Below are 55,480 nucleotides of genomic sequence, written 5' to 3' on the forward strand. Positions count from 1 at the left end.
CGGGTCAGCGCGGGTCAGCGCGGGTCAGCGCGGGTCAGCGCGGGTCAGCGCGGGTCAGCGGGGGTCAGCGGGGGTCAGCGGGGGTCAGGTGGGCTAGGGGGCCGGTTTCGAGGGCGGCCCACACTCCGTCGGGGGTGTGGACGATGCCGTGGGGTTCGGACTGCGGGGTGGGCAGGGCGTAGCTCTCGAATCGTCCGGTGGGGTCGAGGTGGCCGATCCGGTTGGCGCCCCACTCGGTGAACCAGGCCCCACCCGCCGGATCGGCCACGATCGCGTGCGGGCGCGCGGCCGGGTCCGGCAGCGGATACTCGACGATCGCGCCACCGGGGTCGATCCGACCGACCTGGCCGGCGGTGATCTCCACGAACCAGACGGCGCCGTCCGCGCCCAGGGCGAGGCCGACCGGCCCGGCGTCCGGGGTGGGCAACGGGTACAGCGTCACCGTGCCGTCGAGATCGATCCGGCCGATCGCGTTCGCGCGGTTGAGGGTGAACCAGAGGGCGTCGTCCGCGCCGGCGGTGATCATCGAGGGGAATCCGCCGGTGACCGGCAGCGGGAAGGTGGTCACCTCGCCGTCGGTGGCCACCCGGCCGATGGTGTCGGAGGTCATCCCCGCGTACCAGAGCGCCCCGTCGGGCCCGGCCGCGATGCCGCCCGGCCCGGTTCCCGGCGGTAGCGCGATCGTGCGCTGCTGACCGTCAACGGTGATCCGACCGATCCGGTCATCACCGGAGCGGGTGAACCAGAGCGCCCCGTCCGGGCCCGTGGTGATGATCAACGGACGGCCGCCGGCGGGTTCCAGCGGGTAGGTCCGGACCGAGCCGTCCGCGTCCCGGCGGGCGATGCCGCCGCCATGGACCAGCGTCAGCCAGAGCGCACCGTCGGGCCCGAGCGTGATGCCGTACGGGCCGGCACCCGGCTCGGCGAGCGCGATCTCCCGGATCTCGACTGTCATCTCGGCGTACGTCCCTTCGTCGGCGGCGTACCGACCCTGACCGCCCGACAAGCGACCGCACAACCGATTTCCGCCGTCGATTGTCAGCCCGCTGACAGGTTCACCATGGGTCCCGCCCAGGCTTGCCGGTCACTGTCGGTGACGGCATAGCGCATCACCTAGTCTTCTGGAGGAGAGCATGTCCCGCACCATCCGTAGGAAGCACCTGCTGGCCGGGCTGGCCGCCGCCGGCGTCCTCGGCGTCGGGATCGCCGCCCCGACGATCGCCTTCGCCGCCGACACGCCGACGCCGAGCGCCAGCGCCGCCCCGGGGCCCGGGGCGAAGGCCGACCAGCAGGGCCAGTTCGCCGAGGATCTCGCCAAGGAGCTTGGCGTGCCCACCGACAAGGTGACCGCCGCGCTGGAGAAGATCCGCGAGCAGCACCGGCCGGCCGACCGGCCGCAGCGCCCGTCCGCCGAGGACCGCAAGGCGGCGCTGAAGCAGCGGCTGGACCAGGCCGTCAAGGACGGCAAGCTCACCCAGGAGCAGGCCGACGCCATCACCAAGGCCGTCGAGGCCGGCGTCTTCCCGGGCGGCCCGGGCGGCTTCCCGGGCGCCCACCGCGGCCCACTCGGCCACGGCGGCCCCGGCGGCCCCGCCGGACAGGACGGCCCCGCCGGACAGGACGGCCCCGCCTGATCCACTCGACTTCCGTGAAGTCGGGGTGTCCGGCGGCCCCGGATACCCCGACTTCCACGACGTCGAGTTGATCACCACCGCAGCCCGGACCGCGCTCCGCGCCGCCTGGGCGGCCCGGGCGGCCCATGCGGCCCAGGCGGCCCAGGCGGCCCAGGCGGCCCAGGCGGCCCAGGCGGCCCAGGCGCCCAGGCGGCCCAGGCGGCCCAGGCGCCCAGGTTGATCGACTCCGCTGCGCCGATATGGCGGTGTCCGTCGCACTCGGACACCGCCACATCGGCGACCTGGAGTCGATCTTGCCCCTGGCAGGCCGCATGACACCGGCCCGCAGGGCACCGGGCCGCAGGGCACCAGGCCGCCGGCTTTAGCTCCGCGGACGGGGGCGTCAGCTCTACGCGGACGGGGGTGCGAACACGCCCACGTGATTGCCGGTCGGGTCGATCAGCCGGGCCAGCGTGAGCCCGGTCGGCGTGGTCCGGGGCGGTACGAGCACCTGACCACCGGCCGCCTCGGCCCGTCGGCAGGTCTCCGCCACGTCGGTGACCTCGGCGTAGAAGATCGTGTAGTTCGGCGCCGAGCCGTCCGTCGCCCGGATCGCCCCACCGATCCCGGTGTCGCCACCGGCCCCGGTCGTCCGGTAGGAACCGGTGGGCCCGCCCTCCTCCTGGAAGGTCCAGCCGAACAGGTCGCCGTAGAAACGCTCCGCCTCCTCCGGCCGGTCGGTGCCGATCTCGAACCACGTGATGGGCGTCGCGGACATGCTGCCTCCAGGTCTCCCGAGCCGGCCGTTCGGCCGGCTTCCGGTGCAGTCTCGACGCCGCCCGCGACACCGTCCTGTCGGTGTTTCCGGATCACCCGGCCGGGTGGACCGCGCAGACCACGCGCTCACACCAGCGCCGGGCCGCGCTCCCACACCGCCCAGACCACGCCCGCACACCGCCCAGACCACGCCCGCACACCAGCGCCAGACCACGCCCCCCGGACCGCGCCCACACACCACCCAGACCACGCCCACACACCGCCTGCACACCGCCCGGGCCACGCCCTCAGACCAGACTCAGCGCGCGGAGCCGTTCGTGCGGGATGTCCAGGTCCGCCAGGCGGAGTTCCCGGACCACCACCTGTGGCAGGGCCTCGACCTCGCGGATCCGGTCGGTACGGAAACAGCGCGCCTCGTCACGGAGCCGGCACCAGGCCACCAGGTACCAGTGGTGGGAGTTGCCGAGGTAGCCCAGCGGCTCGACGTCCCGGAGCGAGTCGACGCCGGCGCGGTCGGCGTACCGGAGGCGTAGCACCCGCCGCGCGGCGACCGCGTGGGCGACGGTGGCCGGGACGGGCGTGGCCGGCCCGTCGCCGATCAGGTGCACCCGGCCGGCGAGCCGGTGCGCCTCGGCGGCGTCGGCGGCCGGCAGCACCGCCAGCAGCTTGCGCAGGGCGGTGGCGCCCGGGCCGGCGAACGGCGAGCCGGCGAGCCGGTGCAGCGCCACGGCCATCGCGACCGCCTCGGCGGCGGTCAGGTTGACCGGCGGCAGGGTGTGGGCGCGGTCCAGCACGTAACCGCCGGTACGCCCCGACTCGGCCCAGATCGGCACCCCGGCCTGCTGGAGCGCGCCGATGTCCCGTTCGATGGTCCGGCTGCTCACCTCGAAGCGGACGGCCAGCCAGCGGGCGCTGCGCGGCCGGGGCGACACCGCCCGCAACTCCTCGACCAGCGCGTAGAGACGGTCCGTACGGTTCACACCCGGCACGCTACGGCCGGGGTACGACGCCCCGGCAGGACGCGCTCAGGCGATGCAGGCGCAGACGATCAGCGCGGCGCCGAAGTGCGTGGCGGCGCTGACCCGGGCCGCCGGATGCGGCTCGGACGAGCAGATGACCTCGCCGAGCTTGCCCGGGGTGAGCAGGTCCAGCACGAAGAACGCCAACGCCATGATGGCCAGCCCGACCAGCCCGAACACCACGGTCGAGGCGAGCCCCTTGGCGAAGTCGCTGTAGCTGGTCAGGATCGCCGTGAAGACGATGCCGGCGATGCCGAGCTGGTTGGCGGCGAGCAGCAGCCCCGCGTTGGCGTTGCGCTCGACCCAGATCAGCTCCCGCAGCCGCCCCGGGGTCAGCAGGTCGACGAGCCCGAACCCGGCCGCCATGAGCCCGACGCCCACGATCCCGAACACGACGCTCTGCCAGGCACCGCTGAGCAGGTCCTCCAGCACCGACTGCCTCCCGATTCTCCGCCCGGAAGGGGTACCGGCGCGGTGATCGAGACGATAGCGGCAGCGGGCAAGCGCGTCAGCCCCGCGCCGACGCCCCGCCCTACAGCGCCAGGTAACGCTGCCGCTCGTACGGGGTGACCTCGCGGCGGTACTGCTCCCACTCGGCCCGCTTGTTGCGCAGGAAGAAGTCGAAGACGTGCTCGCCCAGCACCTCGGCGACCAGTTCGGACTCGGCCATCACGTCGATCGCCTCGGCGAGGTTCTCCGGCAGCGCCTCGTACCCCATGGCGCGGCGCTCGGCGCTGCTGAGCGACCAGACGTCGTCCTCGGCCCCCGGCGGCAGCTCGTAGCCCTCCTCGATGCCCTTGAGGCCGGCGCCGAGCAGCACCGCGAAGGCGAGGTACGGGTTGGTCGCCGAGTCCAGCGAGCGGACCTCGACCCGGGCCGAGTTCGGCTTGCCGTACGCCGGCACCCGGACCAGAGCGGACCGGTTCAGGTGACCCCAGCAGACGTACGCCGGGCTCTCGGTGATCCGGTCCGGCAGGTGCTGCGGGAAGAGCCGCTTGTACGAGTTGACCCACTGGTTGGTGACCGCCGTGTACTCCCGGGCGTGCATCAGCAGGCCGGCGATGAAGGACTTCGCCACCTTGGAGAGCTTCATCGGGTCGCCACCGTCGTGGAAGGCGTTGCGCTCGCCCTCGAACAGCGACAGGTGGGTGTGCATGCCGCTGCCGGGCTGGTCGGTGAACGGCTTGGGCATGAAGCTGGCCTGCACGCCGGTGGAGAGCGCGACCTCCTTGACCACGTGCCGGAAGGTCATGATGTTGTCGGCGGTGGTGAGCGCGTCGGCGTACCGCAGGTCGATCTCCTGCTGGCCGGGCGCGACCTCGTGGTGGCTGAACTCCACCGAGATGCCGATCCGCTCCAGCGCCAGCACGCCCTGGCGGCGGAAGTCGCGGGCCACGGCGTGGGTGGTGTGCTCGAAGTAGCCGCCGGTGTCCACCGGGGTGGGCACCGAGCCGTCCTGCGGACCATTCTCCAGCAGGAAGAACTCGATCTCGGGGTGGGTGTAGAAGGTGAAGCCCTTCTCGGCGGCCTTGGACAGCGCGCGGCGCAGCACGTGCCGGGGGTCGGCCCAGGAGGGGCCGCCGTCGGGCAGCAGGATGTCGCAGAACATCCGGGCGCTCTCGCCGCTGACCCCACCCTCGAACGGGAAGACCTGGAAGGTGGTCGGGTCGGGCATCGCCACCATGTCCGATTCGAAGACCCGCGCGAAGCCCTCGATCGCCGAGCCGTCGAAGCCGATGCCCTCCTCGAAGGCCGCTTCCAACTCCGCGGGCGCCACCGAGACGCTCTTGAGCGTGCCCAGCACGTCCGTGAACCACAGCCGGACGAACCGGATGTCCCGCTCTTCCAGCGTACGGAGGACGAACTCCTGCTGACGGTCCACTTCCCCAACCCCTCGCGACACTCTTTGTCCGCCTTGGCCGGGCTGCGCCCGACCTGACCGCCCAGTGTTCCCGGGCCTGGTTACGCAGACGTTACGCGAACCGCCGCCGCCCGTCCCCTCGTGTCCCGCCCGCCGAGCGGTACCGATGCGGCGCGACGCCCGCGCGGCGTCCGCGCGTGGCCGTCGTCTCGTCCGAGGGTACGGATTGCTCCGCCCAAGCTGGGGCAAGATGAGGGCATGCCCACCCTGCGTCTCGCCCTGTCCCAGGTCAACCCGAGCGTCGGCGACCTCGCCGGCAACGCCGACCTGGTCCGCAGCTGGACCCGCCAGGCCGCCAACGCCGGCGCCCAGTTGGTGCTCTTCCCGGAGATGATGCTGACCGGTTACCCGGTCGAGGACCTGGTCTTCCGGCGGTCCTTCGTCGCGGCGTCCCAGGCCGCCCTGCGGCAGCTCGCCGCCGACCTCGCCGGCGATGGTCTCGGTGACCTGCCGGTCGTGGTCGGCTACCTGGACGCCGACGGGCCGCCGCAGGTCAGCGGGGACGCCGAGCCGGGGCGCGGGGCCCGCAACGCCGCCGCGCTGCTGCACCGGGGCGAGGTGGTCGCCCGCTACTTCAAGCACCACCTGCCCAACTACGGGGTGTTCGACGAGGACCGGTACTTCGTCTCCGGCGACGAGTTGACCGTCGTGCGGATCGGTGGGGTGGACGTCGCGCTGACCATCTGCGAGGACCTGTGGCAGGCCGGCGGGCCGTTCGCCGCCGCCCGGCAGGCGGGCGTCGGCCTCGTGGTCAACATCAACGGCTCGCCGTACGAGTTGAACAAGGACGACATCCGGCTGCCGCTGGTCCGCCGCCGGGCCGCCGAGGCGAACGCCACCATCGCGTACGTGAACATGATCGGCGGCCAGGACGAACTGGTCTTCGAGGGCGACTCGATGATCGTCACTCCGGACGGCGAGCTGCTCACCCGCGCCCCGCAGTTCGTCGAGCACCTGCTCGTGCACGACGTCGAACTGCCGGCCGCGACCACGACCCCGGGCGGCGAGAGCATCGCCGACGGCATGCGGGTGGCGTACCACGCGGTGGACGCCATCCCGCCCGCGCCGGCCGGTCCTGCCGTCACCGGCGGGCGGATCGAGCCGGTCGCCGACGAGGCCGAGGTCTGGCACGCGCTGGTGCTCGGCCTGCGCGACTACGTCAACAAGAACCGGTTCTCATCGGTGGTGCTCGGTCTCTCCGGTGGCATCGACTCGGCGGTGGTGGCCGCCCTCGCCGTCGACGCGCTCGGCCCGGACCGGGTGGTCGGCGTGTCGCTGCCCAGCCAGCACTCCTCCGAGCACTCCCGGGAGGACGCCGCCGACCTGGCCAAGCGCACCGGGCTCGACTACCGCGTCGAGCCGATTCAGCCGATGGTGGACGCCTTCCTGGCGAACCTCTCGCTGTCCGGGATCGCCGTGGAGAACCTCCAGGCCCGGGTACGCGGTGTCATCCTGATGGCGCTGTCGAACCAGGAGGGCCACCTGGTGCTGACCACCGGCAACAAGAGCGAGCTGGCGGTCGGCTACTCCACCCTGTACGGCGACTCGGTGGGCGGCTTCAACCCGATCAAGGACGTCTGGAAGACGCTGGTGTGGCGGCTGGCGAAGTGGCGCAACGCGGACGCGGCCCGTCGTGGCGAGACCGCCCCGATCCCGGAGAACTCGATCGGCAAGCCGCCGAGCGCCGAGCTGAGCCCGGGCCAGCTCGACAGCGACTCGCTGCCCGACTACGACGTGCTGGACCCGATCCTCATCGGCTACGTGGACGGCGACCTGGGCCGGGACGGGCTGGTCGAGTCGGGCCACGACCCGGCCGTAGTCGACAAGGTGCTGCGACTGGTGGATACCGCCGAGTACAAGCGACGCCAGTCCGCGCCGGGTACGAAGATCTCCATGAAGGCGTTCGGCCGGGACCGTCGACTGCCGATCACGAACCGGTGGCGCGAGCACGGCTGAGCCTCGTACCCCCGCGGGTCGCCGGGCCGTGCTGCGGCCCGGCGGCCCACCGGCGGGCCCGCCGCCCGGCGAGCGTGGGTGGCGGAGTGACATCTTGCACTGCGCCCTGCCGCCGCCCCACCTCGCGGTGCGACGATCGGCGGAGCCCGGGGACCGCGCAGGCGGCCTCGAGGAAGGGAGACAGTCATGATCGAGTCCACTCCGCACGAGGTGACCGCGCTGTACGGCGGACCGGCCACCCGTCGGGTCCGCACCCGCGACCTGATCGCCGCCAAGGAGCGCGGCGAACGGTGGCCGATGCTCACCTCGTACGACCAGTACACGGCGGGGATCTTCGACCGGGCCGGCGTACCGGTTCTGCTGGTCGGCGATTCGGCGGCGAACAACGTGTTCGGCTACGAGACCACCCTGCCGGTCACCGCCGACGAGCTGTTGCCGCTGGTACGGGCCGTGGTGCGCGCGACGAAGCAGACGCTTGTCGTCGGTGACCTGCCGTTCGGCTCCTACGAGGAGGGGCCGACCCAGGCGTTGCGCACCGCCGTCCGGTTCATGAAGGAGGGCGGCTGCCACGCGGTGAAGCTGGAGGGCGGCCGACGCTGCGCCGCGCAGATCGCCGCGATCGTCGGCGCCGGCATCCCGGTGATGGCGCACATCGGCTTCACCCCGCAGAGCGAACACACCCTGGGCGGCTACCGGGTGCAGGGCCGGGGCGACACGGCCGACGAGGTGCTGGCCGACGCGCGGGCGGTGGCCGAGGCGGGCGCGTTCGCGGTGGTGCTGGAGATGGTGCCGGGTGCGGTTGCCAAGCAGATCACCCACGAGCTGTCCATTCCCACCGTCGGTATCGGCGCCGGCCCGGACACCGACGCCCAGGTGCTGGTCTGGCAGGACATGGCCGGCCTGCGCACCGGCAAGGCGCCGCGCTTCGTGAAGCGCTACGCCGACCTCGCGGACGTCCTCACCGACGCCACCCGACGCTTCGCCGACGAGGTCCGCGGCGGCGAGTTCCCCGCCGCCGAGCACACCTTCTAGTAGTCCAGCGGCCCGGGCCGGCGGGGGTCGTGTCCACCCCCGTCGCCCGGGTCCCGTCCTGGTCCCGGTCGCCGTGGCCGCATGGTCGCGGCGACCGCCGGGTCAGATGGTGACGACGACCTTCCCCGCCGGGTGCCCGTGCCGGAGGTGATTGATCGCGTCCGCCGCCTGGGCCAGCGGATAGGTGCGGTCGACCGCCGGGGTGAGCGCCCCCGACTCGATGAGGTTTCCCAGCTCCTCCAGGTCCCTGGTGCGCTCGACCGCGCTCACGCTGCGCAGCCGTTGACCGACGAACAGGGACAGCAGCGGCGCCCGGACCATCTGCCGGTCGTAGCCGCTGAGCACGGCACCCTTGGTGTACGTGCCGCCGACCAGCGCCAGTGTCCCGTGTGGGGTGAGGGCGCGGCGCAGCAGCGAGACCGGCCGGTCGCCGCCGGTGTCGATGACCACGTCGCAGATCGGGCCACCGCGGTCGATCTCCTCGCTGGTGTAGTCGAGGACGTCGTCGGCGCCGAGGGCGCGTACGAACGCGGCCCTGGCCGGCGTGCAGACGGCGGTGACCGTCGCCCCGTACGCCTTGGCGATCTGTACGGCGTGCGACCCGACGCCGCCGGATGCGCCGATGACCAGCACGCGGTGTCCCCGGCGCACCGCGCCGCTGTCGCGGACCGCACGCAGCGCCGTCATCCCGGAGACCGGCGCGGCGGCGGCCTGCGCGAACGACAGGTTGGCCGGTTTGCGGGCCAGCCGCCGCTCCGGCGTGCTGGCGAACTCGGCGTACGAGCCGCGCGGACAGGTGCCGAACACCTCATCGCCGGGCCGGAACCGGGTCACCCGAGAACCGACCGCAACGACCACCCCGGCGAGGTCCCGGCCGCGCACCGGAACCCGGGGCCGGCGCAGCCCGCTGGCCAGCCGCGCCAGGTACGGGCGACCGGTCATGAAGATCCACACTCCGGGGTCGACCCCGGCGGCGCGGACCTGGACGAGGACCTCGTCGTCCCGCACGGCCGGTTGGTCGATGTCGCGGAGGTGGAGCACGTCGGATGGGCCGTAGCTGTCCTGGACGATGGCCTTCATGATGCCGACTCCTCGGGGTACTGGAAGACGTCGTCGAGGCGTGCGTTGAACAGACGCGCGATCTTGAACGCCATCTCCAGCGACGGCGAGTAGCGACTCTGCTCGATGGCGATGACGGTCTGCCGGGTCACGCCGATCCGCTCGGCGAGTTCGGCCTGGGTCATCTCGCCATGCGCGAAGCGCAGCGCGCGGATGTTGTTCGTGACGCGGGTCGGCTTCACCACTGCGGGACACCCTTGCGGTAGACGATCACCTTGGCCAGCGAGCCGACCGCCGCCGACAGGACGAAGCACAGGTAGATGACGTTGGCGATCCAGAACCAGTCCCACTCGGCCACCGCCATCAGCATCGCCGACACCGCGCCGATCGCCACGAACGCCTGGCCGACGTGGTCGCCGAGCCGTCCGATCTCCCGGTCGCGGACGTCCTTGGCCCGGGAGGCAGCCGGGTTCACCACACCCATCCCGATCTCGGCCACGATGCTCGCGACGACTGCTCCGCCGATCGTCCACAGCAGAGCCGTGGCGTACGGGGTGGCGGTGAGCGGACCGCCGTCGGCCCGGTTCAGGACGACGGCGGCGTAGACGCCATAGCCCACCACGCTGACCACCAGCATGATCCAGGCGCGCTTCTCCTCGTGTGTCACGACCGCCTCCTACGTGTAAAGAATTCTTGACACGCTCATAGTATGGCGTCTTTGACATCGTGTCTAGAAAGTTTTACACGGCGGCATTGATCACGACGACTGATTTTGTCGTACACCTGTTCTAATCTCGGGGTGTGATTGACGAGTTGGCGCAGGCGCGAGGCGCGCTGGCGGTGTCCGCCGCCGCGCCGGTCTGGGCTCTCGCCGAGCATGATCTGGTGGCTGCGCTCGACGCCGCGCACCGGCTCGAACAGCAGCTCGCGGCGGTCACGTTGGCCCTGGTGCGCGAGTTGGACGGGCGGGGCACGGCCCGGGCGCAGGGCGCGTCGTCGACGGCGGTCTGGTTGCGCGACCGCCTACGGTTGACAGTTCCCGCGGCCCGCCGGTTGGTCGAGTCCGCTCACGCCCTCGACACGGGCGTTCCCGAGGTCCGCCAAGCGCTGGCCGACGGAGACGTCAGCCTGGAGCAGGCCCGCGTCATCGCCGACACCGTCGACACCGTGCGGGCCGCCGCCGGCACCGACATCGCCACCAGAGTGGTCGGCGTCCTCGTCGACTGGGCCGGCCAGTTCGACCCCACCCTGCTGCGCAAGCTCGCCACCCGCATCCTCGACCACGTCGCACCCGAGATCGCCGACGCCGCCGCCAAGGCCGCTCTCGACGCCGAAGCCCGCCGCGCCATCCGGGATCGTCAGCTCACCCTGTCCGAGCTGACCGACGGCCGGCTGCGGTTGAGCGGCACCCTCGACGCGGAGACCGCCGGCCTGCTCCGCAGCGCCATCGACCTGCTGACCGCGCCGCGCGGCCAGGACGACCAGCGGTCACCCGGGCAACGGCGGCACGATGCGCTCGGCGATCTCTGCCGACTGGCGCTGCGCACCGGTGAGCTGCCCGAGCACGGCGGCGAGCCGACTCAGCTCGTCGTCACCACCAGCTTCGACGGCCTGGTAGGGCAGCTCGGCGTGGGCACCCTCGACACCGGCCTCGGGCTCACCGCCGAGACCGTACGACGGCTCGCCTGCGACGCGGCGATCCTGCCCGCCGTGCTCGGCAGCGCCGGCCAGCCGCTCGACGTCGGCCGGCAACGACGACTCGTCACCGGGCCCCTGCGGCGCGCCCTGGTGCTGCGCGACCGAGGCTGCGCCTTTGCCGGCTGCGACCGCCCGCCTCGCTGGTGCGACGCCCACCACATCCGGCACTGGGCCGACGGCGGCGACACCAGCCTGACCAACTCGGTGCTGCTCTGCGGCCGCCATCATCGCCACGTCCATCAGGGCGAGTGGACGGTCCGGCTCGGCGGCGACGGTCAGCCGGAGTTCGTCCCGCCCGCCTGGCTCGACCCGGAACAGGTCCCCCGCCGCAACCAGTACCACCGACGAACGTGACCCGCGCGCTCAGAGGTCGGTGACGCGGATGCCGGCGTGGGCCTTGTAGCGCTTGTTGATGGCGATCAGGTTCGCGGTGAACGCCTCGATCTGGTGGGCGTTGCGCAGCCGGCCGGCGTAGATGCCGCGCATGCCGGGAATCCGGGCGGCGAGCGCCCCGACGATGTCGACGAGTTCCCGGTCCTCGGTGCAGATCAGCACGTCGAGGTCGATCCGGTCGACCTCGGGGTCGGCCAGCAGTGGCGCGCTGACGTGGTTGAACGCGGCGCAGACGCGCGAGTCGGGCAGCAGCGCGGCGGCCTGCTGGACGGCGCTGCCCTCGGCGACGGTGAGCGCGTACGGGCCCTGCTTGTCGAAGCCCAGCGGGTTGACGCAGTCGACGACGATCGTGCCAGCCAGCGGCTCGGCAAGAGCGGCGACGGTGGCAGCGTGGCCGTCCCACGGCACGGCGATGATCACCACGTCGCTGCGGCGGGCCACCTCGTCGTTGGCCGCGCCGCTGATGCGTACGTCGGCGGGCATCCGGGGCAGCGCGGCGATCTCGGTGGCGGACTCGGCGGCCCGCTCGGCGAAACGCGAGCCGATCAGCACCGTCTGACCGGCCCGGGCGAGTCGATAGGCGAGGCCGCGCCCCTGGTCGCCGGTGCCGCCGATGATGCCGACCGTCAGCCCGGAAACATCGGGCAGCGTGCTCGCGTCGTATGCCATGGACCCATCCTCGCAAACCGCCGGGCGCGCCAACGTCGCCAGCCGCTGTGACAATGCCCGCTGGCCGCGCGACCCGACCGCGCTGCCCCGTCAGGCCAGCTCGAACAGCACCGTGCGGGTCGCCGGGTCGGCGGTGACCAGGCGGACCCGGACCCGTTCGCCCAGGGGCAGGTCGCCGAGGCAGCGGCTGCGGACCGGCGGGGCGTCCAGAGCCACCGTTCCGCCGGGCGGGCGCGGCCGGGACTTGCCGTTGGGAGGGGCGTCGACGTCGAGCACCGCCGCGTCGAAGGTCTCCCCCACTCGGTGTTCCAGGAGCACCGCCTCGGCCAGTTCGACCGCGCCCCGGCTGGCCGCCGAGGCGGTGCGGTCGGTGCTGGCCATCACCTCGGGCAGCCGGGGCAGCGCGGCGCGCGCCCAGTCGGGCACCTCCCGGCCCGCGTGCAGAGCCAGGCAGACCTCGGTCGCGTACCGGTCGGCCAGGCGCCGCAGCGGCGCCGTGACATGGACGTACGCGGCCGCGACCCCACCGTGCTCCGGCTGCTCCGGGCGGCTGCCGTCGAAGGCGGTGTACGCGGCGCCGCGCATCAGTTCGGCGGCCTGGTCGATGAACGCGGCGGCCCGGGGCTGCGCGGCGTCCAGCCCGGCGATCACCTCGCCGGGGCTCGCGCCGTCCGGCCAGCGCACGCCCAGCGGGGCGGCGGCCGCCCGCAGGCGTTGCACCGCCTCCGGCTTCGGCGGGGGCATCGTCCGCAGCAGACCGATACGGCCGGCCAGCATGATGTCGGCGGCGGCCATTCCGGTCAGCAGCGAGATCTGGGCGTTGTGCTCCTCCATCGGCGCCGGCCCGCGCAGCACCAGCTGCCAGCCGTCGCCGTCGGGCTCCACGTCCTGCTCGGGCAGCGGCAGGTTGATGGCCCCCCGCTGTAGTCCCCGGGCGGTCAGCCGGTCGCCGATCTCGGGCAGCAGCGCGATCGGCTCGGGCAGCCGACCGGCGTCGGCCGCCGCCTGCACGCCGGTGTAGTCGAGCTTGGCCCGGCTGCGTACCAGGGCGCGCTCCAGCTCGACGGCGACGGTGCCGCCGTCGGCGTCCAGGTCGATGGTCCACACCACGGCGGCGCGGTCGTCGTCGGGCAGCAGACTCGCCGCGCCCTCGCTGAGCGTCACCGGGTGCAGCGGCACGTTGCCGTCGGGCAGGTAGACCGTCTGCCCGCGTCGCCAGGTCTCCTCCTCCAGGGCGCCGCCCGGGCGGACGTGCGCGGCCACGTCCGCGATCGCGTACCGCACCCGGTAGCCGCCGCCCGGCCGACGGGCCAGGTGCATCGCCTGGTCCAGGTCACGGGAGGTGGCCGGGTCGACCGTGACGAACGGTATGTCGGTGCGGTCGACGGTCGGCCGGGGCGGCGTGGCGGCTGCCGCGTCGGCCTCCCGCTGCGCCGCGGCCGGATAGTCCTCGGGCAGGCCGAGCTCGCGGCGCAGCGCGCCGAAGTCGATGCGGGGGGCGAGTACGCGTCGGATGACCACGGGTCAATCCTGACAGCGTCGCCGGTGATCCGCTTCCGGTGACCGGTCGAGTCCACGCCGCGCCGCCCGGCCAGCCCGGCGCGGCGACCAGCGGCCGGCCCGGGGACAACCAGCCGTCGACCCCGGGCGACCAGCGGCCGGCCCGGGGACAATCAGCGGTCAGCCGGTCGCCTTACGGGCCGTGGTCCGCGTACCCCTCGGGGCGGTTGCCCGTGCGGCGACCGGACGCGGCGGTGACGTGCGGGCGGTCACCTTGCGGGCCGACGTCGTGGCGGCGGTGGTCTTCTTCGCCGGGGCCCTCTTCGCCGCCGCCTTGCGGGCGGTCGTCGACGACGTGCTGGTCACCTTCGCGGCCGGGGCCTTCTTCGCCGCCGCCTTGCGGGCGCCGCCGGCCGGCCGGGTCGCCGTCTTCTTCGCCGCCGTGGTCTTCTTCGCGGGGGCCTTCTTCGCGGGGGCCTTCTTGGCGGCCGTCTTCTTCACCGCCGACGCCTTGGTCGCGACCTTGCGGGCGGGCGCCTTCGCCGCGGCCGTGGTCCGCTTGGCCGCCGACGCGGTGGTCTTCTTCGCCGCGCCGGTGGTCTTCTTCGCCGCGCTCGTGGTCTTCTTCGCCGCGCTGGTCGTCTTCGTCGCGGTGGCGCTCTTGCGCGCCGTGGACGCCGGGCTCCGCTTCGTGGCGGTGGTCGTCCCGCGGGCGGAGGTGGTCTTCGCGGGCGCCTTCTTGGCCGCCGTGGTCCGCGCCGTGGTCGCGGTCTTCTTCGCCGGGGCCTTCTTGGCCGCCGTGGTCCGCGCCGTGGTCGTGGTCTTCGTCGCGGTGGTCTTCTTGGCGGGGGCCTTCTTCGCCGCCGTGGTCGTCTTCTTCGCCGGGGCACGCCCCGCGCCGCCGGCCGCCTTGCGGGCCGGCGCCTTCGCCACGCCCGTGGTGGACTTGCGCACGGGAGTGGTCCGGCTCGCCGACGTGCCACGCTCCGCCGCGGCGGTCTTCTTCGCGGTGGTCTTGCGGGCAGCCGGGCGGGTGGTGGCCTGCTGGGTAACGGCCATCGTGGTTCCCTCCTTGGGGACGTGCTCTCGCGTGCGTCCTCGCGGAGCACGAACTACCGCGACGCGGGCCGTCCCGCGCCGTCTATTTGTCCTCCCCGGCCCAACGCGCGTCCTCGGCCTCCCACGCTTCGTTCCGCTCCTGCACTCGTTGCAGGGCGTTCTCCGCGTCGGCCGCCGAGTTGTACGGGCCGAGGACGTGCTTCGCCGGACACACGTCGGCGTCCGTCTCGACCCGGTGGTGTCGGGTGCACCAGTAGAACTGCCCACTACGTCCGCTGTCGCTCATGGGAAACACTGTGCACCGCGAACCGGTCGCTCGCCACCGGATCACACAAGTCGCCTAACCCTCTCCACAGTAGAGACGCTCCTCGCACCGCGGGCGAAAACGCCGAAAGAAGTGCAGGTGGGGGGCATTGGACGTGCGGGAACCCGGGCCGGGAACGCCGGGGCGCGCGGCCTATGATCGCCCGATGGCGGTACCGGACTACATCGTGCGGATGCGCAAGCACGTCGGCCACGACCTGCTGTGGCTGCCCAGCGTCAGCGCGGTCATCCGCAACGACGCCGGTGAGCTGCTGCTCGGCCAACGCTCGGACGACGGGCGGTGGTCGGTGATCAGCGGCTTCGTCGAGCCGGGCGAGCAGCCGGCCACCGCCCTGGTCCGGGAGGTACGGGAGGAGACCGGCCTGGACGTGACGCCGCTGCGCCTGACCAGCGCGGTCTCCCACCCGCACACCTACCCCAACGGTGACCGCTGCGAGTACCTCAACCTGGGCTTCGTCTGCCAGGTGGTCGCCGGCACCGCGCGGGTCAACGACGACGAGTCGCTGGACGTGCGGTGGTTTGGACTGGACCGGCTGCCCGAGTTGGACAAGCACGCGCTGCTGGTCATCGCCTACGCGCTGCGCGACAACCCGTCGGCCGGCCACCTGCCGTCCGGTACCACCTGGGACGACGTGCCCGACTGAAGCTCAGGCCGCGACCCGTTCGACGGGGATCCACAACTCGGCGTCCGCCGTGCTCCCGTCCGCGGAGACCCGAACCCGGGAGATCTCCGGTCCGGGTCGGCTGCGGTACGGGTTGGACGGGAACCACTGGGTGAACACGTCCCGCCACAGGAACTGCACCGCCTGCGGGAACGCGCCGGAGGTGCTGAACACCGCCCACGTACCGGCCCGTACCGGCAGCGCGTCCAGGTCCTCCGGTGGCGTGGCCGAGGTGACCACGCCGTGCCAGTAGTCCAGTTCGCTGCCCTCGGCGCGGCTGTCGGCCAGGTTGTCGCTGACGTTGACGATCCCGGCCGGCTCCTGGTCGGAGAGCGCTTCGATCCGGGCGGTCGTGTCCTTGTCGATGCTCTTGATGAACGCGACGATCGCCGGGTTCATCCCCTCGTGCACCAGCGGGACCCGGGCCTTGCGCCCCACCAGCGCGAACGCGTCCTTGGTGACGATTCGGTACTCCATGCTGCCACTCCCTTCCACGGTGAGTCGGAAGGACATCCGGGGCTGGGCACGCAGCGCGGCCCCCGTACGCCGGGCTTCTCCGGGCCCCACGCCGTGCACGGCGTGGAACGCCCGGGCGAACGCCTCGGCCGATCCGTAGCCGTAGCGCACCGCGACGTCGAGCAGCGTCCGCTCCCCCGCCAGCACGTCCGCCCCGGCGACGGTGAGCCGACGGCGGCGGATGTACTCGGACAGCGGCATGCCGGCCAGCGCGGAGAACAGCCGCCGGAAGTGGTACTCCGACGTGAGCGCGATCCGAGCCAGGTCGGCCACCTCGATCTGCTGGTCGAGGTGCCGCTCGATGTGCGCCATGGCCTCGTTGAGCCGTTCCAGCATCCGGGCCTCCTTCCCTTACGAGCAGCAACGCTAGGTGTCCGGGCAGGGGGCCCACCCGACATCCGATGCCCGCGATGGTCGGGTGCCTCAGCGCGGCGGCTGCCGCATGAGCCAGGTGGGTACCGGCTCCGGCAGGGAGCCGATCACCTCCCAGCCGGCGCGGCGGTACAGCTCGACGTTGGCCGGGTTGCTGGTCTCCAGGATCGCCGGCACGCCGTCGGCGGCGGCGCGGGCCAGTCCGGCCCGCATGACCGCGCGGCCCCAGCCGCGTCCGGCGCTGTCCGGGTGGGTGCCCAGGACACCCAGATACCAGAAGGGGTACGCCGGCAGGGCCGCGTGGACGGCGTCGTCGTAGCCCTGGACCCGGGCCAGCACGTCGGCGGGGTAACGAGCGGCGGCACCTCCGTCCGGCGAGGGGTGCCCGGCGACCTGCGGTGCGGCCGGTGGGTCCCAGAGGGCGACCGATGCGCCCGCGCCGATCGTCCAGATCGACGACCGGTGCACCCGCTTGTCGAAGAGGTCCCCGAAGAAGGTCGCGGCGTGCCGCGGGTAGCTCTCATCGTTCGGAAACAGGTGCCGCAGGATGGGATCCCTGACGAACGCGGCGACAAGCGTGCCGACCACGGCGTCCCGGTCGGCAGGGGTGGCGATGGTGATCTCGGGCGTGGTCACAGCGGTCGACACTACCGCCGGTAGGGCGGCCGTGACCTACCCGAACGTGAAGGCGTACGCCTCGGCGCCGGGCGCGTCGAACCTGATCTGGACGGTCCGCTCGCGGATCGCGCCGTCCTGCCGGACGAGCTGGTACAGGCGCCCCTCCTGGAGCACGCCGTTGCCGTCGGCGTCGACGTCCACGCCGTGCGACGGGCCGGGCGGCTCGCCGTCGAGGTACACCCGGTACGGGATCGGCCCCTGCCCGTTCGGCGACAGCACGAGGTGCGCGTCGCGGGCGTGGAAGCGGAAGGCGACGCCTCCGCCGGCCTGGGCGAGCACCGCCTTCTCCGGGCCGATCGTCCACTCCCCGTCCAGGGCCCACTGGTTGAGGCCCAGGCGCTCGGGCAGCTGGTAGCCGCGGCGTTCGTCGAGGGCGGCGCCCTGCGGCGACGCGAAGTGCCCGCCGCGACCGAAGCCGAGGTACGTCTCGGGCGTGCGCAACTGGTCCCAGTCCGCCGCCGCCTCGACGCCGACCCCCTCGACGGGTACGAGGTCCCGCTCGATGCCGAGCAGCCGCTGGATGACCCGTTCGGACTGCTCGTAGCGCCCCTCACCGAAGTGCTCGTCGCTGATCACGCCGTCGGCGTCGACGAAGTAGAGCGCCGGCCAGTACTGGTTGGCGAACGCACCCCAGATCGCGTAGTCGCTGTCGACCGCGACCGGGTAGTCGATGTCGCGCGCCGCGACGGCGGCGCGTACCCAGTCGAGCTGGTGCTCGAATCCGAACTCCGGCGTGTGCACCCCGACGACGACCAGGCCGTCGTCCCGGTACGCCCGCGACCAGGCCCGCACGTACGGCTCCTGGCGCAGCCAGTTGATGCAGGTGAGCGTCCAGAAGTTGACGAGTACGACGCGCCCGCGCAGCTCGGCGGGGCCGAGTGGCTCGGAGTTGAGCCACTCGACCGCCCCGCCGAGCGGCGGCAGGTGCACCCGACCGAACGCGGCCATCTAGCGCAGCGACCGGAAGGCGGTGCGCAGCTCCTCGGAGAAGAGCTTCGGCTGTTCCCAGGCCGCGAAGTGCCCGCCCACATCGAGCTTGTTGTAGTAGATGAGGTTCGGGTACGCCTGCTCGGCCCAGCTCTGCGGCGCCTCGTACAGCTCGTCGGGGAAGACGCTCACCGCGACCGGAACGTTGACGCCCTTGGTGGCGAAGAACGAGAGCTTGTTCTCCGCGTAGAGCCGGGACGCGGAGATGGCGGTGTTCGTCAGCCAGTAGAGCGAGATGTTGTCCAGGATGTCGTCGCGGGTCAGGCCCGCCTGGGCGCCCTCGAAGACCTTCGCGATCAGGGCGAGGCTCTTCGCGTCGTGGTCGAGCAGGAACGACGCCAGGCCCACCGGGGAGTCCGCCAGGGCGGTCAGCGTCTGCGGACGGGTCGCCATCATCAGGGCGTACGCGACGTGCTTCCACACGTAGTCCAGTTCGGTGGCCGCGCGCATCTCGTCGTCGGACAGGCCCGAGGGCAGCGACCCCATGGCGTTGTTCGCGCCGGTGGTGTCGCCCTGGAACAGCAGGTCGATCTCGGGCGGGACCGCGCCGGGCATGTTGGTGTGGATGCCGAGCAGCTGCGGCGGGGCCTGCACGCCCATCTGGTCCACGATCACCGCCCCCCAGTCGCCGCCCTGGGCGACGAACCGGTCGTAGCCGAGGCGCGTCATCAGCTCGGTCCAGGCGGTCGCGATCTTCTGCGGGTTCCAGCCCGTGGCGGTGGGTTTGCCGGAGAAGCCGTGCCCCGGCAGCGACGGGATCACCAGGTGGAACGCGTCCGACGCGCTCCCGCCGTACGCCGTCGGGTCGGTCAGCGGGTCGATGATCTTCATCTGTTCGATCACCGACCCGGGCCACCCGTGGGTGACGATGAGCGGCAGCGCGTCCTCGTGCTTGGAGCGGACGTGGATGAAGTGGATGTCCACCCCGTCGATGGTGGTCATGAACTGCGGTACGGCGTTCAGGCGTGCTTCGACCTTGCGCCAGTCGTACTCGTTCTCCCAGTAACGCGCGACGGCCTGGATGGTCGCGAGTGGCACGCCCTGCGACTGGTCGTCGACGATTTCCTTCTCCGGCCACCGGGTGGCCGCGATCCGCCGTTTCAGGTCGTCCAGGTCCGCCTGGGGGATTTCCACCGTGAACGGGCGGATCTCCGTCGTGCCGGGACGTGTCTTCGTCTTGACCGCCATGCGTGCTTCCTCTCCGTCTGAGTTCGCGCGACCTGCGGAAACGACGGGTGCGCCAGGCTGAGAGGGCCGCGCCGCCGCCATCTCCCGGAGCGTAGAACGCAACGGAATGCCCGCGTGGCGATACGGGAAGTCAGCGGTCGCTGGGGGCGGCGACGGCGTGCTCGGCGGCTCGACTGACCTGTTCCCACGCCGCCCAGGTGTCCATCCGCTGGCGGGAGATGTCGAACGCCAGGTCGTATACCATGCTGCCGAGCAGCAGCCGCAGCGGCGGATCGTCGCTGTCGACCAGCCGCAGCAATGCCTCGGCGGCGAGCCGGGGTTCGCTGTCGACCGAGCCGTCCGCCCACTGCCGCTCCAATTCGGCGCGGAGCGGCGCGTAGACCTCCAGCGGAGTCGTGGCGCTGATGCTGGTGTAGAGGTCGGTCCAGTAGCCGCCCGGCTGCACGATGCTGAGCCGGACGCCGAAGGCCGCCGCCTCCCGTGCCAGCGCTTCACTCATGCCTTCCAGGGCGAACTTGCTCGCGCTGTACAGGCCGGTGCTGGGGAAGCCACCGAGTGCGGCGATGCTGGAAACCTGCACGATGTGGCCGGACCGCTGGGCGCGCAGGTGTGGCAGGACGGCCTGACTGACCCACAGTGCGCCGAAGAGGTTGACCTCGAACTGGGCGCGCGCCTCGGCCTCGGTGAACTCCTCGACCATGCCCATGGACAGGGTGCCGGCGTTGTTGACGACGATGTCGAGGCGTCCGACCTGCGCGACGGCGGCGTCCACGGCGGCGAGAACCGCCGTGCGGTCGGTGACGTCGAGTTTCATCGTCAGCAGCCGGTCGGCGTGCCGTTCGGCGAAGTCGTCCGCCGAGACGGTCCGGGACGCGGCGACCACCCGATCGCCACGCTCCAGCGCGGCGTCGGCGAAGGCGCGGCCCAGGCCGCGACTCGCGCCGGTGATGAACCAGGTACGCATGACGGTCTCCCTCGATCAGATGAGACGAGACGGTCCGTCTCGGCATGTCCCGAACAGTAGGCCATACCGCCGCCTCCGTCAAGACGAGACGGTCCGTCTCGCGCTGGTAGAGTGATCGCCCATGACGCCCAACACGGCCCGCCGCAACGAGACGTCACGCCGCGCCATCCTCACCGCGGCGTTCGAGCTGCTCCAGGAGACGGGGTACGCGAAGCTCAGCATCGAGGGCATCGCCACGCGGGCCGGCGTCGGCAAACAGACCATCTACCGCTGGTGGCCGTCCAAGGGCGCGGTCATCTTCGACGCGTTCCTCATGCTCAGTGAGGGTGCTGAGGGCGAGCCGCCGACGCTGCCGGACACCGGCGACCTGGCGGCGGACCTGACGGTCGTGCTCCGCGCCACCGTCGTGGAGCTGACCGATCCCCGCTACGAGCAGCCGATGCGCGCCCTGGCCACCGAAATCGCGCACGACCCCGAGCTGGCGGCGGTCTACGCCGAGCGGCTGGACGGGCCGTTGAAGGAGGCCAAACGGCAGCGACTGCGCAGCGCCCAGCGGGCGGGACAACTCGCCGAGGACATCGACCTCGACGTGGCGGTGGACCTGATCTGGGGGCCGCTGTTCAGCCGCTGGCTCCAGCGCAGCGGGCCACTCACCGCCGCGTACGCCGACCGCGTCGTCAGCACCGCTCTCGACGGTCTGCGTCCCCGCCGATCCGGCGCCTAGCCCGTCGGGGATTTCCCCAGGGCCGGTTCCATAAGGGCGGCCAGTTCTTAATGATCCACTCGCCTTCCGTGAAACCGGCCTGTCCTGAGCACCCGGACACCCCAATCTCGAGGAAGTCGAGTGGATCTGGAGCGAGCCGTCGACGGTCTGCGTCCCCGCCGATTCGGCCGGTAACCGCCTTTGCGCTGCCTGCGGATCATGCGGCAACATCAGGCGCCGTGACGGCACCAGGCACGGAACCCGTGAGCGACAGCCCAGCCAGCACGCCCCGGTCGCTGCGGTGGTTTCGGCGCTGGTGGGCCGGGGCCGGGGTCGCCGCCCTGGCCGCCGTCCTCGGCGTCACCCTCGCCGTACGCGGTGGCGCCACCCCGGCCTGCGCCGCGCCGCCCAGCGGCAACACCGTCCACAAGGGAACGGCAAGCTTCTACGACGCGGGTCGCTCGGGCGGCACCTGCTCCCTGCCGGGCCCGCCCACGGACCGGCTCTACGTGGCCCTCGGCTCCGCGCAGTACGCCAAGGCCGCTGCCTGCGGCAGCTACCTCGACGTCACCGGCCCCAAGGGCACGGTCCGGGTGCTGGTCATGGACCAGTGCGCCGGGTGCGGCTCCAACAAGATCGACCTCTCCACCGAGGCGTTCGCCCGGATCGCCGACCGCTCGCAGGGCATCGCCCCCGTGACGTACCGGGCGGTGGTGAACCCCCCGCTCGACGGCGGCCTCACCTTCCGGATCAAGGGCGGGGCGTCGCAGTGGTGGTTCGCGGTGCAGGTCGGCAACCACGGCAACCCGCTGCGCTCGGTCGAGGCGAAGGGCCCGACCGGCGGGTTCCGCAAGGCCGCCCGCCAGGTCGACAACTACTGGACCGTCGAGGACGGGATCGGTCCCGGCCCGTACACCATCCGGGTCACCGATGGGTACGGCCACCAGGCGACCGTCACGGGCATCCGCATGACGCCGAGGAAGGTCCAGCGCACCACAACGCCCCTCGTCGCCGCCCCGCCCAGCGCCTCCCCGACGCCCGCCCCGACCCCGTCGCCGTCGCTCTCGCCGACGCCAACGGAGGAGTCAGCCGCGCCGACGACGACGGTCGAGGCCCTGGCCGGCGCAGCTCCGCTGGCCGCCGCCCGCTGCTGACCCGCGCAGCCGCAGCGCTCGGCGTGCCGGCGCTCGGCGGGCGGCCCGCGCCTGCGCGTGCGGCCTGCGGCGTGATCCACTCCAGATCGCCGAAGTGGCGGCATCCGAGCGGCGTGACACCCCCATATCGCCGACCTGGAGTGGATCACGCCCACCGGTGGCGCGTCAGGTGCTGATGGCACCCATAACGGCGGCGGTGTTGCCACGGGCGGCACGCTCACCGGCGGCCACCACCTCTTCCGGGGTGGCGCCACGGGCCATCGCCTTGGCCATGGCCTCCTGACGCCGCTGCTCGATCTGCTCGCTCCGCCTCTGCTTCAACCGACTCCAGAAAGACATGCGTCAGACCATCCCCGCGCACCGGCGGCGGCAAACCGATCAGGAGGCGTGCCACTTCGGCAGGCGGACGACCGCGTACAGGCCGCCCGCAGCACCCCACGCGCAGGCCGAGCGCACGCCACGGGCCGGCCGAGCGCAGGTGGCCTGCACACCGCGCGCGCCGAGCGCACGTCGCCCGCACGCCACGCGCCGGCCCAGCGCACGCCACGGGCCGGCCGCCCGCCACGCAGGCCGAGCACAGGTCGCCCGCAAACCGCGCGCGCCGAGCGCAGGTCGCGCGCGCCGGAAAGAGAGAAGAGACACCCGCTGCCGCCCGTTGACAGGCGTTTCCAGCGAGTGACAGCGTTGTCATCGACTCATTTCCTCCATATGAGACGAGGAGCGCATCTTGCTCTATCGGCACTCACCGCGCCGCCGGGCGACAGCGGCCGCCGCGGCCGGCATTCTCGTCACGGGCCTGGCGCTCGCCCCCTCCGCGCCGGCCCAGGCCAAACCGCACGGCGCGCAGGACGGCGCCGTACGGTCGGGCAACGCACGATTCGAAGTGCTGTCCCCGACCCTGATCCGCACCGAGTACCAGAAGGACGGCCGGTTCACCGACGCCGCCACGTTCAACGTCATCGGGCGCGACGACTTCGCCCGTACCCGATTCACGAAGCGCGTCGAGAACGGCTGGCTCACCATTGACACCGGCGCGATGACGCTGCGCTACCGGGTCGGTTCGGGCGCGTTCACCGCCGACAATCTCACCGTGCGGCTCGCGACCGGCAAACAGACCGTGCAGGGCCAGCCCTGGGCCGGTCACACCGCGCCGGCCTGCACGTTCGGCGCGCTCTGCGAGGCCGAGTCGCTGCAACTGAACGGTCCCGGCGTGGCCACCGACCACCAGGGATACACCGGGCGCGGTTTCGCGGCCGGCTTCGCCGCGTCCGGCGACTCGGTCACGTTCGCGCTGGACGCGCCACAGGGCGGCACGAAGCAGCTCGCCGTCCGCTACGCCAACAGCACCGGCGGCGACGGCCAGAACGTGGCCCGCACCCTGACCGTCCGGATCGACGGCGACGCCGGCCGTACGCTGACCCTGCCGCCCACCGCGAACTGGGACACCTGGGACCTGGCCACCGTGCCGGTCGACCTCAGCGCCGGCCGGCACGAGATCAGCGTCGTGCGAGGTCCCAACGACTCCGGCAACGTGAACGTCGACAGCCTCGCCGTGGTCAACCCGGGTGACCCGTTCCCCGCGCCGGCCCCGCCCTCGCCGCAGCCTCTGCGGTTCGGCACCCTGGGAGAGGCCGAGACCGGCGCGCTGACCGGCGGCGCGCGGCCCGCGAACGACCACAACGGCGCCTCGGGTACGGGTTTCCTGGCCGGCCTGGAGAGCACCAGCGCCGCCGTGGCGCTCAGCGTGACCGAGGTACCCGCCGAGGGCGACTACCAGGTGCAGATCCGGTACGCCAACGGCCAGGCCGGCGCCCAGCCGAGCCAGGCGCGCACCATGTCGGTGACGGCGGGAGCGGCGGCACCGGTCACCGCGACCCTGCCGCCGACCAGCGGATGGGACTACTGGAACACCGTCTCCGTCCCGGTCCACCTCGACCGTGGCACCAACACCGTGACGCTGGGCTGCCCCACGCAGGCGAGCTGCAACGTCAACATCGACACGGTCGCCGTCACGGGCAAGGACTCCCCACTGCTCGCCCCGCACGCGCCGCTGGGCGGCTACCGCCGGGGCCTGGACGGCGTGAGCGGTGCCGCGCTCACCGCCCCGGGCCTGCTCTACCAGGACGGCTGGTACCTGCTCGACGACTCGGCCTCGGCCCTGCGCACCACCAAGCCCCGGCCCGCCCCCGAGCAGGACGGCTACGTCTTCGCGTACGGGCAGGACTTCACCCGTGGCCTCAAGGACCTGTCGACCCTGACCGGCCCCACGAAGCTGCTGCCCAAGTGGGCGTACGGGGTGTGGTACTCCGAGTACTACGACCGCACCGCCACCGAGTTCCAGGCCCTGGTGAACCGGGCGAGGGCTGAGGGCGTACCCATGGATGTTCTTGTCCTTGACACCGACATCAAGGCGCCGGACAAGTGGAACGGCTGGAGCATCGACCCCACCCGCATCCCCGACCCGAAGGCGTTCTTCGACTGGGCGAAGAAGCAGGGCCTGCACACCGGCATCAACATCCACCCGAGCATCCTCGGGTCGGACCCGACGTTCGCCCAGGCGCAGGCCACCGCCAAGGGCAAGCTGCAACGCGTGGGCTGCAACGGCGGCCCCGACTGCTACGCGTTCGACTTCGGCGACCCGGACCAGCTCAAGGCGTACCTCGAGCTGCACGACGGAATGCTGCCGAAGAACAGCAAGGGCCCCGACTTCTGGTGGCTGGACTGGTGCTGCGACAACACCAGGTCCTCGCTCGCCGGGGTAACCGGTGACGCGTGGATCAACCAGCAGTACGCCGACAAGACCGGCTTCGCCTTCTCCCGCGCGTACGGGTCGTTGCAGGCCGGCGGCTACAGCAGCCCCACCCCCGTGGCCACCGGCCCGTGGGCGGACAAGCGCACCACGCTGCACTTCACCGGTGACACCACAAGCGACTGGCAGACCCTCCAGATGGAGGTCGGCTACACGCCGGGCGAGTCGGCCGCGACCGGGCTGGCCGCCGTCAGCCACGACATCGGCGGGCACACCGGCGGCCTGCGGGAGCCGGGCAGCGAGCCGGGCAGCACCAAGCTGCCCGACGACCTGTACGCCCGGTGGGTGCAGTTCGGCACGTTCCAGCCCATCGACCGGCTGCACTCCAACCACAGCGACCGGCTGCCCTGGCAGTACGGCCCGGCCGCGAACGCGTCGGCCAAGAAGTTCCTCAACCTGCGCAAGGAACTCCAGCCGTACACCTACGCCGCCGCCAAGGAGGCAACCCGCACGGGTACGCCGATCGTGCGCTCGATGTACCTGGCGTACCCGAACGAGCAGGCCGCGTACGCCACCGCCGGCTCGCAGTACCTCTACGGCCCGGACTACCTGGTGGCGCCGGTGACGACGCCGGGTGACACCGCCACCACGTCGGTGTGGTTCCCGCCGGGCAACAGCTGGACGGACATCTTCACCGGCAAGACGTACCGGGGCGGCACCACGCAGAACGTCACCACCACCCTGGACACCATGCCGGTGTTCAAGAAGCACTGACGTTCTGGCTCGACACCGGCCGGGTGGGGTGACCCACCCGGCCGGGTCGTCTTTTCTGCTGGACTCAGCGTCGGCGTGACGTACCCAGCTCGTCCCTCAACGGCCCCGCGGACGGTGGTCCGCCAGTGCGGCGAAGGGCAGGGGGCAGCAGGTGCTTCCCGCGCAGGCGACCAGGTCGTCACAGCCGGCCGAGATGGCGTCCCGCAACGTGTCGCGGATGACCGTCAGGTCCGCCAACCTCTGCTCGATCTCGACAAGCTTCTCCCTGGCGCGCGCCTGGAGGCCGGTGTCGGACCGACTCCGGTGTTGGTGCCTGCCGGCATCGAGCAGGTCGGCCACCTCGTCGAGGGTGAACCCCAGGCGCTGCGCGGTCTTGATGACTCGCAGCAGGGTGACCGTCTCGGCCGGGTAGAGCCGATGCCCGCCCGGCGAACGCTCCGGCGCGTCAAGCAGGCCCCGGCGCTCGTAGTAGCGCAGGGTCTGCGGGTTGACCCCCGCCGCTTCGGCCAGTTGACCGCTGCGCAGGCGCGACCCGGTCACCTCTCGGTCCGTAGAGACACGGCCCGCTCGGCGAGGGCGTCGAGCACGTCGACGTGAGCCGCCGGCACCCGGACGTCCAGAGAGAGCGAGTCGGGGTCCGACCGGGAAAGGTCGAAGGTGAAGAACGAGCAGCAGGACGACTCTCGGGCCGTCAGGTCCCGTGCCAACTCCTCAACCCGCGCGGCACCGTCGAGCCGCAACCGCAGATGCTGCGTCGACAGTCGGTCGATACCCCGTACCGCGGCGGTGAAGAACCGATCGAACTCGGCGAGCCGCAACGGCCGTTCGGCCGTCGGGAGGGTGCAGGCATCCGGCACCCAGGCCTCGTCCGTCGTGATGTGGCGATCACTCATACCCTCGACGGTAAGCCTGTACCCAGGTATCAGATGCAAGCCCTCACCCACCCGGTGCTCGCCCCCTTACCATCCCTCAGTGATCTCGAATGCCTTCGATACGCGCGGTGGGCTCACCTACGTCGACCGCCTCGACTTCACCCGAGGCAGTCCGCTCAGGGCTGTCCGCCGAATGGCCTGGCCAACGGTCAAGCTGCACGTCGACGACAGCACATTGACCCTGTCATCACGAACCAGCTCGGACACCTTGCGGCACTTCCAGGTGGAGGCACTGCCGCACCGACCTCTACACGGACGGTTCCCGCTGCCGGCGACCGCCGTCTCCTTTCAGGTCAAGGGACGCGACCAGGTTCTGCTCTTCTGGACTCCGCGCGTTGGCGCAGTCCTGCGTAAACTCGCCGATCTCGGCTGGGACGCCGAAGACCCTGGGTTCTGAGCCTCACTCCGTGGCGCGGTCGGGACTGATCAGCCGGCGAGGCCGCCGGGCCAGGGACAACCACCCGAGAAATCTGGCATGCATCGCCGGCAGGTTGGGGCGCATCCCCAGGCCGTACGCGTCGTCGATCGCGTCGTGCATCGACGCGGCCAGGTAGAACGCCAAGGCGATGGAGTGACCGTAGAACTCGGCGGCGAGATTGAGTTGAGCCGGACCGCACGGCCAAGGGGCGGCGCAGTTGCGGCACAGCCACGCCGGACGCATCGGCAGGTGCGGGCGAGGGCGGGTTGTCATCCGACGTGCACCCGGGCTCGCCGGCGTTTGTCCGGCCTGGTCGGTATGACCGGCAGGGCTTGCAAGCGCACGCCCGCACGCCTCACGTACAGCTCTCGTCGCGCCACGGCGTCGCCCGCCGCGTTGAGCTGGTAGCCCTCGATCCAGACCCACCCGTCGTACGTGTGCCGCTCGGGCAACTCGCGGATGACGCGTACGACGATCGGGCGCAGGAACTGCACGCTCGCGGCCGTGGTCAGGTAGACGAGGTCGCCGGCCTTCATCGGCCTCTCGTGCTTGTCGTCGGGCACGGTCCCCCCTTGGTGGCGATGAGAAGGGGCCGCTCCCGTGAGTGCTCGCCCGCCAGAAGCGGCCCCGCTGCGAACGCGACCGCCGGTCTCGTGGTCCCTACCAGCCGCGCCGCCTGGTGACACTCTGCTGCGGAGGCCACTACGCTCGGAAGGTGTTCCAGGTCGCCGGGCCGGAGCTGGCGGAACAGACTCCGGACGTGTAGCGCCTCGGGTAGTCGATCTCCGATCTGAGGAGCGTTGAATGGCTGACGTGCCGAGCCCACTGGCTGACTTCATCGTCGGCGAGATCCGCCGTGCTCGCGGCGCGTCCGGGATGACACAGGACGCGTTCGGAAGGGCGGCCGGCTTTAGCGCGTCACACGTCAGCGCCGTGGAAAGCGGCACACGAGCATTGACGATGGACTTCATCAAGGGCGCCGATCGGGCGCTGAAGAGTGGTGGACTCTTCGAGCGTCTGGCGACGAAGTTCGGCACGCCGTCGTGGTTCCTGCCCTGGCTAGATGCCGAGCGAGAGGCGACCCAGCTTCGCTATTTCGAGCCCAACCTGATTCCCGGCCTGCTTCAGGTGGAGCACTACGCCCGCACCGTCCTACGGACGGACGAGAGCCTCACCGACGACGAGGTAGAGCAGCGGGTACAGGCGCGAATGAGCCGGCAAGCAATCCTGATCGGCGAGCGCCGGCCGCAGTTCGTCGCCGTGCTGGACGAAGGCGCGATACGGCGTACAGGCGATGACCTGGGCGGAATCATGGCTCAGCAGATCGCCCACCTGGTCGCGATGGCCGAGCTTCCACACGTTCACGTCCACGTCGTTCCGGCCGCCAGCGGTCTGCACATCGGGCTGTCCGGACCGTTCGCGCTGGCCCGGTCCAAGGAGGGAATGTGGGTCGGCCACCTCGAAAACCAGCTTGGCGGGGACGTCATCGACAAGGACGATGAGGTGGCTACGCTTCAGGCACGGTGGGAGAGCGTCCGGAACGAGGCTCTACCCCGCCGGCAGTCCATCGACCTGCTGAAGGAAGTGGAGAGCCATCATGGACCTCAGTAACGCTCGGTGGCGCAAGTCCACCCGCAGCGGCGCGAGCGGTGGGAACTGCGTCGAGGTGGCGAGCAACCTGCCCGGTGTTGTGGCCGTGCGCGACTCGAAGGACGCCGCCGGACGGGCCTTGACCTTCGCCCCTGCCGCCTGGGCCGCGTTCGTCGCCCAGGTCGTCGAGCGGCCGTAAACGACGCAACGCACCGCGCTTCGCCCGGTGGCTTGGAAGGCCCTGGCCTGCGGCAAGCGGCCCGGTCGTCATCGCACCGGCCAGCGAGCCACCGTCAGCCGCCGGTGCAGCCACCCGCCGGTCAAACACTTGAGCCACAGCTGATCCAGCCTGATCAGTGGTGCCGGGCCATATCGGACGTGTCGGCGAACTTGGACGGCGACCCCTGTAAGCGGCAGCACAATCAATCTCTCGAAGCTCAATCCTTGGTCGCCTCGCACCCACGCTGCAGCCAAATGTGAAGCCGAATCCATTACTCTCGTCGCGGGGGTAGCTATGGATCAACAGACGTGGGCCGCTTGGGCGTCAGCCGGTGTAGCAACCGTGAGCGCCATGATCGTGCTCGGGCAGTGGCGCGTCCAGCGGCGTCAAGGGCAACTTCAGGAGGCCGAGGCCCACCGACAGCAGGCTGCCGCCTGGACGACCCTCGCCGAGAGCTGGGAGATGGCCTTGCTGCCGGCTGTTGGCATGACCGCCGTGCAGCGGTTCGGTGTGGGCGAAGCAAAGGCAACGCGCTTTATCGAAGCCGTTGAGCGATACAGGGTTTCACGGATTAGGGAGCTTCCCTTTTTCACAGGCAGCGCAGAACCCAGCGACGACTGGGAGAAGGTAATCCGGGAACAAACCATTGCATCAGATGGACTGATTCCGTACCAAGCCGCCGTTCGGCGCGTGATGACCCATTTAGCGCAGACCTCCAGCCTTGTCCTACGGAAACGCCTCTCGCTGGATGCGGTTTACGAAGCTTTTGGCCTAGAGGTAATTCGAGTCGGCGACGATCTACTTGAACTTCTCCGCTCCCGATACGGCCATGGTTCCAGCTGTCCCGCTCCGGACGCCATGGAGTGGGAGTCGTGGAAGGACCTTTCCGCAGCGGAGGTGGTCCGACGCATCGGCTGGGGCGAGTTTCTAGATGTGGCGCGTGGGACCTCTGAACGGATCGCGCTGTTCCTTGATTTGCTGGTGGTGCATGCCATTGAGGTAGGAGACTTGGATGCAAGGTTTCAAAACCCCGGAGGGCTCGCACCTGGTGAGATTCTGGGTGAGCGGAGCCGCCTCGCAGTCGCCTGGCGAGCAGCCAGCCGTTATGGCTTGATGCGTGCCTTCCGCCTGACCTGGCGGCTAGCATCAACAAGTCGCCGCGCCACGCGCGTTACTCACTGGCGTACCATCGATTGGATCAACCGTCTCCAGGAGCGAATTCAATGGAAGCGGTGGCCGCCCGAGCGGATGTTCCTACTCAAGGTCAACGGATCACTACGCTGGCCCCTAGACATACTTATTGCACCAATTCAAGTTGTTGGCGCGGCGTGGCGGTCGCGCAAAGTTGCTGATATACGATTGATGGACGTCCCTGCAATCACTCAGACCGACCTCACCGGCGAGGATGATGCGGAAATGGCTATGATGAGTTAAGGGAGTCGGTTAATAGCGGATCTCCGTCCTCACCGGCGATTGGGACGCCCACTCGATATGCAGCACAGAAGTACAGCGAGGCAGCAACCGGAGGCGCCTGAACCAACTAGCAGGGATTACGGCTGGGCACGAAGCCGCCAATGGCAGCATTGCCGGAAATCCGGATGTTCAGGGCGCACTGTTGTGTGCCGGACTGCCGGCGAAGCGGACGCTCCTATTTTCGTCAACCTCGGTGGTTAGTCCGTGCGGTCGAGCGGCTCCTTCGGCGTTTGTTCGGATGGTGTGGTCACCTCCGGGGCTGGGTCTAGTTCGGCTAGCACCTGAAGCCATGCCTGGACGTCAGCGACGAGGCGGGCGTCGGTCATGTAGTCGACGAGGGGTGCGAGGTCGGTCAAGATTCGCTCGATGTTGAGAAGCCGGTGGTAGTCCTGGTAGTCGTCGGTCACTGTGAGTGCTTGCCATCTCGCCTGCCAGTCTTCACCTGGCTGGACGAAATCATCCTCGGTAAGCGGGGTTGCGCGGAGGCTCGCTGCTCGGGCAGCAGCTTGTTCCCGAGTCATGCCGAAGCTGTCGACAGCCCGCCGGGCGACCGTGTCCGGTCGAGCGCTGGCTGGTAGGTCCTGGACTCGCTGACCGGCATTAAGGGCGATCGTGATGAGCGAGGCGAGTTGTTCGGCCCCCAGCTCTGTTGGAAAGCCGTGTTCTGATGCCAGGTCGATCAGGAACACCGCTAGTGGCATGTCGGCATGGGGCCGATGGTGGGGCCACCCGCAGTGCTGGCGGCGCACATCCGAGGTTGCTTGGTCGATCAGTGCGAACCACCAATGCACGGGACTTACCGAGGCAGGCTTGCGGTCGAGTAGCCACTGCCTGCGTAGCGGCGGATCAATCAGGAGAAGTCTGCGGTAGGTGCCCTCAAACTCTGTCACCCCACGCCTCCCCGGCATCAGGCATTGCTGCGTTGACGACGGTAGCTTGCAGGAGCGGGAACGTCTCGCGCGCGATGTAGCGCTTGAGGCATCGCATGATCTCGGTCTTGGTCTTGCCCTCTGCGGTGCGGCGGGTGACGTAGTCCTTGGTGGGCTGGTGGCAGCGCATGCGGACCAGGGTGATGCGCCAGAGGGCGCGGTTGGCTTCACGATCGCCGCCACGGTGCAGCCGGTGGCGGTCGGTTCGTCCCGAGCTGGCCGGGATGGGGGCCACGCCGCAGAGCCGGGCGAACGCCGCCTCGGAGTGCAAGCGATGAGCGTTGTCGCCGGCGGTCACGAGAAGTTGCCCAGCGGTGTCGACGCCGACGCGCGGCAGCGCGACCAGATTCGGGGCGGCAGCTGTGACGAGGGTAGCCAGGTGGCTGTCGAGGTCGTCGATCTCGGCTTGCAGGGCGAGCCAGCGTCGGGCGAGGCTTCGCAGCGCGACCTTCGTGGCGGTCGTCGGATCAGACACCGTGCCAGGCCTGAGAGCGGCGCAGGCGTGGATGCGTTTTCTTGCCGGCCAGACCGCGCACCAGCTGTCTCACGGGTTCCGGAGCCGTGACGATGAGTCCTTCGAGTTGTCCTCCGGCTTGAATGCGGGCTTTCATCGCTCCGCGGCGGGCGACGCGCAGAGCCCGGATCATCTCGACCCGCGCATCGCGTCTTCGGGGTGCCGGTGGCGCGGCCGGACAGGACCGCCCGGGCAGCGGACTCGGCGTCGATGGCGTCAGTCTTGCCGATCCGGCGGCGGGTGGAGCGGTCCGGGCGACCTTCTTCACAAGATTCTCGCCTGAACCAAGGGCACGCGCCTAGGGTCAAGAATCTGGGCCGCCCGTGGGCCGTGTGAGCCGTCACCGGCCCGGCAATTGCTGGCCAAAGATGACCAATGGCGACCGGCAATACCTGAAGAAACACCAGGCCAGCCGTCATTGGCGGGCGGCTGGCCTCGTGGGCGACGGACGAGTCGACCTGTACGCCGGATTCTGTGCGCGGCGCGTACCCCAAAGGGGTTTCGCGCCGGCGGCGGCCATCCATCTCGGCCTGCCGTTGCCGACAGGCTCTAGCGGCCTACCCGCAGACATCGGGCGGGCAGCCCTCAAGCGTCTGCGCCGGGTCGTCATCTTGCGGTGACGGCCCTTGCTTGGCCTTGCTCCGGGTGGGGTTTACCGAGCCACCCCGGTCACCCGGGGTGCTGGTGGGCTCTTACCCCACCGTTTCACCCTTACCGTCCCCGTTGGGGTCGGCGGTCTGTTTTCTGTGGCACTGTCCCGCGGGTCGCCCCGGGTTGCCGTTAACAACCACCCTGCCCTGTGGAGTCCGGACGTTCCTCGGCGGCGGGCCGAAGCCCGCCGACGCGACCGCCCGGTCGACTCGTCCGTCGCGCTCCCATCCTAACGACGGCCGGGCTGCCGGTATTGCCGCCCCGCCTGGGCAAGATCGGGCAGCTCATGGGCGATCCGGCGACGCCAGCTCGGAGGGCGAGGGCTAGCCTCGTGGGGCTATGGATCTCTCCCACGCCGCGCTGCTGCTCGCCGCCGGTCTCGCCGCGGGCACGGTCAACGCGGTGGCCGGCGGTGGTTCGCTGATCACGTTCCCGGCGATGATCGCGATCGGGTTGCCGCCGGTGCCCGCCAACGTCAGCAACTCGGTCGCCGTGTTCCCCGGGTACGTGGCCAGCGTGGCGGGCAGCCGGCAGGACCTGCCGCGCCCCCGCGCGCTCGCCACGTTGGTGCCCACCACGATCGTCGGCACGATTGTCGGGGCGTTGCTGTTGCTGGCGACTCCGGCCCGCGCGTTCGAGCTGGTCGTACCCTTTCTGGTTCTCGGCGCGACCGCGGTCCTGGCCTTCCAGGATCCGCTGCGCCGCCTGGTCGGTCACCCGCGGGACCTGTCGCCACGCCGGCGGACGGTCGCGGTCCAGACGATGGTCGCGCTCGGCGCGGTGTACGGCGGGTACTTCGGCGCGGCGCTCGGGGTGATGCTGGTCGCCGGCCTGGCGCTGGTGCTCGACGCGACCCTGGCACGGGTGAGCGCGATCAAGAATCTGCTCTCGGCACTGGTGGGGTTGACCACGCTCGTGATTTTCGCCCTGTTCGGCCCGCTGAACTGGGCGGCGGTCGCGGTGGTCGCGCCCGCCACCCTCCTTGGGGGGTACGCGGGCGCGCGGCTGGTCCGCCGACTGCCGCCGGTGGTGCTCAAGACGCTGATCGTGATCTTCGGTACGACGATCGGCCTCTACCTGCTCTACCGCGCCCTGCGCTGACGCGCCCCGACGCCGAAGATCCGCGCAACTACCGGGAAACTGCTGCCTCGGACGGCGTTGAGGCAGCAGTTTCCCTGATAGTGCGCGGATCTTGGAGCGGGCCCCCGAGGCCAGGCCCTCAGTACGCCTCGCCCACCGGTTCCTCGGGGGCGTGCTCGGCGTCGGCGGCGGCGCGGTTCCAGCGGGACCAGAGGACCCGTTCGCCGTAGCCGGCGGCCATCAGGTGCGCGAACGCCAGGTAGACCAGCACCCCGACGGTGAGCACCCCGAAGCCGACCCAGAACGGCAGCGCCAGGGACTGCTCGGCGAGCTTGCCGGAGATGATCGGCGCGGGCGCGGCGGCGCCCCAGCGGACCAGGTTGAACGCGCCGGTGGCGAGCCGGCGGTCGCTGGAGCCGAGGCCGAGCGCCAGGTCGGTGAGGTTGGCGTTGGCCAGGCCCATGCACAGGCCGGCGAGCACCAGCACCACGAGCGCCTCGGCGGTGCTGGTGGACGTGGCGAACAGGACCATGCAGACCAGCAGCCCGGCGATGGCCACGCCGACGGTCTGTACCGCGCCGATCCGGTGGGCCAGCTGGTGGCCGATCACCAGGATGCCGGTGGCCAGGCCGAGCCCCCAGCCGGTGAATGCGAGGCCCAGCGGGATCACGTCGAGGCCCAGGAAGAGCGGCGTGTAGCCGAGCACGACGAAGAACACGAAGTTGTACGCGGCGGTGACCGCACAGAGCGCGATGAACGCCGGGCGACGGTAGGTGGCGAAGATCTGGCCGAGGCGTACCGGGGCCTGACGGTTCGTGGGCTCACGCAGCTTGCGGGCGGCCACGGCGAGGGCGAGGACCATGAACACGCCGCAGACGAAGAACGGCAGCCGCCAGCTCACCTCGCCGAGCAGGCCGCCGATCAGCGGGCCGACGGCGAAGCCGAGACCGAGGGCGGTCTCGAAGAGGCCGACCACCCACTCCCGGTCGACGGCCAGGTTGACCAGCACCACCATGGCGGTGGCGAAGAACATCGCGTTGCCGAGGCCCCACACGCCGCGCAGCACGGAGAGCTGCACGATGTTGTCGCTGAACGAGGCGAGGATGGCGGCCAGGCCGACCACCGAGACGCCGGTGACCAGCACCGGCTTGAAGCCGAACCGGCCGCTCGCGAGCGTCGCCGGGATCATCCCCAGGGCCATGACCGCGATGTACGCGGTGAACAGCAACTCGACCTGCCAGGCGGTGACCCCGATCGCCTCGCCGATGGCGGGCAGGATCGGGTCGACGACGGCGATGCCGGCGATGGCGAGGAAGGCCACCAGAGTGGTGGCGTAGATGGCACTGCGGTTTGGTTCGGATGACCGATCCACTCCGACTCCCCAATTAGCTGTATCGTACAGGTATTTACCCTGTATCCTACAGCTATGAGCGACGACGACGAGAGCACCCTCGGACTGATCGAGACCGAGGTGGCCCTGCTGATGCGCTTCGGCGAGGCCACCCGGCGGGCCACCGGCACCGCCGAGCACCGAGTGCTCGACCGAGCGGCTTACGTCATCCTGCGACACCTCGACGCCGCCGGCCCGCAGAACGTCTCCGCGCTCGCCGCGCGCCTCAACCTGGACGGCTCGACGGTGACCCGACAGGTCTCCGCCCTGCAACGCGACGGCCTCATCGCCCGCGCCCCCGACCCAACGGACGGGCGCGGCACCGTCATCTCCCCCACGACCGCCGGCCTCCAGCGGATGGCCGCCGTGCAGGCCGCCCGCACCCGCCTCTACGGCGACATGCTGTCCGACTGGAGCCCCGAAGACCGCGAAACGCTGGCGCGACTCCTAGGCCGCCTCAACCAGGCCCTGATAAACCGCAACCGCCAACGCTGACCGCCAAGATCCGCGCAACTTCACCGATGCTGCTGCCTCCGGCGCCCCCAAGGCAGCAACATCCCTGAAGTTGCGCACCCCAGCCCGGCGCTGCCCCGCACTCGTTCGCCGCCAAGATCGCGCAACATCCTGGTTGTAGTGCCATCCCCGCCGCCCGACACCACTACAACAAGGATCGAGCACGATCTTGAAGGGGTGAGCGACGGGCGACGCTTCGCGACCGGGCGCCAGACGCCCCCGGGCGCCTGCCTCGCGGCGGGCGCCCGGGGAACGGGAACGGGAACGGGAACGGGGTCAGGCGACCGGCTCGCGGGCCGAGTTGACGTCGCGGTCGGCACCCGGGGTGACGCGGGGGTCGCCCTCGTCGGCGAAGTAGTCGTCCGGCTCGGTGCCGTCGACTCCCTCGGGCGCCTTCACGGCCCGCAGGATCAGCGTCAGCAGGGCGGCGACGGCCAGGTTGACCAGCACCGCCACGATGCCCACGTAGATCGTCTTCTTGGTGTCGAACCCGAACTCGGACAGCGGGAACGCCGAGCCGCCGAAGTGCTTCTTCGTCGGGCTGGCGACCTGGTACAGCATCCACATGCCGAGGCCCATGCCGGCGGCCCAGCCGGCGATCAGGGCGGTGCGGTGAAACCAGCGGGTGTAGAGGCCCAGCGCCACCGCCGGCAGCGTCTGGAGGATGATGACGCCGCCGATGAGCTGGAGGTCGATCGAGAACTGCGGGTCGAGGAAGACGATGCAGGCGACCGCGCCGACCTTGACCACCAGGGAGGTGATCTTCGAGACGTTGGCCTCCTGCGCGGCGGTGGCGTCCTTCTTCAGGTACTCCTTGTAGATGTTGCGGGTGAACAGGTTCGCCGCCGCGATCGACATGATCGCCGCCGGCACCAGCGCGCCGATGCCGATCGCCGCGTACGCCACCCCGGCGAACCAGTCCGGGAACTGCTGGTCGAACAGCAGCGGCACGATCGTGTTGTTGTCCACGCTGCCGGCCGAGGCCCCCGGCAGCGGCTTCACCCCGGCCGCGATGGCCATGTAGCCGAGCAGCGCGATGAGCCCGAGCAGCAGGCTGTACGCGGGCAGCGCCGACATGTTCCGCTTGATCACGTCCCGGTTCCGGCTGGCCAGGACGCCGGTGATGCTGTGCGGGTAGAGGAACAGGGCCAACGCCGACCCGAACGCCAACGTGACGTACTGAAGCTGGTTGTTGGCGTTGAGCAGGATGCCGTCGTTCGGGTTCGGTGACGCCTGGAACTTCGCGTCCGCGGCGTCGAAGATGTCGCCCCAACCGCCGAGCTTGTACGGCAGGTAGATGACCGCCACCAGGATGACGATGTAGATCAGGCTGTCCTTGACGAACGCGATCAGCGCGGGCGCGCGCAGCCCCGACTGGTAGGTGTACGCGGCGAGGATGGCGAACGCGATGATGATCGGCAGGTGCCGGGCCAGGGCGCTGTCGCCCGTCACGCCCATCGTCTTGAGCACCGCCTCGATGCCCACCAGTTGCAGCGCGATGTACGGCATGGTGGCGACGATCCCGGTGATCGCGATGAGCAGTGCCAGCACGGGCGAGTCGAACCGCCGCCGGACGAAGTCGGCCGGGGTGACGAAGCCGTGCCGGTGCGAGACCGACCAGAGCCGGATCAGCACCAGGAACACCATCGGATAGATCACGATCGTGTACGGCACGGCGAAGAACCCGGCCGCCCCGGCCCCGAACATCAGCGCCGGCACCGCCACGAAGGTGTACGCGGTGTAGAGGTCACCGCCGACCAGGAACCAGGTGATCCAGCCGCCGAAGCTGCGCCCGCCCAGGCCCCACTCGTCGAGGTGTGCCATGTCCTTCGGCGCGCGCCACCGGGCGGCCACGAAACCCATCGCGCTGACCAGCAGGAACAGCAGCGAGAAGACGATGATCTCGGTGAGATGGTCGCGCCACATCAGCGGGTCCCCCGCTTCTTGGTCATCTGGTAGACCAGCGTCGTGGTGGAGACGCCGAGCAGGATCCAGGCCAGTTGCAGCCAGTAGTAGCGGGGGAAGCCGAAGATCCGGGGCGCGTCACTGTTGAAGAACGCCGGGACCAGCGGCACCACGATGGGGATCAGGAGCAACCAGTTCCAGGGGCTGTGGTCCTTCGCCCTGGACGACGCCGTGGTAGGCGCCTCCGGTTCGGGTGCAGCCATCTGACACACCTCCGGGGAGTCGAGGCACTCGATGTAACGGCCGGAGGCTACGACTCTGTGACCGCCGTCACGATCAGGGTGCGGACGGCGCTGCGCCGAACGGCGCACGGTTTGCGCCGAACGGTGGAGGGTGGGTGCGCTGCTCAGGCAGCGGGCAGGTGCGCGGTGTCGTTGACCGTGCGGACGGCGATGCCGCCGTCGGGCCACAGGTCGAGCACCGAGATGCCGGCCGCGTCCAGGAACAGCCGGTGCAGGAAGCCGTCGGTGGCGGCGAGGGCGTCGCGCAACGCCAGCTTGATCGGCGAGACGTGCGAGACGACCACCACGGTCTCACCGGGGTACGCCTTCGGCAGCGCGTCGACGACCCGACGCACCCGTTCGGCCACCTGGGTGAACGACTCGCCGCCCGGCGGGGCGATCCGCGTCGAGGCGAGCCAGGCGTCCATCTCACCCGGCCACTGCTGGCGTACCTCGGCGAAGGTACGCCCCTCCCACTGCCCGAAGTCGCACTCGATCAGGTCGGCCTCGGTGCGGACCGGCACGGCACCGATCGCGTCGGCGATCGCCGCTGCGGTGGCCGTACACCGGGACAGGGGTGAGCTGAGCACGGCCGCGACGGACGGCGCCAGCGCGGCCACCCGCGCGCCGGTGGCCGCGGCCTGGGCCCGGCCGCGCTCGGAGAGCGGCACGTCGCCTCGGCCGGAGTAGCGGCCCTGCTCGGTGTACGCGGTCTCGCCGTGCCGCACGAGGATCAGGCGGGTGGCGGTGAAGCTCGGACGGGGCTCCCAGGAGGCCGGCGCGGTCGCCGGGTCGCTGCCCGTCGACGCGCCCCCGGCAGGCACGCTGGCCGAGGCCGGTGCGCCGAGGGAGGCCGGCGCGGCGGGCCGGCCGGCGGCGGCGTCCATCGCGGCGTTGGCGAGCGCGTCGGCGTGCCGGTTCTCCTCGCGCGGGATCCAGGTGAAGCGGACCGCGCCGAAGCGGCCCACCAGCGCGGCCGCCTGAGCGGCCAGCGGACGCAGGCCGGGGTGCTTGATCTGCCACCGGCCGCACATCTGCTCGACCACCAGCTTGGAGTCCATCCGGACGTCCACCTCGGTGGCGTCCAGCTCGGCGGCGGCCCGCAGACCGGCGATCAGACCCTGGTACTCGGCGACGTTGTTGGTCGCCGTACCCAACGACTCGGAGCGCTCGGCGAGCACCTCGCCGGTCTCCGGGTCACGCACCACCGCGCCGTAGCCGGCCGGCCCGGGGTTGCCCCGGGACCCGCCGTCGGCCTCGACGACGACCACGCGCGGCGCCACGACCTACAGACCCGACTCGTTGGTACGGACCATGATCCGGCGGCAGTCCTCGCAGCGGACCACGTCGTCCGGGGCGGCCTTGCGGATGCGGGCCAGGTCGGCGCCGGAGAGTTCCAGCCGGCAGCCGCCGCAGCGGCCGGCGGTGAGCAGCGCCGCGCCCAGCCCGGTGTCCTCGCGGATCTTGTCGTAGAGGGTGACCAGCTCGGCCGGGAGGTCGGCCGCGAGCGGCTGCCGGGCGCTCCGCTTGAACTCCTCCTCCTTGGCGATCTCGGCCAGCGCGTCGTCGCGGCGCTGTTCGGTGGCGGCCCGCTTCTCCCGGGCGTCGGCGAGGCGCTGCTCCACGCCGTCCAGGACGCCCTGGGCGGTCTCCCGCTGTTCCATCAACTCCAGCTCGGCGTCCTCCAGGTCACCCTGACGCCGGTTGAGCGAGGCCAGCTCGTGCTGGAGCGCCTCCAACTCCCGGGCCGGGCCGGTGCCGGCGGCGAGCCGGTTCTGGTCCTTCTCCTTGCGGGCGCGGACCTGGTCGACGTCCTTCTCCAGCCGGGCGATGTCCCGGTCCAGGTCGTCGACCGCCACCTGGGCGCGTACCCGCTCGTCCTCCAGCGACGACAGCTCCCGGGCCAGTGCCTCCAGTTCGGCCCGCTCCGGCAGCGACCGGCGACGGTGCGCGAGCTGGGCGAGGTTGGTGTCGAGCGCCTGCAGGTCGAGCAGGCGGCGCTGGACCTGGGGGTCAGCCTTCACGGTCGGGCTCCTTGTCGTCCACAACGGGTGCGGCGGCGTGCACGGTCCACGGGTCGGTGTCCAGGTCGGACACCAGCGTCTCGACGCCCGGCGCCTTCCGCAGGAAGGCGGCCAGGTCGTCCAGCCACGGTCGTTCGGTCGCCCAGTGGGCGGCCTCGATCAGGGCGGGACCATCGGCGGCGACGTGCTCGCTGGCCGGGTGGTGCCGCAGGTCGGAGGTGAGAAACGCGTCCACCCCGGCGGCGGTCGCGGCGCCGAGGAAGCTGTCCCCCGACCCGCCGCTGACGGCGAGGGTACGAACCATACGCCGGGGATCGCCCGCGGCGCGAACTCCCCAGGACGTGACGGGAAGCACGGCGGCGGCGTGCCGGGTCAGCTCGGCGAGGGTCATCGGGTGGGGCAGGTCGCCGATCCGGCCGAATCCACGGTCGTCGCCGTGCGCTGGCGAGCCGGGCGCGGGCCGTTGCAGCGGGCGTAGCCCGGTCAGGCCGAACCGGGCCGCGAGGGCGTCCGAGACGCCCGGGGAGGCCACGTCGGCGTTGGTGTGCGCCGCGTAGAGCGCCACACCGGCCCGGATCAGCTCGTGGACGATCCGGCCCTTGACGGTCGTCGGCGCGACCGACGACACCCCGCGCAGCAGCAGCGGATGGTGCGCGATGATCATGTCGGCCCCGACGGTCAGCGCCTCGGCGACCGTCTCGGGCACCACGTCGACCACGCAGAGCACCCGGCGGACCGGGGCGGTCGGCTCGCCCAGCACCAGGCCGACGCGGTCCCAGTCCTCGGCCCAGGCCGGCGGGTAGCGGCGCTCCACCTCGGCCACCACGTCGCTCACCGTGGGCGCGGATCGGCTTGTGCTCACGGCGGGCCAGCTTACCGGCGCGGAGGCCCGCAGGCGGTGACACCCGGCCCCGGCCGCGCCGGTCGGCGGTCCGGCCGGCCCTCGCCGGGCCGCTAACCGGCGACGCCGTTCGAGCCGCCGGGGCGGCAGCGCCGCCGACGTGCCGGCCCCGGCGGGCAGGCTCAGGCGGCGCGGTACGCGACGGTCCGCAGGGCGGCCAGCGGCATCGCCCAGGGGAAGGCGTGCATGTGCTGCTCGCCCGTGCCGGGTGGGTGCAGGGCGACCACGTGGTCACCGAAGAGCACCGTGATCCCCCAGTCCGCCAGCCGGGCCACGCCGGCCCGGAACGCCGGATGGGCGGCCATCGCGACGTTGGTGTACGGCACCGCGACGATCGGTATGCCCTTGCCCTGCGCCTCGACGAGCAGGCCGAGGGCGAGGGTGTCGGCGATGCCCGCCGCCCACTTGTTGACCGTGTTCACGGTCGCCGGACAGACGACCATGGCGTCGGCGGGCGGCAGCACGTCCGGGTCACCGGGATTCTTGTAGTGCGTCCGCACCGGGTGGCCGGTCTGCCGGACCAGGGCCGTCTGGTCGACGAACTTCGCGCCGTCCGGCGTGGTGACCACGCAGACGTCCCAGCCGTCGGCCTGGGCCAACTCGACCAGGCGGCCGACGTGACGGGCCAGCGGCGACCCGCAGGCGATGACGTAGAGCACCGCACGGTGCTCGCTGGTGTGTGGTGCGCCGGTCGTCACACCGGCTCCGCGCTCATACCCCTACTCCCATCTGCTCAGCCAACTCCGCTATCGGAGAAGGTGGCGCACCCCGTGTGCGACGAAGCACGTCGGACATCACCTCGTGGGCGATCGGCCGGCAGCGGATCTCGGACGGCGCGAGCCGGTCACCGAGCAGCAGCATCTCGCCGGCGTTGGCCACGTCGCCGATCTGGGCGTACCCGCGGGCGATGTCGAGCAGGTGGTGGGCACGACGTTCGGGCAGCAGCGCGTTGAAGTCGGGCTCGGCGATGCGGAGTTGGTGGACCTCCACCGCGCGGCCCCCGTCGCCCAACTCGACGGCGGCGGCGGCCCGGTGCAGCTCGACGTTGGTCGGGCCGAACGAGGTCCAGTAGTGGTTGTGGTCGCCGCCGAGCAGGGTGGCGGCCTCCTGCGCGCAGCTGATCAGGTCGTCGACGCTGGCCGAGTCGCCGATCCGGGCCGCGGCCATCGCGCCCTGCAACAGCAGCATCCCGTAGACCGAGAGTCGGGCCGGTGAGACCTCGTTGCTGCCGCCGGGCGCCAGCCGGTTGGCGATCTGGACGTTCAGCTCGAGCGCCGGCCGGGCCCGGCCCATGGCGACCAGCGCGTTGCAGACCCGGGTGGTGGCGATGCCGGCCAGCAGCGGGTCGTCGGCGCGTTGGGCCACCGCCATCGACCGGTCGGCGGCCAGCCAGGCCAGCTCGAACTCACCGAGCTTGCGCAGCACCGAGGAGGCGATCTGGTAGACCTGCCCGAGCAGGTGCGCGGCCTCCGGGGCCTGCGCGCCGGCGTACGCGGCGTCGGCCGCCTGCGCGTCGCGCAGCAGTTTGGGCAGCGCGCGGGTGAGCATCCCGTACCGGCCGTACTGGTAGGTGAGCCAGGCGTGGTTGACGGCCTTGCGCATGTCGTCCAGCGGGGGCGGGTACGGCACGGCGTCGAAGTACGCGCTCATCGAGTCGTACCGTTCCAGGGCGGCCCGGATCTCCTGCACCTCGACCTGGTCGATGCAGTTCAGAGCGTCCGTACGCCGCTCCGGGTCCCGGCCCATGAGCAGTTGCACGTCCATCTGGAGGATGTCCGCGATCTCGTAGAGGACGGAGAACTTGTCCAGCCGGCGGACGCCCCGCTCGACCTTGTCGACCCAGCTTTTCGACTTGCCCAGGCGGTCCGCGAAGACCTGCTGCGACATCTTGCGCCGCCCCCGCCAGTAGGCCACTCGCCGTCCAATGGGTAGCTCGTCCATCTCCCCATCCCTCCCCCTGCCGCCGCCGATCGGGCGGGGCGCTGTCCGCGGGTGCGGCGATTCAGTCGTTCGTCTTGCAGTTTTCGCTGGTCGCACAGCCTGTACGTCAGCCGGACAGCCAGTCCTCGTACTTTTCGTGCAAGTTGCACGAGCCGTTCGTCAACCTCAACGATCGTGGGTTACGGCAGTGACGGCGCTCGAACTGCGACCTGGCGTCCGCCGGGCCCGACCGAGGGGAGATGGCACACATGTGGGGGAACGTCGGACCACGCGTCGCCGAACTGTCGCCGCTGGAACGCGTCCGGCTGCGCCGGGTCGCCATCCGGTACGCCGTGCACGGTTGGGAGGTGACGCCCGGCGCCTGCCTCGCCCGCAGCCGATTCGTGTGCGGCCGGGCCGGCTGTCCCACGGTCGGCTGCCACCCCGCGCTGGAGAACTGGGAGCTGGCCGCCACCACCGACCCGGCCCGGGTGGCCACCTGGTGGCGGACCCGCCCACACGGCGTCCTGCTGCCCACCGGGCGCACCTTCGACGTGCTGGAGGTGCCGGCACACCTCGGCCGGCACGTACTCGACGCGGTGCAGACCCACCCCGCCGGCACCGGCGTACGCGGGCCCGTGCTGGTCACCCCCACCGGCCGGTGGATGTTCCTGGTACGGCCCGGTGACCCGCTGCGGCCGGAGTTGGAGCACTGCTTCCACGTGGTCCGGCACGGGCCGGGTTCGTGGATCCCCGCGCCGCCGACCCGTCTGCCCGAGGGAACCGTACGCTGGGCGGTCGCCCCTGAGCAGGCCCGCTGGCAGCTTCCCGACTCGTACCTCGTGCAGAACACCCTGATCGAGGCGCTGCGCGCCAGCGGGGTGACACTCACCCACGACCTGCTCCCCGGCCACCTGCCGCTGCCCCGCCGGGGCCGGTGAGCCGGGGCCGGCCGACGATCCGATCCGGTGACCGACAACGTCGCCGGGCCACCGGTCCTCGTTGAGCAGGCGACGGCGCGAACGCGCGCCACGAACGGGGGAACGATGCCCACACACGACCGCTCGCCGTATCCCGGCGGCACCGAGCCGCCCCGCCGCGGCCAACGAGGGCACCGCTGGGCGGGCACCCGCCCGACGGGCTCCCGCCCGGGCCGCCCACGCCCCACCGGCACCCGCCCCGCCACCACCCACCGCCCCCTCCGCTAAACCCCCCACCCCGCGCCGCCCCACCCCACCCCGCCGATCTTGCACTTTGTGTCGCGGCATTCCCCACCACAAGGGACGGATCGGCAACCGAAACTGCAAGATCGCGGGGAAAGGGGTGGGTCAGACCGTTTGCGGGAGGGTGGCGGAGTGGTACTGGCGGGCGTCGTCGGTGATGACCGCGTAGGTGTGGTCGGTCAGCCGGTCCAGCCAGCCGATCCCCGCCGCGCCCATGGCCAGGGCGGCGGTGGCGTAGGCGTCCGCGACACCCAGGTCGCTGCCGACCACGGTCACCGAGCGCAGCCCGCTGGCCGGGGCGCCCCGGCGTGGGTCCAGCACGTGCCGGCCCCGCTCGTACACCCCGGAGGTGGCCACCGCCAGGTCGGTGCCGGCGAGCACCAGGCAGGTCGCCATCTCGTCCCACGGGTGCCGGATGCCGATGCGCCACGGCTCACCGGTCGGTGAGAAACCCCGTACACGCACGTCACCACCGGCGTTGACGCAGTGGTTCGCCGCGCCCGCGGCGAGGAGCCGGTCCGAGGCGACCTGGGCCGCCCAACCCTTCACGAACCCCGACGGATCGAACCCGCCGGTGGCGTACGCGTCGAAGAACCCGTCGGTGACGCCCCACAGGTCGGCGCACGCCGCCAGCACGAAACGCAGGTCCGCCGACGCCTCGGAGAGCAGCACCTCGCCCCGGTCGAACCGGCACACCTCGCTGTCCGACTTGTACGTGCTGAACCGGGCGTCCACCTCGTGCATCCAGGCGAAGACGTCGTCGGCCAGTTCACGCAGCCGCGCTGGAGACAGGTCGTCGGCGAGGTCCAGCGTGATCGTCGTACCCATGATGTGCTCGACCCGGCACAACCCGGGCCGGGTCATCGCGGCCGGCACGTCAGAACGCCTGCTCGATGGCGGCCCGCAGGGACGACTTGTACGCGTTGCTGGTGGCGGTGGCGCCGGAGACGGTGTTGAGGTTGGCGCTCTGTTTCTGCACCACCTCGCCGCCCGTGCCGTTGTAGGCGTTGCGGACGTCGCCGCTGTGGATGTCGGACTCGCCGCCGCTGGGCAGGGACAACGTCACCGCGTCGATGATCTTGTTGCCGGAGACCACGATCTGCACCTGCACGTACCCGTAGTCGTCGGCCGTGTCCACGGGCGGCCCGGTGACCCGGCGGGTGGTGGGCTGCTGCGGCGCCTTGGTGGTCTTCGGCGCGGTCGGGGCCTTCGCGGTGGTCTTCGTGCCGGACGGCTTGGCGGTCGTCTTGCCGGGCTTCGGCGACGCAGGCGCGTCGGTGGTCTCCGACGGCTTCGGCGCCGCACCCGACGGGTCGGCGGCCGGGGCGACGCTCGGGTCGACGCCCGGTCCGCTGGGGTTGACCGGTTGCGCGGTCGGCAGGTTCTGAGCGACCTGGGTGGTGCCCGGCGAGCCCTTGAGCACCACCAGGGCGGTGGTGCTGGCGGCCAGGCCGGTGATCGCGAGCAACGCGCGACGCATGCGATGCCTTCCTACAGTTCGAAGGTGGCCAGGTGGATCTGCCGGCGGGGCACGCCGGCCCGGCGCAGCGCGCGCACCGACTGCTCGACGAGTCCGGGCGGTCCGCAGAGGTAGACGTCGCGCCGGGCCACGTCGGGTACCAGTTGGCGCAGTCCGTCCGGGCTCATGAGCTGGCGCGGGCCGGGGTCGTCGCGGGAGCCGATGACGTACCAGATCGACGTGTCGCGTTCCTGGGCCAGCCAGTCCAGCTCGCGGCTGAGCAGCACGTCGGCCGGCGTACGGGCCCGGTAGATCAGGGCCGCGCCCGGCGGCAACTCCTCGAGCATCGCCCGGATCGGCGTGATGCCGCTGCCGCCGGCGATCAGCAGCGCCCGTTCGCGCAGCCGGTGCGCGGCGGTGAAGGTGCCCGACGGGCCCTGCGCCCACACCCGGGTACCCGGGTCGAGGTCGCGCAGGTCGGCGGTGTGCCGGCCGACGACCTTGACGGTGAGCCGCAGCCAGCGGCCGTTCGCTGCGGCGGAGACGGAGAACGGGTGCGACTGCCACCAGCAGCCGGGGGTGAGGAAGCGCCAGCGGAAGTACTGACCGCCGAGCATCGCGAGCCGGCCCAGCCGCTCCCCGGTGAGGTAGATGGAGATGGTGTCCGGGCTCTCCGCGACCACGTCGGCGACTCGCAGCCTGTAGCGCAGGTTGAACGCCAGCGGCGTGATCACCCGTCCCCACAGCAGCGCGGCGACCACCAGCAGGTAGAGCGCGATCCAGCCGGTGCGTACCGGGCCCGGCTTGTAGAGCTGCGCGCCGTGGCTGAACTGGTGCCCGTAGCCGAGCAGCAGCACCAGGTAGCTGGAGCGGTGCAGCAGGTGCCACAGCTCGTAGGGCAGCGCGCGCCGGATGGCCCGGACGCTGCTGAACCCGACCACCATCATGATGCCGGTGGCGATGAAGGCCGAGAGCATGTCCTCGTAGCTGCCGAGCAGTGTGCCCACCTCGGCGAACACCGAGTGGTTCCGCAGGTCGGCGTAGCCGACGAGGATCAGCGACAGGTGCGCCAGCACGGTGACGAGCAGCGTCGCGCCGATGTCGCGGTGCCAGCGGCCGATCTGCTCGCCGCCGATCCACCGTTCCAGCGCGGGCAGGCGACTCATCATCAGCACCTGCACGAGCAGCAGGTACCCGGCGATCAGCCCGGTGATCCGGCCGCCGGCGGTGAGGGTCGCGGCGGTGCTGCGCAGCGAGCCGGCGGGGGTTCCCAGCCACCACGGCAGCACGCTGGCCACCAGCCCGACCAGCAGCAGCACGGCCAGCAACCGCCGGCCGCCGGGTCCGCGCCGCTGCGGGACCTGCGGGGGTACGGGAGCAGCCGACCGGCCGCCGTGCCGGGACGAGGTCCCGGTGCGGCGGCCGGCGGCGTGGGTGCCCGGGTACGTCACGCGTACAGCTTCATCGGGGCGTACTTCATGCGCGGGAACACCTTCTGCACCTCGGCGTTGGTGAGCCCGAAGCGACCCTGCGCCAGGGAGCCGTAGACGTTGAACATGTTGTTGTATTCCGGCACGTCGCCGGAGTCCAACTTGCTCAGGCCGTTCCAGGTGCCCAGCAGCGATCCGGCCAGCTTCTTGCCGGACAGGACGGTGACCACGCCACCGTGGCCGTGGTCGGTGCCGCCGGTGTTCGAGCCGACCCGGCGGCCGAACTCACTGGACACCATGATCGTCACGTCGGCGGCCTGCGGGCCGAGGTCGGTGAAGAACGCCGCCATCGCGCTGGCCAGCTCGTTCAGCCGGCGGTGCAGCTGGCCGCCGCTCTGGGTGCCCTGGTTCTCGTGGGTGTCGTAGCCGCCCATGCCGACGGTGGCGACCCGGACGTTGGCGCCGCCCTTGATGAGCTGGGCGAGCTGCTGGAACGCGTTGCCGACGCCCTCGTACTTGACGCCCTCGGCGGGCTGGTACGGCTTGGCGGCGAGCTTCTGCGCGGTGGCGAGCGCGCCCATGCCCTCCTGCACGGCCTCCTCGACCGGGTGGTTGATCCCGGTGAAGAGTCCCTTGATGGCCTTCTCGGTGGCGGCCCGGTACTTGTCGTCGCCGTTGAGCCGCAGCGAGCCGACGCTGTTCAGCGAGAGCGCGCCGTTGTTGCCGACCAGCGAGCGGGGCAGCGTGCTGCCGATGCCGACGCTGCGGAACGCGGTGCCCTTGCCGAGGTGGTCGACCAGGCCGTCGAGCCAGCCCCGGCCGCCGGTCTCGTTGGGCAGACCACCCAGGTTGCAGGCGTCGGCGGCCTGGAAGTGGCTGCGCGACAGCCGCTCGTCGGAGACCGCCGGGATGAAGCCGAGCTGACCGGCCTTGAGGAAGCTCTCCAGCGGCTTGAACGCGCTGGTCAGCTTGAAGCCGCGGCTCAGGGCCAGCGAGTCGTTGCCGAGCAGCAGGTCGGGCCGGGCCTTGGCGAGCACCGGGTCGTTGTCCGGTGCGACGAGGCTGAGCCCGTCCAGGCCGCCGTACAGGAAGACGTGGATCAGCGTGCCGGTCTTGGTGGCCGCGAACGACGCCGAGGTGGTGACGAACTGGGCGGTGGCCAGTGCGGTGGCGGTGGCCGCGGCACCGGCGACGAACGTGCGTCGGGTGACGCCGCGCCCGTCCTGCTGGGCCTCCTCCAGGTCCTCCAGCCGGCGGTAACGGTCGGCCTCGGCCGCGTTCTCGGCGGCCACCAGGTCGGCCTCGGCGCGCAGCAGCGCCTCGGCCGGGTTGTCGGCCAGCCGTCGCACGTCGGGGCATTCGGGGTGCAGGGGGAAAGAGTTGTACACAGTCTTCTCCATCGGGTGCCTCACCGGAGGTGGTGCTGGGGGGAAGCGAGGATCGCCCGCGCGACGGCGGTGATGGCCCCGTTGAACGTGGCGTCGACCTTGGCGGTCGCCGCCACACCGGCCACGCCGAGGATGAGGTTCTTCTCCCGGGTGCTCAGCTTCTGGCCCACGAGCCGCAGGGACAGCGCGTCCACGTACGCCCCGGCGGTGGCCGGCGCCTTGACCAGCTTCTCGGGCGCGGTGTACGTGAAGACGGTGCGGTAACCGGCCACGATCTCGCCGGCCTCGTTCCAGCCGTTGACCATCGTGCCCGCCGAGGTCCACGCGACGTAGACGTCGGGGTACCCGTCCGGGGTGGGCTGACCCATCGGGTACTGGCCCAGCTCGCGCAGCTTGTCGTGGATCTGCCGCAGGCCCCGGGCAAACGGGGTGCGCTTGTTGTCGCCGTTGTTGTTCTTCGGCGACGCCTCGGGCGAGACACCCAGGGTGCGGTACGTGGCGACCAGGTACTCCATCGGCCGGCGGACCTTCTGCCCCACCGCCGCCCAGAACTCGGACGAGCTGAACAGCGTCATCAGCACCGGCTTGATCATGCCGTTGTTGCTGCTGTACGTCTTGGCCAGCCGGTCCACCAGGGACTTCGGCGGGGTGTCCGAGACGAACCGGGTGGCGAGGCTCTGCGCCACGTACTTCGCGGTCGAGGGGTGCAGCGCGATGTAGGTGATGTACTTGTCGATCGCCGCGTCCACGGCGGCGATCTCCTTGGCCGTCGGGTTGTTGACGTCCTTGATGCTGAACGTGTTGGCGTGGGTGAAGCCGAGGATCTTCACCTTGCCCATGTAGTGCTGGTTGACACGCAGGACGTACTGGCCCTTGTCGTCGACGCCACGGCCGGTCTGGAGCATGGCGGCCTGCCGGACGTCACCCTCCTTGTAGCCGCCGTCGACGCCGACCGAGTACAGCTCGAGGTTCTCCCGGGCGAGGTTCTCGTTGATGGCGTCCTTGCGGGAGTCCTTCTGGTTCAGGTAGATCAGCAGCGCGGGGTGCTTGTTCGCCGCCACCAGCATCTCGGGGTAGCTGCCCAGCGCGTGCTTGCGCACCACGTCCTTGTCGAACGAGGTCCGGTAGACCTCACCACCGTCGAAGTCGGCGGCGACGTGCAGGAAGTCGTTCCAGAAGTCGACCATCACCTCGAAGAGCTGACGCTTCGACCAGATCTGCCGGGCCAGGGTGGCGTCGACCACCTCCCGCTCCGGCTGGGCGCCCATGTCGTTGAGCTTGTCCCGCTGGTCCCGCAACTGCTGCACGGAGAGCGACTGGGTGGGCAGCTCGGAGAGCTTCAGCTCGGCCTTGCTCGGCTCGATCTTGTCCGGGTCGAGCTGCGACCGGATCCACGCGTCGATGCCCTGCTTCTTGATGTCGGCGACCACCGCGGGCGTCGCACCGAAGGTGGCCCGCCGGGCCAGGTGCAGGATCGGGTCCTTGGCGAGCACGGTCTTGACGGTCACCTCGGTCGCCGCGGCGGCCGCGGCCGGACCGGAGAAGGTACGGCCACCGGCGGGCGCGTTCTTCTTCAGCGCCTCGCCGGCCCGCGAGCCCATGTAGCTCTCGTTCTGCTCGGTGTAGGTACGCACCGTGCTGGGCTGCTGGCCGCTGGGGCGCGCCGCGGTCCCGTCGGTCACCGTGTTGCCGGTCGCGTCGGCCGCCGCCTCGTCACCGAAGAGGTCGCGGAACTGCGGGGTCATGGCGAGCGCCGCGCCACCGGCCACGACGGCGGCGGTGCCACCGATGGCGGCCATCGCCTTGCGTCGGCCGACCTTGCGGCCCGGCTCGTCGTCATCGTCCAGAGTGGGCAGTCCGGCGCCGGCCGGGCGGGCCGGGGCGGGACGACCGAGGCCCTCCGGGCCGACCCACTGCGGCCCACGCGGGCCGGGGGCGGGCTGCGCGTTGTACGCGTATCCGTCGACGTACTGCTCGCGCGGGTCGCCCTGCGCCGGGTAGCCGCCCTGGTAGGGGTGGGGCGAGTCGTATCCGTACGACCCGGACGCGGAGGGGTCGCCGTACGTGTCCGGGGTGTGCTGCTGGCGTCCGTCCCAGCCGCGGTCGTCCCGCGGTCGACGTGGTGGCACATTCTGGTCGGCCATGTACCAATCCCGATTTCTGATGAGCGCCGGAAAGCTGCGACCGGGCAGGTGCGGCAGGTGCGGCGACTGTTGCCTGAGGGGGTTGCTACGGCAAGGTAACCAAGCGCTCAGGTGCCTTCAAGGTGGGCCGAACACGCCCGTGGGGGCACTTAAGACAGCCCTCACCACGGCATTCGTGGTCGGCGGGCAACGTGAGTCGGGCTCCGACCTTCTCAGCAGGGCCGACGCGCGGCAGCCGGGTACGGATCGGACCGCGCCGCCGTACGCGCCACGTTCACCGCTGTTCACCACCACAGGCAAACTTAAGGTTCGGATAAGCCGGACGTGAGGTGCTCTCACGCTGGGGAAAAGTAGGACGAGCAGGAGCGTGAGCCGCCGTCGCAGCGGGTATGCCGCCGAACCGCTGAACGCGTGAGGGGAAGGCAGCGCCATGCTCAGCAAAGAGGATCAGCGCAGGTTCGACCAGATCACCCGTCAGCTCCGGGAGAGCGACCCGGCGTTCTTCGCCCGGCTCGACCATCGGGTCCGGGCCCGTCGGGGCCGTTATCTGATGTTGTTGACCATCCTGCTGTGGGCGTCGCTCCCGGCGATGGCCGTGTTCGCCGGACGGCTGGCCGGTGCGATCTGCGCGGTGGTGCTGGTGGCCAACGCGGCGATCATGTGGCGGTTCCGCCGCCGCTGGACGTGACGGTTCACCCCGGGCCGAAGGCCCGGTACGCGCGGCGCAGCCGTTCCAGCAGGCCCGGGCCACCGATGGCCGGCGCCGGCGGACCGAGCTGGCGCAGCAGGAGATCCGGCCCGGTCGCCAGTCGAGGTGGCCGGTCGGGCAGCGGCACGGGCGCCGTCCAGAACCGGTCCACCGCGTCCGTGACGGGCGTGCCGGCCAGCCCGGCGAGCGCCCGGGACGCGCCGGCCGGTGGCAGAACGTCGACCGCCGACGGGCCCGGGTCCACGATGGAGACCGGCGCGGGCGACGCCGGTGCGCCGGTCGCCTCGGCGCGGCGGGCGCGCAGCCGGTCCAGCAGGTCCGCACGGGACCGACCCCGCCAGTGCAGCAGCTCGAACGGGTCTGCGTCGAACGCCTCGGCGAGCAGGTAGAACGTGGCCGCGAGGTGCTTGCACGGCACCGCGAAGTCGGGGCAGTTGCAGCGCTGCGTCAGCTCGTCCACGGCGGCGGGGAAGAGCGGGGCGCCCGCCGCGGCGAACAGCTCCTCCAGCTCGTCGGGCAGGTCCCCGGCGAGCAGGCGGGCGCTGAAGAACGCCTGCCCGGCCAACTCGTCCTCGATCCGGGACCAGAGCGCCTCCGGGAACGCCGCCAACGCGATGGAGACCTCGTACGGCCGGGGTCGGGAGCCCTGCACCTGGGCGGTGACCCGGCCCGGCGTGACGTCGAGGCGGAGCACCTGACCGGCCCGCGCGTACGACCGGCCCCGGGTCAGTCGGGTGCCGAGCGCGAACGACTCCAGCACCTCCAGGAAGCGCCGGGACCACCAGGACCGACCGATCGCGCCCCGGGTGCTACGCGCCTTCAGACCCCCGTCGACCTTGCGCGGACGGCCGTAGTCGGCGAACCGGTCGCTCCGCTCGCTCACTCCACCACCGCCCCGGCCTCCAGTGCGAACAGGTCCCGGAGCTGACCCGTGGACAGCTCGGTGATCCACTGCTCGCCGGTGCCGACCACCCGCTCGGCGAGGCTGCGCTTGTCCGCGATCAACGCGGCCACCTTCTCCTCGACCGTGCCCGCGCAGACGAACTTGCGGACCTGCACGCGTCGCCGCTGCCCGATCCGGAACGCCCGGTCGGTGGCCTGGTCCTCCACCGCCGGGTTCCACCACCGGTCCACGTGCACCACGTGGTTGGCGGCGGTCAGGGTGAGGCCGGTGCCACCGGCCTTGAGGGAGAGCACGAACAGCGGCGGACCGTCGGCGGACTGGAACCGCTGCACCAGGGCGTCCCGCTCGGCCTTGCCGACGCCACCGTGCAGGAACAGCACCTCCCGGCCGAACCGGGCCGACAGGTGGCCGCGCAGCATCGCGCCGAACTCGGCGTACTGGGTGAACAGCAGCGCCCGCTCCCCCGCCGCCAGCACCTCCTCCAGGATCTCGGTGAGCCGGGCCAGCTTGCCCGAGCGCCCGTCCAGCGGGGAACCGTCGCGCAGCAACTGGGCCGGGTGGTTGCAGACCTGCTTGAGCCGGGTCATGGTGGCCAGCACCAGTCCCCGTCGCTCGATGCCGTCGCTGGTCTCGATCCGGGCGAGCATGTCGTCGACCACCACCTGGTACAGGGCGGCCTGCTCGGCGGTGAGGTTGCAGACCACCTCCATCTCCAGCTTCTCCGGCAGGTCCGAGATGATCGACGAGTCGGTCTTGAGCCGGCGCAGCACGAACGGGCCGGTGATCCGACGCAGCCGCTCGGCGGCCTCGGCGTCACCGTGGCGCTCGATCGGCTCGGCGAACTTCTTGCGGAACGTCGCCGCCGGGCCGAGCAACCCCGGATTGGCGAACTGCATGATCGACCAGAGGTCGGCGAGCCGGTTCTCCACCGGCGTACCGGTCACCGCCACCCGCTGCCGGGCGGGCAGCGCGCGGACCGCCTCGGCCTGCCGGGTGGAGGCGTTCTTGATCGCCTGCGCCTCGTCCACCACCACCCGGTGCCAGTCGATGCCGGCCAGGTCGACGGCGTCCCGGGCGGCCACCGAGTAGGTGGTCAGGACCAGGTCCGCGCCGTGCGCGGCCGTGGTGAACTCCGCCCCCCGCGCGCGCTCCGCGCCATGGTGTACGTGCACCCGCAGTCCCGGGGTGAACTTCGCCGCCTCCCGCTGCCAGTTGCCGACCAGCGACATCGGACAGACCAGGAGTGTCGGCCCGGCGTCCGGCGGGTCTCCGGCGAGCAGCGCGAGCAACTGCACGGTCTTGCCCAGCCCCATGTCGTCGGCGAGCACCCCGCCGAGCCCCAACGACCGCAGGAAGGCCAGCCAGGCCAACCCCCGCTGCTGGTACGGCCGCAGCGTGCCGGCGAATCCCGGCGGTGGGTCGAGCGGGGTGAGTCGGTGCTCGACCGCCCCGGCGAGCAGGTCACCCAGCGCGCCGTCGGCGCTCACCTCCAGCACCGGCAGCGCCCCGGTGTCCTCGCCGTCGGTGAGCCCGAGCCGCAGCAGGTCGGCGACGGTCAGCTCGCCGGCCGAGCGGAGCAGGCGCAGACCGGCCGCGAGCCGCCCCGGGTCCAGCTCCACCCACCGGCCGCGCAGCCGTACCAGCGGGGTCTTCAGCTCGGCCAGCGCCGCCAACTCCTCGGCCGACAGCGGCTGGTCGCCGAGCGCGATCTCCCAGCGGTAGTCGACGAGCGCGTCCAACCCGACGCCGGCCTCGGTGCCGGCCACCGTGCCGGGCGCGGTACGGCTGCGGGCGCGCAGCCGAGCGCCGAGCCGCGCCGACGGACGCTGCCACCACGAGGGCAGCAGCACCCCGAACCCGGCGGCGTGCAGCACCGGCGCGCCCTCGCTGAGGAACCGGTGCGCGCCCTCGATGTCCAACTCCATCGCCTCGGGGGCGGCGGTGCGCAGTGCGGCGTCCAGGTCCGGCCAGAGCCGGCTGGCCCGGCCCAACTCGGCCAGCAGGGTCTCCTGCGGGCTGCCCGTCCGACCGGCCAGCGGGTCCGACGTGTCCGCCCGCCAGACCTCGGCGGCGTCGATGTGCAGGCCCGGCTCGTCGGCGGCCTGCAACCCGAACTCCAACCGCCAGCGGGCGGTGTCGGTCGAGGTGACCGGCGTTGGGATGTCGCCGGGCGTACGGGTGGCCAGGATCGGTTCGGTGACCTCGTCGGGGGCCGGCTCGACCAGCCGGAAGCTGGCCCGTACCGCCCCGCCGGCCGCGTCGCGCTGCCACTCGTCCAGCTCGGTACGCAGCAGGTCCAGCGCCGCCTGCTCGACGGTGAAGTCGCGGTGGGGCCCGGCCAACGCGGCCAGCCAGGCCGGCGCGGGCCCGGTCGGGCGCACTCCCCGGCCCAGGGTGGTGCTCGCGAGGGCGGCCCGTGCGGCGGCGTCGGTGAGCGCGTCGAGCGCGTCCGCCACCAGGTCGGCGGCGGTCAGCTCGCCGTCGCCGTCGTCGGTCACCGAGGACTCCCCCACCTCGGCGGGCACCCCAGCAGGGGCAGCCGCCGACAGCGCGACGGAAGCGACAGCGGGGACTGCGGCGGCGCGGGCCGCCGGTGGCAGGGCAAGGGCCAGCGACCGGGCCCAAGCGGCGTCGGTGCCGGTCAGCAGCGGACGCCACGCCGCCCGCGCGATCACCCGAGCCGCCCGCTCATCGACCGAACGCGCCGCGCCGGCACCAGCCCGGTCGGCAGCCGCCGGGTCGGCACCCGCCGGGTCAGCACCAGCCGGGTCAGCACCAGCCGGGTCGGCACCCGCCGGGTCGGCACCCATCGAGTCGGCGGCGGCCCAGGCGGCACGGTCCAGGTCGGCGGCGGCCGTGGTGGTCGTGTCGATCGGGGCGCTCACGCCGGGCAGGACGCGGCCCCGGACCACCAGGTCGGCGGCGAAGTCGGCCAGCTCGGCGAGGTGGCGCAGGGTCGCCCCGCACACCACCGGGAGATCGTCCAGGGCGCGGAGCAGGGGCAGGGCGTCGTCCGGGGCGTACCCCAGGGTGGGCACCCGCCACGCGGCGAGGGTGGGCCGGCCGCGGACCGGGGGTGCGACGGTGGTCCGGATCAGCTCGGGTGAGTCGGTCGGCGCGCCCGCCCGGGTGGGCAGGGTGAGCAGCGCGGTGGCCGGGCGGGCCGGCTCGGCGGCGTCGGCGAGGGCCGCGACCAGGTCGGCGTGCCCGGCGGCGAACGGGTGCGGGCGCTCCCGGGGAGGCCGCCCGGAACGCGCGACGGCCACCGGCGCCGCACTGTCCTCGGCCCACACGGCGAGCCCGGAGCCGGGCAACCACAGCCCGTGGATGACCAGCACGTACTCCCCCTCGTCGCCGCCCCGGCCCAGGATAGGCGGCCCGGCGCGACAACCCCGCGCCGATCTTGCGGTTGCTGTTGTCGAGATGCGTGGTAATGCCCGTTACGTCGGGACAGAAAGTGCAAGATCGACGAGTCGGGGGCTAGCGTCGCAACATGGTCGATCTTCTGGTGCTGGGTGGGTTGGGGGTGGATGTGCGGGTTCGGGTGCCCGCGCTTCCGCTGCCGGCCGCCGACTCGCACACCGTCGAGCCAATCGAGCTGCGGATCGGCAACACCGGGGCCGGGGTGGCGCTGGCCGGTCGGGCGCTCGGGCTGCGGGTACGGGTGGTCGACACCCTCGGCACGGACCCGGCCGGCGACGTGGTGCGGACGGCA

55 protein-coding genes, 1 other RNA gene and 2 pseudogenes (1 of these 58 cut by a window edge) are annotated in these 55,480 nt (G+C 71.5%); 17 read left to right on the forward strand and 41 right to left on the reverse strand.

From position 1 onward, the window contains the following. Nucleotides 1–64: 64 nt before the first annotated feature. Nucleotides 65–955: a Vgb family protein gene (locus tag AC3EN4_RS28225; RefSeq protein ID WP_435209209.1), complete on the reverse strand. Its 891-nt coding sequence runs from the start codon at nt 953–955 to the stop codon at nt 65–67. Between the two features lie 178 nt (nt 956–1,133). Here AC3EN4_RS28225 and AC3EN4_RS28230 point away from each other — a divergent pair, with 178 nt between their 5' ends. Beyond that, nucleotides 1,134–1,634: a hypothetical protein gene (locus AC3EN4_RS28230; protein WP_435209211.1), complete on the forward strand. Its 501-nt coding sequence runs from the start codon at nt 1,134–1,136 to the stop codon at nt 1,632–1,634. Nucleotides 1,635–2,022: 388 nt separating this feature from the next. Here AC3EN4_RS28230 and AC3EN4_RS28235 read toward each other — a convergent pair whose 3' ends face one another. From AC3EN4_RS28235 to glnA, 4 genes are all read right to left on the reverse strand, one after another. Continuing rightward, a complete protein-coding gene (locus AC3EN4_RS28235; protein ID WP_435209213.1) occupies nt 2,023–2,391 on the reverse strand; it encodes a VOC family protein in 369 nt (122 codons plus the stop codon). Between the two features lie 286 nt (nt 2,392–2,677). Continuing rightward, the gene (locus AC3EN4_RS28240; RefSeq protein ID WP_435209215.1) at nt 2,678–3,370 is read right to left on the reverse strand and encodes a helix-turn-helix transcriptional regulator; all 693 of its coding nucleotides are present in this window, start codon (nt 3,368–3,370) and stop codon (nt 2,678–2,680) included. A 45-nt stretch (nt 3,371–3,415) separates the two neighbouring features. Continuing rightward, a complete protein-coding gene (locus AC3EN4_RS28245) occupies nt 3,416–3,841 on the reverse strand; it encodes a DUF350 domain-containing protein (protein ID WP_435209217.1) in 426 nt (141 codons plus the stop codon). Between the two features lie 100 nt (nt 3,842–3,941). Beyond that, nucleotides 3,942–5,291, reverse strand: coding sequence for a type I glutamate--ammonia ligase (glnA, locus tag AC3EN4_RS28250; RefSeq protein WP_421472446.1), 1,350 nt, complete (start codon nt 5,289–5,291; stop codon nt 3,942–3,944). A 237-nt stretch (nt 5,292–5,528) separates the two neighbouring features. Here glnA and AC3EN4_RS28255 point away from each other — a divergent pair, with 237 nt between their 5' ends. Further along, a complete protein-coding gene (locus AC3EN4_RS28255; protein ID WP_435209219.1) occupies nt 5,529–7,286 on the forward strand; it encodes an NAD+ synthase in 1,758 nt (585 codons plus the stop codon). A gap of 186 nt (nt 7,287–7,472) precedes the next feature. Beyond that, nucleotides 7,473–8,318: a 3-methyl-2-oxobutanoate hydroxymethyltransferase gene (gene panB, locus AC3EN4_RS28260; protein ID WP_435209221.1), complete on the forward strand. Its 846-nt coding sequence runs from the start codon at nt 7,473–7,475 to the stop codon at nt 8,316–8,318. Between the two features lie 102 nt (nt 8,319–8,420). Here the strand turns inward: panB and AC3EN4_RS28265 are convergent, their stop codons facing one another. Genes AC3EN4_RS28265 through AC3EN4_RS28275 form a run of 3 tightly spaced genes read right to left on the reverse strand, consistent with a single transcriptional unit; the run spans nt 8,421 to nt 10,044 of the window. Further along, entirely contained in the window at nt 8,421–9,398 is a 978-nt protein-coding gene (locus AC3EN4_RS28265; RefSeq protein ID WP_435209223.1) for an NAD(P)-dependent alcohol dehydrogenase, read from the reverse strand. Further along, the gene (locus tag AC3EN4_RS28270; protein WP_435209225.1) at nt 9,395–9,622 is read right to left on the reverse strand and encodes a helix-turn-helix transcriptional regulator; all 228 of its coding nucleotides are present in this window, start codon (nt 9,620–9,622) and stop codon (nt 9,395–9,397) included. Before AC3EN4_RS28270 ends, AC3EN4_RS28265 begins: the two co-directional genes overlap by 4 nt. Further along, nucleotides 9,616–10,044 (reverse strand): hypothetical protein, encoded by a 429-nt coding sequence (locus tag AC3EN4_RS28275; RefSeq protein ID WP_435209227.1) that lies wholly within the window; start codon nt 10,042–10,044, stop codon nt 9,616–9,618. Before AC3EN4_RS28275 ends, AC3EN4_RS28270 begins: the two co-directional genes overlap by 7 nt. Before the next feature lie 134 nt (nt 10,045–10,178). Between AC3EN4_RS28275 and AC3EN4_RS28280 the strand changes: the two genes are divergently transcribed. After that, nucleotides 10,179–11,429: an HNH endonuclease signature motif containing protein gene (locus AC3EN4_RS28280; protein ID WP_435209228.1), complete on the forward strand. Its 1,251-nt coding sequence runs from the start codon at nt 10,179–10,181 to the stop codon at nt 11,427–11,429. Nucleotides 11,430–11,438: 9 nt separating this feature from the next. Here AC3EN4_RS28280 and npdG read toward each other — a convergent pair whose 3' ends face one another. The 4 genes from npdG to AC3EN4_RS28300 all read right to left on the reverse strand — a co-directional run bounded on the left by npdG (nt 11,439) and on the right by AC3EN4_RS28300 (nt 14,982). Continuing rightward, nucleotides 11,439–12,137 (reverse strand): NADPH-dependent F420 reductase, encoded by a 699-nt coding sequence (gene npdG, locus AC3EN4_RS28285; protein ID WP_435209230.1) that lies wholly within the window; start codon nt 12,135–12,137, stop codon nt 11,439–11,441. A 90-nt stretch (nt 12,138–12,227) separates the two neighbouring features. Next, a complete protein-coding gene (locus tag AC3EN4_RS28290; protein WP_435209232.1) occupies nt 12,228–13,658 on the reverse strand; it encodes an RNB domain-containing ribonuclease in 1,431 nt (476 codons plus the stop codon). A 159-nt stretch (nt 13,659–13,817) separates the two neighbouring features. After that, the gene (locus tag AC3EN4_RS28295) at nt 13,818–14,696 is read right to left on the reverse strand and encodes a histone (protein WP_435209234.1); all 879 of its coding nucleotides are present in this window, start codon (nt 14,694–14,696) and stop codon (nt 13,818–13,820) included. Nucleotides 14,697–14,778: 82 nt separating this feature from the next. Beyond that, nucleotides 14,779–14,982 (reverse strand): hypothetical protein, encoded by a 204-nt coding sequence (locus AC3EN4_RS28300; protein ID WP_435209235.1) that lies wholly within the window; start codon nt 14,980–14,982, stop codon nt 14,779–14,781. A gap of 184 nt (nt 14,983–15,166) precedes the next feature. Between AC3EN4_RS28300 and AC3EN4_RS28305 the strand changes: the two genes are divergently transcribed. Then, entirely contained in the window at nt 15,167–15,664 is a 498-nt protein-coding gene (locus AC3EN4_RS28305) for an NUDIX hydrolase (RefSeq protein WP_435209236.1), read from the forward strand. Between the two features lie 3 nt (nt 15,665–15,667). Here AC3EN4_RS28305 and AC3EN4_RS28310 read toward each other — a convergent pair whose 3' ends face one another. The 5 genes from AC3EN4_RS28310 to AC3EN4_RS28330 form a co-directional block, all read right to left on the reverse strand. Further along, entirely contained in the window at nt 15,668–16,534 is an 867-nt protein-coding gene (locus AC3EN4_RS28310; RefSeq protein WP_435209237.1) for a GyrI-like domain-containing protein, read from the reverse strand. 87 nt (nt 16,535–16,621) lie between these two features. After that, nucleotides 16,622–17,206: a GNAT family N-acetyltransferase gene (locus tag AC3EN4_RS28315; RefSeq protein WP_435209238.1), complete on the reverse strand. Its 585-nt coding sequence runs from the start codon at nt 17,204–17,206 to the stop codon at nt 16,622–16,624. Between the two features lie 36 nt (nt 17,207–17,242). Further along, entirely contained in the window at nt 17,243–18,196 is a 954-nt protein-coding gene (locus AC3EN4_RS28320) for a redoxin family protein (protein WP_435209239.1), read from the reverse strand. Continuing rightward, nucleotides 18,197–19,423, reverse strand: a complete 1,227-nt coding sequence (locus AC3EN4_RS28325) for an epoxide hydrolase family protein (RefSeq protein WP_435209240.1) — start codon at nt 19,421–19,423, stop codon at nt 18,197–18,199. Between the two features lie 130 nt (nt 19,424–19,553). Then, nucleotides 19,554–20,387: an SDR family NAD(P)-dependent oxidoreductase gene (locus AC3EN4_RS28330; RefSeq protein ID WP_435209242.1), complete on the reverse strand. Its 834-nt coding sequence runs from the start codon at nt 20,385–20,387 to the stop codon at nt 19,554–19,556. Nucleotides 20,388–20,508: 121 nt separating this feature from the next. Here AC3EN4_RS28330 and AC3EN4_RS28335 point away from each other — a divergent pair, with 121 nt between their 5' ends. Together AC3EN4_RS28335 and AC3EN4_RS28340 are read left to right on the forward strand one after the other, a co-directional pair. Then, complete coding sequence (locus AC3EN4_RS28335; protein WP_435209243.1) at nt 20,509–21,111, forward strand: TetR/AcrR family transcriptional regulator; 603 nt, start codon at nt 20,509–20,511, stop codon at nt 21,109–21,111. Between the two features lie 242 nt (nt 21,112–21,353). After that, nucleotides 21,354–22,244, forward strand: coding sequence for an expansin EXLX1 family cellulose-binding protein (locus AC3EN4_RS28340; RefSeq protein WP_435209245.1), 891 nt, complete (start codon nt 21,354–21,356; stop codon nt 22,242–22,244). A gap of 165 nt (nt 22,245–22,409) precedes the next feature. On the opposite strand, the gene AC3EN4_RS28345 is transcribed toward AC3EN4_RS28340, so the two are convergent. Further along, entirely contained in the window at nt 22,410–22,583 is a 174-nt protein-coding gene (locus AC3EN4_RS28345) for a hypothetical protein (RefSeq protein WP_435209247.1), read from the reverse strand. A 388-nt stretch (nt 22,584–22,971) separates the two neighbouring features. Here AC3EN4_RS28345 and AC3EN4_RS28350 point away from each other — a divergent pair, with 388 nt between their 5' ends. After that, the gene (locus AC3EN4_RS28350) at nt 22,972–25,767 is read left to right on the forward strand and encodes a TIM-barrel domain-containing protein (protein ID WP_435209249.1); all 2,796 of its coding nucleotides are present in this window, start codon (nt 22,972–22,974) and stop codon (nt 25,765–25,767) included. 96 nt (nt 25,768–25,863) lie between these two features. Here the strand turns inward: AC3EN4_RS28350 and AC3EN4_RS28355 are convergent, their stop codons facing one another. Next, nucleotides 25,864–26,307 (reverse strand): MerR family transcriptional regulator, encoded by a 444-nt coding sequence (locus AC3EN4_RS28355; protein WP_435209251.1) that lies wholly within the window; start codon nt 26,305–26,307, stop codon nt 25,864–25,866. Then, nucleotides 26,304–26,660, reverse strand: a complete 357-nt coding sequence (locus AC3EN4_RS28360; RefSeq protein ID WP_435209252.1) for a hypothetical protein — start codon at nt 26,658–26,660, stop codon at nt 26,304–26,306. Before AC3EN4_RS28360 ends, AC3EN4_RS28355 begins: the two co-directional genes overlap by 4 nt. A 79-nt stretch (nt 26,661–26,739) precedes the next feature. On the opposite strand from AC3EN4_RS28360, the gene AC3EN4_RS28365 reads away from it, so the two are divergent. Then, nucleotides 26,740–27,096 carry a hypothetical protein gene (locus tag AC3EN4_RS28365; protein WP_435209253.1) on the forward strand — a complete coding sequence of 119 codons (357 nt, stop codon included), beginning with the start codon at nt 26,740–26,742 and terminating at the stop codon, nt 27,094–27,096. Between the two features lie 3 nt (nt 27,097–27,099). Here AC3EN4_RS28365 and AC3EN4_RS28370 read toward each other — a convergent pair whose 3' ends face one another. Together AC3EN4_RS28370 and AC3EN4_RS28375 are read right to left on the reverse strand one after the other, a co-directional pair. After that, nucleotides 27,100–27,390: a hypothetical protein gene (locus tag AC3EN4_RS28370; protein WP_435209255.1), complete on the reverse strand. Its 291-nt coding sequence runs from the start codon at nt 27,388–27,390 to the stop codon at nt 27,100–27,102. Next, nucleotides 27,387–27,680 (reverse strand): hypothetical protein, encoded by a 294-nt coding sequence (locus AC3EN4_RS28375; protein ID WP_435209256.1) that lies wholly within the window; start codon nt 27,678–27,680, stop codon nt 27,387–27,389. The genes AC3EN4_RS28370 and AC3EN4_RS28375 overlap by 4 nt, the downstream gene beginning before the upstream one ends. Before the next feature lie 241 nt (nt 27,681–27,921). On the opposite strand from AC3EN4_RS28375, the gene AC3EN4_RS28380 reads away from it, so the two are divergent. The 3 genes from AC3EN4_RS28380 (at nt 27,922) to AC3EN4_RS28390 (ending at nt 30,361) form a co-directional block, all read left to right on the forward strand. Further along, nucleotides 27,922–28,728, forward strand: coding sequence for a helix-turn-helix domain-containing protein (locus AC3EN4_RS28380; RefSeq protein WP_435209258.1), 807 nt, complete (start codon nt 27,922–27,924; stop codon nt 28,726–28,728). After that, on the forward strand, nt 28,715–28,906 hold the full coding sequence (locus tag AC3EN4_RS28385; RefSeq protein ID WP_435209260.1) for a DUF397 domain-containing protein: 192 nt from the start codon (nt 28,715–28,717) through the stop codon (nt 28,904–28,906). Before AC3EN4_RS28380 ends, AC3EN4_RS28385 begins: the two co-directional genes overlap by 14 nt. Before the next feature lie 363 nt (nt 28,907–29,269). Beyond that, nucleotides 29,270–30,361 (forward strand): hypothetical protein, encoded by a 1,092-nt coding sequence (locus AC3EN4_RS28390; protein WP_435209261.1) that lies wholly within the window; start codon nt 29,270–29,272, stop codon nt 30,359–30,361. A 236-nt stretch (nt 30,362–30,597) separates the two neighbouring features. On the opposite strand, the gene AC3EN4_RS28395 is transcribed toward AC3EN4_RS28390, so the two are convergent. The 3 genes from AC3EN4_RS28395 to rnpB all read right to left on the reverse strand — a co-directional run bounded on the left by AC3EN4_RS28395 (nt 30,598) and on the right by rnpB (nt 32,706). Further along, entirely contained in the window at nt 30,598–31,290 is a 693-nt protein-coding gene (locus tag AC3EN4_RS28395) for a hypothetical protein (RefSeq protein WP_435209263.1), read from the reverse strand. After that, nucleotides 31,277–31,804, reverse strand: a complete 528-nt coding sequence (locus tag AC3EN4_RS28400; protein ID WP_435209264.1) for a transposase — start codon at nt 31,802–31,804, stop codon at nt 31,277–31,279. Before AC3EN4_RS28400 ends, AC3EN4_RS28395 begins: the two co-directional genes overlap by 14 nt. 484 nt (nt 31,805–32,288) lie before the next feature. Then, an RNA gene (gene rnpB, locus AC3EN4_RS28405) (RNase P RNA component class A) lies at nt 32,289–32,706 on the reverse strand. 127 nt (nt 32,707–32,833) lie between these two features. Here rnpB and AC3EN4_RS28410 point away from each other — a divergent pair. Continuing rightward, complete coding sequence (locus AC3EN4_RS28410) at nt 32,834–33,595, forward strand: sulfite exporter TauE/SafE family protein (RefSeq protein WP_435209266.1); 762 nt, start codon at nt 32,834–32,836, stop codon at nt 33,593–33,595. A 118-nt stretch (nt 33,596–33,713) separates the two neighbouring features. Here AC3EN4_RS28410 and AC3EN4_RS28415 read toward each other — a convergent pair whose 3' ends face one another. After that, nucleotides 33,714–34,946, reverse strand: a complete 1,233-nt coding sequence (locus tag AC3EN4_RS28415; RefSeq protein ID WP_435209268.1) for an MFS transporter — start codon at nt 34,944–34,946, stop codon at nt 33,714–33,716. A gap of 54 nt (nt 34,947–35,000) precedes the next feature. Here AC3EN4_RS28415 and AC3EN4_RS28420 point away from each other — a divergent pair, with 54 nt between their 5' ends. Continuing rightward, nucleotides 35,001–35,459: a MarR family winged helix-turn-helix transcriptional regulator gene (locus AC3EN4_RS28420; RefSeq protein WP_435209270.1), complete on the forward strand. Its 459-nt coding sequence runs from the start codon at nt 35,001–35,003 to the stop codon at nt 35,457–35,459. Nucleotides 35,460–35,753: 294 nt separating this feature from the next. Here AC3EN4_RS28420 and mctP read toward each other — a convergent pair whose 3' ends face one another. The 7 genes from mctP to AC3EN4_RS28455 form a co-directional block, all read right to left on the reverse strand. Then, nucleotides 35,754–37,403: a monocarboxylate uptake permease MctP gene (gene mctP / locus AC3EN4_RS28425; RefSeq protein WP_435209272.1), complete on the reverse strand. Its 1,650-nt coding sequence runs from the start codon at nt 37,401–37,403 to the stop codon at nt 35,754–35,756. Further along, nucleotides 37,403–37,645: a DUF3311 domain-containing protein gene (locus AC3EN4_RS28430; RefSeq protein WP_435209273.1), complete on the reverse strand. Its 243-nt coding sequence runs from the start codon at nt 37,643–37,645 to the stop codon at nt 37,403–37,405. The genes mctP and AC3EN4_RS28430 overlap by 1 nt, the downstream gene beginning before the upstream one ends. Nucleotides 37,646–37,788: 143 nt before the next feature. Next, nucleotides 37,789–38,946 (reverse strand): bifunctional RNase H/acid phosphatase, encoded by a 1,158-nt coding sequence (locus tag AC3EN4_RS28435; protein WP_435209274.1) that lies wholly within the window; start codon nt 38,944–38,946, stop codon nt 37,789–37,791. A 3-nt stretch (nt 38,947–38,949) separates the two neighbouring features. Further along, nucleotides 38,950–39,687, reverse strand: coding sequence for a zinc ribbon domain-containing protein (locus AC3EN4_RS28440; RefSeq protein WP_435209275.1), 738 nt, complete (start codon nt 39,685–39,687; stop codon nt 38,950–38,952). After that, a complete protein-coding gene (locus tag AC3EN4_RS28445; RefSeq protein WP_435209311.1) occupies nt 39,677–40,513 on the reverse strand; it encodes a Nif3-like dinuclear metal center hexameric protein in 837 nt (278 codons plus the stop codon). The genes AC3EN4_RS28440 and AC3EN4_RS28445 overlap by 11 nt, the downstream gene beginning before the upstream one ends. Before the next feature lie 197 nt (nt 40,514–40,710). Then, entirely contained in the window at nt 40,711–41,286 is a 576-nt protein-coding gene (locus AC3EN4_RS28450) for a flavoprotein (protein ID WP_435209277.1), read from the reverse strand. Between the two features lie 13 nt (nt 41,287–41,299). Then, on the reverse strand, nt 41,300–42,529 hold the full coding sequence (locus AC3EN4_RS28455) for a helix-turn-helix domain-containing protein (RefSeq protein WP_435209279.1): 1,230 nt from the start codon (nt 42,527–42,529) through the stop codon (nt 41,300–41,302). Nucleotides 42,530–42,777: 248 nt separating this feature from the next. Here AC3EN4_RS28455 and AC3EN4_RS28460 point away from each other — a divergent pair, with 248 nt between their 5' ends. After that, nucleotides 42,778–43,449: a bifunctional DNA primase/polymerase gene (locus AC3EN4_RS28460; protein WP_355051440.1), complete on the forward strand. Its 672-nt coding sequence runs from the start codon at nt 42,778–42,780 to the stop codon at nt 43,447–43,449. A 387-nt stretch (nt 43,450–43,836) separates the two neighbouring features. Here AC3EN4_RS28460 and AC3EN4_RS28465 read toward each other — a convergent pair whose 3' ends face one another. The 5 genes from AC3EN4_RS28465 to AC3EN4_RS28485 are packed head-to-tail and all read right to left on the reverse strand — an operon-like array spanning nt 43,837 to nt 50,152. Continuing rightward, on the reverse strand, nt 43,837–44,559 hold the full coding sequence (locus AC3EN4_RS28465) for an FAD:protein FMN transferase (protein ID WP_435209312.1): 723 nt from the start codon (nt 44,557–44,559) through the stop codon (nt 43,837–43,839). Between the two features lie 49 nt (nt 44,560–44,608). Continuing rightward, nucleotides 44,609–45,211, reverse strand: coding sequence for an FMN-binding protein (locus AC3EN4_RS28470; protein WP_435209281.1), 603 nt, complete (start codon nt 45,209–45,211; stop codon nt 44,609–44,611). Between the two features lie 11 nt (nt 45,212–45,222). Then, complete coding sequence (locus tag AC3EN4_RS28475; protein ID WP_435209283.1) at nt 45,223–46,641, reverse strand: ferredoxin reductase family protein; 1,419 nt, start codon at nt 46,639–46,641, stop codon at nt 45,223–45,225. Then, entirely contained in the window at nt 46,638–48,020 is a 1,383-nt protein-coding gene (locus AC3EN4_RS28480; protein WP_422736248.1) for a DUF1501 domain-containing protein, read from the reverse strand. Before AC3EN4_RS28480 ends, AC3EN4_RS28475 begins: the two co-directional genes overlap by 4 nt. 8 nt (nt 48,021–48,028) lie before the next feature. Next, nucleotides 48,029–50,152 (reverse strand): DUF1800 domain-containing protein, encoded by a 2,124-nt coding sequence (locus tag AC3EN4_RS28485; RefSeq protein WP_435209285.1) that lies wholly within the window; start codon nt 50,150–50,152, stop codon nt 48,029–48,031. A gap of 430 nt (nt 50,153–50,582) precedes the next feature. Here AC3EN4_RS28485 and AC3EN4_RS28490 point away from each other — a divergent pair, with 430 nt between their 5' ends. Beyond that, nucleotides 50,583–50,840, forward strand: a complete 258-nt coding sequence (locus tag AC3EN4_RS28490; RefSeq protein WP_422736250.1) for a DUF3040 domain-containing protein — start codon at nt 50,583–50,585, stop codon at nt 50,838–50,840. A 4-nt stretch (nt 50,841–50,844) separates the two neighbouring features. Here AC3EN4_RS28490 and AC3EN4_RS28495 read toward each other — a convergent pair whose 3' ends face one another. From AC3EN4_RS28495 to AC3EN4_RS28505, 3 genes and pseudogenes are all read right to left on the reverse strand, one after another. Then, nucleotides 50,845–51,744 (reverse strand): SWIM zinc finger family protein, encoded by a 900-nt coding sequence (locus tag AC3EN4_RS28495; RefSeq protein ID WP_435209287.1) that lies wholly within the window; start codon nt 51,742–51,744, stop codon nt 50,845–50,847. After that, a pseudogene (locus tag AC3EN4_RS28500) lies at nt 51,741–54,227 on the reverse strand (DEAD/DEAH box helicase); the annotation flags it as partial. The pseudogene AC3EN4_RS28500 and the gene AC3EN4_RS28495, both read right to left, overlap by 4 nt. A 113-nt stretch (nt 54,228–54,340) precedes the next feature. Beyond that, nucleotides 54,341–55,103 (reverse strand): annotated as a pseudogene (locus AC3EN4_RS28505) (hypothetical protein); the annotation flags it as partial. Between the two features lie 155 nt (nt 55,104–55,258). Between AC3EN4_RS28505 and AC3EN4_RS28510 the strand changes: the two are divergent. Next, nucleotides 55,259–55,480, forward strand: partial view of a carbohydrate kinase family protein gene (locus tag AC3EN4_RS28510; protein WP_435209288.1) — the beginning only. Its footprint extends 654 nt past the window's final position; only the first 222 of its 876 coding nucleotides appear in the window; it begins with the start codon at nt 55,259–55,261; its stop codon lies beyond the right edge, outside the window.

It is taken from the genome of Micromonospora sp. bgisy143, assembly GCF_057708145.1.

Excerpts from the sequence above, each read along its gene's own strand:
- AC3EN4_RS28300 (WP_435209235.1), bottom strand. The coding sequence starts at position 14,982 with ATGAGCGACAGCGGACGTAGTGGGCAGTTCTACTGGTGCACCCGACAC.
- mctP (WP_435209272.1), bottom strand. The coding sequence starts at position 37,403 with ATGTGGCGCGACCATCTCACCGAGATCATCGTCTTCTCGCTGCTGTTC.
- AC3EN4_RS28470 (WP_435209281.1), bottom strand. The coding sequence starts at position 45,211 with ATGCGTCGCGCGTTGCTCGCGATCACCGGCCTGGCCGCCAGCACCACC.
- AC3EN4_RS28485 (WP_435209285.1), bottom strand. The coding sequence starts at position 50,152 with ATGGCCGACCAGAATGTGCCACCACGTCGACCGCGGGACGACCGCGGC.
- AC3EN4_RS28295 (WP_435209234.1), bottom strand. The coding sequence starts at position 14,696 with ATGGCCGTTACCCAGCAGGCCACCACCCGCCCGGCTGCCCGCAAGACC.
- AC3EN4_RS28460 (WP_355051440.1), top strand. The coding sequence starts at position 42,778 with ATGTGGGGGAACGTCGGACCACGCGTCGCCGAACTGTCGCCGCTGGAA.
- AC3EN4_RS28430 (WP_435209273.1), bottom strand. The coding sequence starts at position 37,645 with ATGGCTGCACCCGAACCGGAGGCGCCTACCACGGCGTCGTCCAGGGCG.
- AC3EN4_RS28360 (WP_435209252.1), bottom strand. The coding sequence starts at position 26,660 with ATGAGTGATCGCCACATCACGACGGACGAGGCCTGGGTGCCGGATGCC.
- AC3EN4_RS28330 (WP_435209242.1), bottom strand. The coding sequence starts at position 20,387 with ATGCGTACCTGGTTCATCACCGGCGCGAGTCGCGGCCTGGGCCGCGCC.
- AC3EN4_RS28235 (WP_435209213.1), bottom strand. The coding sequence starts at position 2,391 with ATGTCCGCGACGCCCATCACGTGGTTCGAGATCGGCACCGACCGGCCG.
- AC3EN4_RS28480 (WP_422736248.1), bottom strand. The coding sequence starts at position 48,020 with ATGGAGAAGACTGTGTACAACTCTTTCCCCCTGCACCCCGAATGCCCC.
- AC3EN4_RS28225 (WP_435209209.1), bottom strand. The coding sequence starts at position 955 with ATGACAGTCGAGATCCGGGAGATCGCGCTCGCCGAGCCGGGTGCCGGC.
- AC3EN4_RS28325 (WP_435209240.1), bottom strand. The coding sequence starts at position 19,423 with ATGGCGGTCAAGACGAAGACACGTCCCGGCACGACGGAGATCCGCCCG.
- AC3EN4_RS28305 (WP_435209236.1), top strand. The coding sequence starts at position 15,167 with ATGGCGGTACCGGACTACATCGTGCGGATGCGCAAGCACGTCGGCCAC.
- AC3EN4_RS28385 (WP_435209260.1), top strand. The coding sequence starts at position 28,715 with ATGGACCTCAGTAACGCTCGGTGGCGCAAGTCCACCCGCAGCGGCGCG.
- AC3EN4_RS28230 (WP_435209211.1), top strand. The coding sequence starts at position 1,134 with ATGTCCCGCACCATCCGTAGGAAGCACCTGCTGGCCGGGCTGGCCGCC.
- AC3EN4_RS28490 (WP_422736250.1), top strand. The coding sequence starts at position 50,583 with ATGCTCAGCAAAGAGGATCAGCGCAGGTTCGACCAGATCACCCGTCAG.
- AC3EN4_RS28465 (WP_435209312.1), bottom strand. The coding sequence starts at position 44,559 with ATGGGTACGACGATCACGCTGGACCTCGCCGACGACCTGTCTCCAGCG.
- AC3EN4_RS28380 (WP_435209258.1), top strand. The coding sequence starts at position 27,922 with ATGGCTGACGTGCCGAGCCCACTGGCTGACTTCATCGTCGGCGAGATC.
- AC3EN4_RS28455 (WP_435209279.1), bottom strand. The coding sequence starts at position 42,529 with ATGGACGAGCTACCCATTGGACGGCGAGTGGCCTACTGGCGGGGGCGG.
- AC3EN4_RS28265 (WP_435209223.1), bottom strand. The coding sequence starts at position 9,398 with ATGAAGGCCATCGTCCAGGACAGCTACGGCCCATCCGACGTGCTCCAC.
- panB (WP_435209221.1), top strand. The coding sequence starts at position 7,473 with ATGATCGAGTCCACTCCGCACGAGGTGACCGCGCTGTACGGCGGACCG.
- AC3EN4_RS28320 (WP_435209239.1), bottom strand. The coding sequence starts at position 18,196 with ATGGCCGCGTTCGGTCGGGTGCACCTGCCGCCGCTCGGCGGGGCGGTC.
- AC3EN4_RS28420 (WP_435209270.1), top strand. The coding sequence starts at position 35,001 with ATGAGCGACGACGACGAGAGCACCCTCGGACTGATCGAGACCGAGGTG.
- AC3EN4_RS28310 (WP_435209237.1), bottom strand. The coding sequence starts at position 16,534 with ATGCTGGAACGGCTCAACGAGGCCATGGCGCACATCGAGCGGCACCTC.
- AC3EN4_RS28370 (WP_435209255.1), bottom strand. The coding sequence starts at position 27,390 with ATGACAACCCGCCCTCGCCCGCACCTGCCGATGCGTCCGGCGTGGCTG.
- AC3EN4_RS28335 (WP_435209243.1), top strand. The coding sequence starts at position 20,509 with ATGACGCCCAACACGGCCCGCCGCAACGAGACGTCACGCCGCGCCATC.
- AC3EN4_RS28345 (WP_435209247.1), bottom strand. The coding sequence starts at position 22,583 with ATGTCTTTCTGGAGTCGGTTGAAGCAGAGGCGGAGCGAGCAGATCGAG.
- AC3EN4_RS28255 (WP_435209219.1), top strand. The coding sequence starts at position 5,529 with ATGCCCACCCTGCGTCTCGCCCTGTCCCAGGTCAACCCGAGCGTCGGC.
- AC3EN4_RS28410 (WP_435209266.1), top strand. The coding sequence starts at position 32,834 with ATGGATCTCTCCCACGCCGCGCTGCTGCTCGCCGCCGGTCTCGCCGCG.
- npdG (WP_435209230.1), bottom strand. The coding sequence starts at position 12,137 with ATGGCATACGACGCGAGCACGCTGCCCGATGTTTCCGGGCTGACGGTC.